This is a genomic window from Paenibacillus sp. YIM B09110 (assembly GCF_037167145.1).
In the GTDB taxonomy this organism is placed as follows: Bacteria; Bacillota; Bacilli; order Paenibacillales; family Paenibacillaceae; genus Pristimantibacillus.
In genome coordinates this window covers 1-55,913 of record NZ_JBANSP010000035.1, presented here as the reverse complement: position 1 = coordinate 55,913, position 55,913 = coordinate 1, and the positions used below count along the sequence as shown (strand labels likewise).

Sequence of the window (55,913 nt, the reverse complement as noted above, 5' to 3'; positions counted from 1 at the left end):
GGTCAAGCCCGTCTTCGCCGCCGACCAGCGCGAGGTGCGGCTCATAGTCGCGCACCTCGCGCTGCAGCCCTTCCATATCCGCCGCCGGTATGTACGGCGGATTGGACACGAGCACGTCGATGCGCAGCCCGGCGTGCTCAGTATTGTCGCGCCCCGGCACGAAGGGCGCGAGAAGGTCGCCCTGCACGAAAGCAATGCGGCCGTCCGCCTCATGGCGGGCCGCGTTCGTGCGGGCGACTGCCAGCGCGTCCGGCGATAGATCGGACGCGCATAAGCGCCATCCGTGACGCTGCGAAGCTAGCGTCACGGCGATGGCGCCGCTGCCCGTGCCGACGTCGACGACCGTCGGCACGGCAGCGGCTTCCGGCGGCCAGAGCCTGTCGGCCGCCTCAAGCACGGCCTCTACGAGCAGCTCCGTCTCCGGCCGCGGAATAAGCACGGCCGGCGTGACCGCGAACGGCCGGCCGTAGAACCACTGCTCGCCGATCATATACTGAATCGGCTCGCCCAGCGCCTTACGGCGGACCAGCTCCGTCCATGCCTCCGCCTTATCCGCCGGGAATAGCTCGCCATAGTCGCGCAGCAGCTGCGAGCGCTCCATACCGAGCACATGCAGCAGCAGCAGCTCCGCATTGCCGCGCGCCTCTTCAACCCCGTGCGCCGCAAGCTCGTTCGTCGCGTGCAGCATCGCATCGCGCAGCGTTAACCACTGCGCCGCCCCATTTCCACCAACAACATCGCCCATCATCCCAGCACCCTCCATACTCTTCACGCCTAATCATAATTCCCGTTGTTCCCTATTCCCGTCGCAGCATCAGCTGCTGCTCCATATTCCGCTCATTCGCACCGCATAATATGCTTATCCCTGCTCATTCCTACCAATCCAAGCAAAAAACGCCGGACCTCCGCCGCGCTCGCTCTTCTAGAGAGCAATCGCAGCGGGAATCCAGCGCATTGATTGTTATCTTAACCCATGTCGCGTTCCATCAGGTCCGCTTGCTCGGCAATCGTCAGCGATGAAATAATGTCAGCCATATCGCCGTTCATAACGGAATCCAAGCGGTGCAGCGTCAAGTTGATACGGTGATCGGTTACGCGGCTTTGCGGATAGTTGTACGTACGGATCCGCTCACTGCGGTCGCCTGTACCAACCTTGCTCTTACGCTCACCCGAATATTTCGCCTCTTCCTCTTGGCGGCGAATATCGGAAATACGAGCACGAAGAACTTGCAGCGCCTTCGCTTTGTTCTCGTTCTGCGATTTGCCGTCTTGGCAAGTCGCCATAATGCCCGTAGGTACGTGCAATACGCGAACGGCCGACTTCGTCGTATTAACGGACTGTCCGCCTGCGCCGCTGGAGCAGAACGTATCGATCCGAATATCTTTGTCGAGAATCTCGATCTCGACTTCTTCAACTTCCGGCATTACCGCAACCGTCGAAGTCGACGTATGAATGCGGCCGCCCGATTCCGTTGCGGGAATACGTTGTACGCGGTGAGCGCCGCTTTCGTACTTCAGCTTGCTGTACGCGCCTTTGCCCTGCACCATGAAAATAACCTCTTTAAATCCGCCCAAATCATTTTCGCTAAACTCCATCAGTTCTACGCGCCAGCCTTGTGCATCGGCGTACTTCGTGTACATCCGGTACAAGTCGTAAGCGAACAATGCAGCTTCGTCGCCGCCAGCCGCGCCGCGAATTTCCACGATCACGTTTTTGTCGTCATTCGGGTCCTTCGGCAGCAATAGAATGCGGACTTTCTCGTCCAGCGATTCCTTGCGCGCGCTAAGTTCGTCGATTTCCATCTTCACCATTTCGCGCATTTCATCATCGAGCTTCTCGCCTTGCATGACTTTGGCGTCGTCGAGCTGCTCTGACACTTGCTTATATTCCGTAAAGGCATCGTATGCCTCTTGTAAGTCCGACTGCTCCTTCGAAAGCTCTCTAAGCCGCTTCGGATCGCTGGATACATCCGGATCGCATAACAGCTCGCTTAGCTTCTCATACCGGTCGGCGAGCGCTTGTAAACGGTCTATCACAATCATTCACCTCTGTTTATTCCATTAGGATATTCCTTATTATATCATACCTGATGCCGCGTATCGACAGGTGCTTTTTTGACGTATAGGAAAGTATATGAACCTCACTGTACATTACGTATGCCGAGGCCGCATTACATGCTACACCAAACCGCGTATTACTCTGCAAAAAAGGGCGTCTCGGCAAGCCTACGCCAACGCGCGTCCTGCCAGACACCCTTCTATTCCTCCTACACGTTAAAACGGAAATGCATAACGTCGCCGTCGCGCACGACGTAATCTTTACCCTCGAGGCGAACTTGGCCTCTCTCGCGGGCAACGCCCATCGAACCGGCAGCAGCCAGGTCCGTGAACGATACAACCTCGGCACGGATGAAGCCGCGCTCGAAGTCGGTATGAATAACGCCTGCCGCTTGCGGCGCTTTCGTGCCATTGCGGATCGTCCAAGCGCGAACCTCTTGTACGCCAGCCGTGAAGTACGTGTATAAGCCAAGCAGCTTGTAAGCCGCTTTAATAAGACGGTTCAAACCGGACTCGGCCATTCCGAGCTCCTCAAGGAACATTTCCTTGTCTTCGCCCTCAAGCTCGGCAATCTCGGACTCCACCTTCGCGCTGATTGGAACAACCTCTGCATTTTCTTGCGCCGCGAACTCGCGCACCTTCTGTACGTATTCGTTGCCGTCCGTATCGCCCGCTTCGGATTCGCTTACGTTCGCCGCATACAGCACCGGCTTCATCGTCAGCAAGTGCAGGTCGCGAATGACAAGCTTCTCTTCTTCGCTAAGGTCCAAGCTGCGTGCAGGCAAATCGTTATACAACGCTTCCTTAACGCGCTCAAGCACTTCAACCTCTAAAGCAATCTTTTTGTCGCCGCCCTTTAAGTTTTTGCGGGAGCGGTCAATTTTTTTCTCAACCGAATCGAGATCGGCAAGCACAAGCTCAAGGTTAATCGTCTGAATGTCGCTGATCGGATCTACTTTGCCAGCTACATGCGTAATGTTGTCGTCTTGGAAGCAGCGAACGACGTGAACGATCGCGTCAACCTCGCGGATGTGCGCAAGGAACTTGTTGCCAAGTCCTTCGCCCTTGCTCGCGCCTGCAACGAGGCCGGCAATATCAACGAATTCGAATGCCGTTGGCACGATGCTCTTAGGAGTAACGAGCTCAACGAGTTTATCCAGACGCTCGTCCGGCACCTCAACGACACCTACGTTAGGATCGATTGTACAGAATGGATAGTTTGCGGATTCAGCTCCCGCTTGCGTAATTGCATTAAACAAGGTCGATTTGCCGACGTTCGGCAAGCCGACGATTCCTGCTTTCAAAGCCATGTATATGACACCCCTATTTTCCCGAAAGTAAACAACTTCCGTCATTATACCCCAGCAACCTCCACTTTGAAAGTCCGAAAGGCTGGAATGGCGCTTATGTTCACAGGAAATAATACCGTGGAGCGAGTTATCGCAGCCTCATACAGGGAGATGACAGCATGGAAAATCAAACGCACAAAGGCAATTACAAAGGCACGACGCATATGAAAGCGAAGAATCAGGACATGGCCTTCGTCAACGACAACGTCGAAGATGCCAAGTCCGTCTCCAACTTCTCCACGAAAAAGAAAAAACGGATTAATCACGCAAAGAGGTGTTATCCCAAAAGAGGGCAGCTCGCACTATAATTGTCGTTGATTGGATTTCATACAGGCTAATGAGCAAAATCGTATCATGGATGCCGTTTGAGTGGATTATGTCCAGGCAAATGAGCGCACAAGAGCGAAAACGAGTAAAATAGTTCGATTAGGTTGGATGTATTCCAATCAAAGAGTCTTTCTTGATCCGTCTGGTGGATTAGATTGGATGATTTCCAGTCTAAATGCGACAAATGGGGGCTGTCCCAAAGACAGCCCCCTTTCTTTAATTATTTTCAGGCAGCAAATTCATCTCGAACGGCTCGTCGCGGTTGCACACGAGCTTGCCGTCAACGAAATCAAGCTTGGCGGCTTGAATAGATGAACGCCTGCTCTCGTATTGCCTCTCTTGCCCTTCGTTATTCAACGCTCCGTTTCTACCCGGATGAGTGAAGTAGAAAATATAGGCGTTATCGCCTTGCACGACGACATCCGCATGGAAGCCAATGCCTCCATCATCCTCGCGCGCTCCCGGCTGGTCAAGAATGAGTCCGTTACGCTCCCACGTATCCAGATCATCCGACCGGAATACGCCTTGGCCTCTCCATTCATCGACAATCATCCAATAAGAGCCTTTGAACCAGAACACATTCGGCCCTTCGTGGCCGCGTCCCGTAATGACCGGACCGACAACCTTCCACTCGTACAGATCTTCGCTGTCCGCCGCATAAGTAAACGACTCGTTGTCTTCGTCTTTGTACCACATGCGGAAGCCGCCGCCCGGCAGCTCATGAATGCATGAATCGATGACGCGGGACGAGCTTAACGCGAGCTTGGAACGGAATGTCCAGTCGAGCAAATTCGGACTCGTATAATGCATAACGTCGCGGCGGTGGTCCGGCCAATCGACAGGCACGCCTTGAATATAGCTAACGTACATGTGATACAAGCCGTCATGCCAGTAGATCTCCGGAGCCCAGAACGTGTTCCGTCCCCATTCGATATCGAGCCCTTGCAGCGTGCCCCGGTACAGCCAGCTGTTGCCTCCGTCTCGCGAGGAAGCCACTCCGAGATCAGTGCCGTGGACCCAAGCGAACTTAGTGCCCTCCGCCGTCGCCCGGCGATTCGTATAAATCATCCACCACTCCTGAGCCTCGCGGTTCCAAATGACGACCGGATCGGCCGCCCCGTCATAGATAGGATCTCGAAATAAAGGTGCGTTCATGCAGCTATCGTCTCCTTCGTTATTAAATCCACCTTAGTGCTACTGATTAACCTTTGACAGCGCCGCCGACAATTCCTTTTACGATCTGCTTCTGCATCAGTATGAAGAAGATGAAGATCGGAATGAGCACGATAACCGTCAACGTCATGAATAACGGCCAATCAACGGCGAATTCACCCTTGGCTTTGTATACCTGCAGGACAAGCGTCGCGTTGTCGGACGAGTTAAGGAACAGCATCGGCGCGAGAAAATCATTCCACACCCACATCGTCTGATAAATGATGGCTGTAACCGTAATCGGCTTCAGCAGCGGGAAAATAATACGCCAGAAGATACCCCAAACGGTACATCCGTCGATTGTCGCCGCTTCGGACAACTCCTTCGGCACCGTCTTCATATAGCCCATCATTAAGAAGAAGACGAATACCGAGCCTCCCATATAAATGAACATAATACCGTACAGCTTATCGACAAGGTGGAATTGCGTCATCAGCTCGAATAGCGGAATAAGCGTCGTTTGGAACGGAATGAGGAAACCCGCCAGCAAATAACCCATAATAATACGGTTCGTCTTACCCGGGTTGAAGACGATGGGATACGCCGCCATCGCGCCGATTAGAACCATGAGAAGCACTGATATGACCGTAATGATCAAGCTGTTGCCGAAGCTTTGCAGCAGCGGCACTTCCGTAAATACGCGCTCGTAATTGTCGAAGTTCAGCTTCGTCGGCAGGCTGAGCGGATTTCTCGCCGTCTCGACCGGTGTTTTCAACGTATTGACGATGATTAAGTAGAAAGGGAAAAACGTAATAACGCCGACCGGCAGCATGACGATATCAAGCAGCCAATTTTTGCGGTTTTTCTCCGTCATCATAACATCTTCTCCTCTCGGCGCTGCATGACCGTCACTTGGAAGTAAGTGAGCGCCAGCACGATCAGGAAGAACACGATAGACATGGCGGATGCGAGTCCGAATTGTACTTCGGAGATGCCGCGAAGCACGATAACCTGCGTAATCGTATGCGTCTCGAAGCCCGGACCGCCTTTCGTCAGCGCGAACGGAATTTCGAATACTTTGAGACCGCCCGTGAGGAGCAGCATGACGCTGATCGTCATGGCCGGAGCCAGCAGCGGCAGCGTTATGCTGCGGATTTGCTGCCAGCGGTTAGCCCCGTCAATCGAAGCCGCTTCGTAATAATCCTTCGAGATGCCTTGCAGAAAGGCGAGATACAATACCGCATGCCAGCCAGCACCCGCCCATACCGCAACAAGGATGGTCGACATCTTGGCTAACATCGGATCGGACAGCCAAGGCTGCGGCCCTGCTCCGAACAAGGTGTGAAGCACGTTATTCAACACGCCCGAAGCGATCGGCGACAAGATGAAACCCCACACGTATGCAAGGATTAGACCGCTTGGAATGGACGGGAAGAAGAAGATCGCACGGTGAATGTTTTTTGTATAAAAATTCCGGTCCAGCACGAGCGCCAGCACAATTGCCAGCAGCGTGGTCAGAATCGTTGTCGATATTGCGAATAAGAGCGTGTAGGAAATACCCGATATAATCGCGGCATCCTTGAAAATTTTCACATAATTCGTCAAACCTACGAAATCGTATTCCTTCGAATAACCGTTAAAGTTCGTCAAGCTGAATAAAAACGATTTGATAAGCGGGTAGATCGTAAATACCGTATAGAAAAACATAATCGGAATAAGAAAAACTTGGTACTGGAAAGATCTTAGCAGTTTCATCTCGCAGGCTCCCTCCCTCATGATACGGCTGAGGGGATTGCTCCCCTCTAATGCCGCTCACTGTCTCTGTTTATTTGCTTTCCATCTCTTTCAGCTTCTGGTCCATTGCCCCTGTAATCGTCTCAATCGAGCCTTTGCCGACGAGCAGGTCCTGTACGGATACGACCATCTGATTGCGAAGCGCTTCTTGGTGTCTCGGCCAAGAAACCATCGGGAGATAGAATTTGCCTGCGAGTAATCCTTCTTTGTACGCTTTTTCTAGAGCGGGGTGCACTTTGCTCTCATAACCTGGAAGCGTAATGATTTGACCCGTGCCTTTTTCGAAATTTTCCAAGCCTTCAGGCGTAGACATGTATTCAACGAACTTAATAGCCGCGTCTTGATTTTTCGAAGCGCTGTTTACCGCGAAACCTACGTTCGGAGCGCCTGCATAATAGTCTTGACCTGCTTCGGCACCTGGAATTGCCATCATGCTGAATTGCAGCTCCGGATTCGCTTTCTCGATAGCCGGAATGTTCCATGGCCCGCCTTGAATCATCGCTACGTTGCCGATTGCGAATTCATTAACCATTTGATCGGCAGTCAAGCCCATCATATCGGAAGTAATGATTTTGTTGTCGACCAGACCTTCCTTCCACATTTGCAGCGGCTTCGTCCAACCTTCGGCGAACGTCGCTTCGCCTGCGAACAGTTTAGCGTCATAGTCCGGATTGCCGGACAACGTTTGACTAGCTACAAGAGCACCTTGAATGGTGGAAATATCGCCTGCGTTATCATACAGCGGTACGATTCCGGCTTCTTTCAGCTTCAGGCACAGGTCGATAAACTCCTGCCATGTTTTCGGCTCTTCCGTCGCTCCAACCTTCGCGAACAGTTCTTTGTTGTAATAGATGCCGCCTACCCAGCCGGCTTGGGAGAATGCATACGTTTTGCCGTCACGAGTGAACATGCCTTTGCTTGCGTCCGTCATCTTGGCGATAAACGGCTGATCCGTCATATCAAGCGCATAACCGCCATCGATCAGCTCGTTGCGGTTCTCGGCCGCCATGATGAACACGTCCGTCGCGGAGTTGGACAGCAGCATCGTTTGCAGCTTGGCGATATAGTCCTTAACCGGCGGAGCCGTCTGGAAGTCGATCGTGATGTTCGGGTATTTCGCCGTGAAACCGTCAATGACCGGCTTCATTTCGGTTTCATTGTTCCACGAGAGCAGACTTAGCTTTACCTTTTTGTCTGTGCCGGTACCTTCGCCGCCCGCTTCGCCCTCTTTGTTGCCGTTACTGCCGCAAGCGGATAGGACAAGCGTCACCGCCATCATGGCGATCAAAAGCAATAAACTTGATTTTCTCATGCTGTATTCCCCCTGTTAACGAGTTTTTGTAAGCACTTTCACCATTATGATAACGCTTTAATAGGGGCTCTTGAATTTACATCGTTGCACGGTTTTTTGTACTTTGTTGCACGCTTACATATTGGGCGGTTGATGCTTGCCCCCACGGTAATCTTTTGGCGAGACCCCAAAGTGCTTTTTGAACGTTTTGCTAAAATGACTTTCGTCGACAAAGCCGGTCATCTCTGCAATAGCGCTGTTTTTCAAATTCGTACCCGACAGAAGCTCCGCGGCCTTATCCATCCGGATCTGCGTCACGTACTGCCAGTAGTTGATCCCGAATTGCTGTTTGAACATGCGGCTTAGCTGATATTTATCCAAACCGTACGTATCAGCGACGGACTGCAGCGATAAATCTTCTTCGTAATGCAGCTCGATATGCGATTTGATTCTTGTGATCGTTTCTTCCGTCCGCTCGGCGGCGTGATCCGTTCTGACAACCAAGCTATCGATTATAGCGTAGAAATAGGACTCCAGCTCGGCAGCGGTATGAAGCTTCCTCAGCCTCTCCAGCGTTACCGGTTCATTATCCGTCGTGAAGCGCTTCGAACGGCTCATCGCTTGCTCGGCCATCGTCAAATAATGTTTGCATAAGCGGTATACTTGATCCGACTCCAGCCTTAGCGCTCTAAAAACGTTGAACAAAGCAGCAACAATGTCCTTCATCGCCTCCTGCGGGAAGGCAAGCGAGAACTTTTCCTCGAACGACTTATCGAACTGCTCATAATGCTGCATGGTCCACGCCTCTGACTTGGCGGCCTCACTGCCGACTTGAACCATGACTGATGAATAGAAGCCGCTTGCCGCAGCAACGCTGCTTTGTGCCAGCAGTGCATTCAGCTCCTCCGGTGTATCGCCAATCGAGCTAAGTCCTATGATGACGCGACATTGCGGATAATCGGATTGCCAGGACAATGCAGCTGTCTCCCCTAATTTCACGAGCTCGTCCATCCGGGCATCGCTGGTCAACCCAAGTACGGCTGCGAACTTAAGCGAATGCACCTGCGCAAGAACCTTTATCTCCGACACAGACTCCATCCGTTTCAATAAAGAAACTAGCCCATCCTTATGCAACTGCTCTCCCGTCATCTGAACAATGATATATCGTTTAATCCCGAGCAAAGGGAATGCTGACCTCGCCGTCGTAAGATCGCTCTCCTCGTCACCGCTTTGCTCCTGCTCTTGCCTGAAGTAACTCGTTATCGCACTGCCAAGCATCGTCGCTTGTTCCGCCTTCAGCTCCTCAATCAGCTCCTTAAGCGCTGAATCAAGCTGTGCCGTATCGACCGGCTTGAGCAAATATTGAGCAACGCTTAGCCGAAGCGCCTCCCGAGCATATTCGAATTCATCGTAAGCGCTCAATATGATCGTTTTCGGCTTATGGGACAGCTGCTGCAGCTGTTTCAATGCCTCGATGCCGTTCAAGTGCGGCATTTGAATGTCGATAATGAGCAGCTCCGGCTGCCACTGCTCGGCAAGTTCGGCAGCTTCCCGTCCGTCGTACGCATGCTTAATCTCCGTAATGCCGAGCGACTGCCAATTCATCATTTTATCCAAAAAAGTATGCAGCGACTGCTGATCGTCCGCAATAAGCAGCTTCATCCTTCTCTCTCCCTTCATCCTTGATGTGAATTAATCCATAATGGGCAGCAGGATAGAAACTCTCATTCCCACTCCCTGCTTGCTATAGATGCGGATGCCATACGGTTCTCCGTATTTGAGCTTAATTCGTTGATTCACATTGTATAAGCCGATATTGTCGCTTTTCTGCGTCGTGCTGTTAATATGCCGGGTCAACTCGGCCGCACGATCCTTGGACATGCCTTGTCCATTGTCGGATACAACGATCAGTACGCCCTTGCGGCCGCCGACCGCTTTAATATGGATGGCACCCTCCCGGATATGGTCGCCGAAGCCGTGACGAATCGAATTTTCAACGATCGGCTGAAGCGTCAGCTTCGGTATTTTGCGGCGCAGCACGTCCCGGTCCGGAATGGAGAACGATACACGGATACCGTTATTGTATTTTTTATTGAGAATATACAAGTAGTCCGACACGTTATTGATCTCGCGCTCCAGCTCAACTTCCTCCGCCGAACGTTTCATGGAGTACCGGAACAGGTTGCTGAGCGACAGCACGATATGATTCGATTCCTCGGTATTGCCGCATACGATCTCCGTCTGCAGCTGCTGCAGCGTATTAAACAGAAAATGCGGATTAATCTGCGCTTGAAGCGTCTTCAGCTCTTCTTCCTTCAAGTTAATTTGCGTCAAATAGTTTTGCTTAATGAGCAAATCAATCCGGCCCATCAGCCCTTTAAATTTGTCGCCGATCTGATTAAGCTCTCTGTAACGATAATCGCGCGGCTTCACGTACAACGAATCGTCCTCGCCCATTCTGTCGAGCGTCGCCATCAATCTCCTCACCGGCAGCGAAATGCGCAGCGTAATGAGCAGGCTGATAAGCGTGTTCGCAATCAAACATAAGTAGAGGATGCGACCCAGATTCGTCTTGAGCGGCTGCGACTGGCTCGTAATATCGGACATCGGTACGGTGGAGATCATTTTCCAGCCGCTGACGGCGATAGGCTGATAAATGACGAGCGTCTCAACCCCGTCGATATTTTCTTGAAAATGGCCCGAAGGATGCTCGTACAGCTTCTCTTCCGAAGGAAAGTCGAGTACTTGTCCAATCTTAGCGCTGTCCTTATGGACGATAATATGGCGGTTCTCATCAATTAGGAAGATGCTGCCCTTATTTTGATAAGCGCTTTGCTCGAACATGCCGTTGATTTTGCCCAAATCCAGATTCCCAATAACCGCCCCGAGAATTTGCCCTTGATAGCCCTTAACTTGCAACACCACCGACAGCACCGGTTGATTGTAACGCGTAATATCCGTCGACAGATAATAGTCCTGCATATGGACGCCAATACTGAAAAAGCTGCCTTGCGGATTACGCTCGAACGTCTGTTTCACCCACGGTTGCGACTGGAAAGGGTAATCCCATTGTAACGTTTTGCGTCCGTCCAAATTGTTGACGTACCCCGTCTCGCCTATCATAAGGACGTCGCTGATCAGTGTCTGATAGGTGCTTACTCCCTGCGCAATCTCGGCAATGTTGCGCTCATGCTGAAGCCTGCTCTCGATGCCGATCTTCTGATGCTCCTTCATCATCGTGATAACGGAGTGGTTGCCTGCCAGCATGACGAGCGACCGCTTCGACTCCTCCAGATTGAAGCTAAGACCAAGCGCCGCTTGCTCCATCACCTTGTTGCTGGAGCTGACGATTTCGCCCGTTATCATCTTCGTGGAGTCCTTGATGGACAGGTAGCCGAGCAGCAGCAGAAGCAGCACATTTACGAGTAAATAAGATACGAGTATCGTCCGCATAATCGTCCGGTCCAGAAACGTGTGCCGCAAATATACGAAAACTTTCTTCACGTTGTCCCTCGTTTTCACTGGATGCCCCCTGCCTTTGTCATTTCTAGAGGGTATTATAGCATGATGCCGCCTAATTGTACGTACAAGTTGTTAGTTGTAGCTGTTGCAAATGAGACCTTTTCCCGCGCAGCCTCCACGCGCTCCAAACCATCCATAACCATTAACGCCATTGTCTTCGTTGCACTTTCTGCAACAGACGGGGGCTAGTAGCCCCCTTTGCCGAGCTCTGATTGCACATTATGCAACAGAACCAGGTCTGCATGGGCGATACAGAATCAAGATATCATATTCTATTGCAGTTTCTGCAACGAGGAGCTAATGAAAGCCCATTTTGAGCCTATCTGTTGCAAAAAGTGCAGCGAAACACGAAAAAAAGGATGGAGCAGAAATACCGCCTGCTCCATCCCTTTTCAATTACTAAAATAATTTACATCCTCAGCGGCGCTTCAGCCAAATCCGCACGCGTCTGCAAGTAGCGGAAGAACGCTACCGACGCTTCGGCGCGGGTGACCAGCTTCCCAGGCAAAAACTTGCCGTCTGACAAGCTCATGATCTTCAGTCCTACCGCAATCGCGGCCTGACCTTTGTTCTCGATCTGATCGGAGTCCTTGAAGCTCGCTTTAAAGATATGATCGTACTCCGCAAGCGCATTGTAGCCAAGCGCTCTTACAATCAGCTTCGACATCTCATCGCGGCTGACTTTGCCGTCCGGATTGAAGGAGCCATCGCCGATGTCGATCAAGTTCTGCGCCAGCGCGCTCTCTACATAGACGAAGTAACTGGAATCCGCCGCAACGTCGTCGAATGAAGCTTTCTCCAGCGCTGCCGAAGCTGTTCCCATGTCGTACATTGGAGAGTTTCCGCTATTGCGCGCAAGCACAAGCATCTTGATAAGCTCGCCCCGCGTAACCTGTTCACTCGGCCGCACCTTGCCATCCTTCACATCAAGCGCTTTGTAAGCTACCATCAGCTCAAGCTGACGCTGTGCCCAATGGCCCTCGATGTCGGTTGCCTTCGGCTTCTCGAGTTGTGTCGCCTCGCCGGTCTCGCGATTCCGCCAGCTTCCCGTTTCCGCATCGAGGAAGATGCTCTCGTCAAGCGGACGCGGTACGAGACGGTAGACGAGCTCCGCTTCGTTTTTCGTCGTAAGCTGCGACTCGCTCGCTTCGCCTGCCGCGATCAACACTAACATTTTTTGATACGGAATCGGCTGACCTTCCCACCAATATTGCTGAACGAGCTGGTAAGCCAATTCCGTGCGGTAATAGCCTAGCCACTTCGAGATGGCCGCATCTTTCGTGATGACGCCTGGCGGTGAAGCCGGATAATCGAAGTCTGCGATATTTCCATTGTAATCCGTCACTTCTCCCGTACGGGAATCAATCGATACGCCAACATTGTCATATTCCACGGTTGCCCCATGAACTTTGCGAACGAACTCGATTCGATATGATCCGATCTCGCCGGCGGACTTGCCTTCATATGTTTCTGGTTTATGGGAGACGATATAAAGCTCATGCGTTAGCCATGGCAACTGCTTCTTAACCGTTGCCGACGCCAGCTCCATTGCCTGCTGCAGCGATACAGGCGCTTTGTCTGTCTCTCCCTTCTCGGGAGACGCCGAATAATTGTAATTATAGTAGTTGCGAACGGCACCCGACTGGCCGTCGACTGTGGCTGATAGGAAACCTTGCTCCTTACCGTCCTTCGTAATCGTCCAGTTCAAATCCCAATAGGCATTCGTTTTGCCCGAGTATTCGTCCTTATTTTCGCTGTAATTGGAATGCGACAGCACGGCATCTGCCGGAAGCTTGAAGGCTGCTTTCACAAGCTCCACCGCACGCTGTTCCGTAATATTGCTATTCGATGGCTTCGTCCCATCCGGCTTCGCAGTCAACGGAGTCGTAGATACCGTGCCTTGACGATAATACGAAATGTTCGTACGGTCCTTCGTGTCTCCGCTCACGGCATCAATCGCCAAGGAGTCCAGCTTGTAGCTAAGAACAGGCTTGCGCTCTCCCTTCGCGCTGTACGGAATGATATACACCAGCTCGGGCTTAGCTGCCGCGCGCAGCTTAGCGTCCGCTTGCTCTGCTGTAAGCGTCGCGCTTACCTTTGGAAATACAATTGTTTCATCCCAGCGCAGCGAATAGCTCATCATATGTCCTTCGCTGTCAATCTCCGCTTCAATGTAGTTATCCGCATACGGAATGCCGTTCACGATCCGGTCGAACCGCAGCATATGTCGAACCTGACCAGTAAGCGGAGGCAGCAATGATACACCATATTCCGTATTCAGCTTAACTTGCGATTCGTAATTAGGCGCCAATGTATGTATAAACTCAAGTGCAAGCTTCTGCGCCGCACCCCTCTCCACTTTGAGCGGATAGGTTGGTTTAGCCGACGGGTTATCGACATACGTTCGAAACTCCAACAGCTGGCCGTTATCAGCATGAATGCGTACATAGATGCTGCCTTGCTGCTTGCCGTTTACCTTCTTCACAAAATCGAGACTCCATGTATTGCGTTTCCCGACCGCTAGCTGCTCTGACGAGAAGCCAGTCCCTTGGAGCGTGTACTCCTTCGGAATGTTCACATACTGTCTGGCGAGAGCTTCTGCTTTGGCCTTCGTAATCTGAGCATTCGTGCCGCTTTGGACGGCCGTTTCGCTGCCCGCTGCCGCGCTAGCGCCTCCACTGTCGGCACTATCGGCAAATGCTTGTCCAGGCAATGTACCCATAATCATTGCAGCCGTTAAAATCGTTGCGAGCTTCGTACGATTATTGCGCCTCACTACTTCGTCCTCCTTTATTTTTCCATTACTTACATCTTATAAAACGGAAGTAGCAGGTTGGAAGTTGCACCCAATTAAAAACAAAAAAAACTGTCTTCGTTCCACAAGGGGAAGGAAGACAGCTTTCTTTGCTAAGCAGCTCTCCGACTGGATAAGAGCCCCCATAGCTTCTGTAATATAAATATGCCAAGCCAAACGGAGAAAATAATAAAGATAGGCATGACGGTGAAATTATACCGATATTCCGGCACGAATACGAGCCTGATCATAGACATAATGACGAGCACGACTGCCAGCATAACGCCCGGATGTCTCCAGCGCCAGATCAGTCCGAGAAGCGTAATAATGCTGCTGTATACGATGAGAAGATGCAAGTAAGCGACCTTCGGATACGCATAGAAAATCGGAGAATGTCCCGATCCGAAGAACATATGGCTATATGTATACTTCAGCTTGCCAACCGTGTACCACTTCACGTACGTCCATGTTTGTGTCGTAAAGCCTGCTTTAATGCGCGCCCATGCGTAATCGGACTGCGTCATCCATTTTTCCTTCTGCACAATACGATCCTCGTAGTTTTTGTCCGGATACGTACCCGCGGAGAATGGATTGGACTGCGAAGAAGTAAGTACGAATTCATTGAGCGACACAATATTGCGAATCCACCACGGCAGCATCGTAGCGGACAAGCATAGACCCGTCACGACACCGAGCAAAACGATCTTTTTGAATACGTCAGACAACGGCTTGCGATCAATCCCTGTCGCCTTCCTATTCTTGCTCCACTGCTGAAGCAGGAACACACCGTACAAAGGAACGAACAGCGGTAAAAACTCAGCCCGTACAAGTACGGTTAAGCCGAGCAGCAGACCTGCAATTGCCGCATCTCGAATGCGCTGCGTCTTGAATGCATACATCTGCATCGACAAGTATGCCATAAGCAGGAATAATGCCAACGTCTCTGTGAGAACCGCGCCAGTTGTCCAGATGAACGGATGATAGATCGCGCCGATGAAAATGGTAATCAAAGCGATCCACTTGTTTTTCGTTGCTTGCATCGCAATGATATACATCAAAGCGAGCGAAGCTAAGCTGATTAGCACTTGCGCCCAACGAATCAGCGGGAAATATTCGACGCCGATCTGCTCGCCGATCAGATACATGGCCGTCATGAAGAGCGGGTAACCCGGCGTTACGCGCGCGTTAGGCACTTCTTCTTTGTAGGCGTAGATGCCTTTGTCGACTAGACGGTGAACCATTTCATTATAATACTTCGAGTCATGCGAAATGTTGTGCTTAACCGATGTCAGGAAATCGGCTCTTAACCAGAAAGCGAGCAAAAAAATCAGGACGATCATTATCGTCCAAACTTTGTTCTTCCGTACCCATTCCAACAAATTAAACGGCCCCCTCAGACGATAACCCAACCTATTTCCAAGCTAACACGATAACTCCGACCAATATAATACCCGCGCCGATCCAGCGCTGCAGCGGAACGGTCTCGTGGAACAAGTAAACCGCCGCCACCATGCCGAGCACGTAGGCTAAGCTTTGAAGCGGATACGCAAGGCTGAGCGGCAGCTTCTTCAATACGTACAGCCACATCACCGTTGCTATTCCGTATAGAACAAGCCCTCCCCAAATATGGGGCGACCATAATAAAGTAACCACCGATTCGCCTTTGGCCGTATCCAGCTTGTTCATTCCGGTTTTCCACAGCAATTGGCCGCAGACGAGCAGCAAAATATTAAAAGCCAGTACAACGTAAGCAGCCATTAGGATTCCGACCTTTTGCGCTCATGCAGCTCATGGTGCAGAATGCCAAGCTCTTGCGTCAGACGAATGACTTTCTCCGACAGCTTCGACACAATCACGGTAAGGTGAAGAATGAGCGCTACGCAGAACAGAATGCCGACCAGGAACAAGAGCGCGGGCGCATAATCGACGCCGATCGAATCGGCAAGCGAATCGATAATTTGCGGACGCACGGACAAGAGGAGCATGACGACGCCGAACAACAGCCACAGCATCGAATATTGCTCGCGCAGCAATCTTCTATTAATTAACATAATAAGTACGATCAGAAAAGCGACACTTGTGATGATCCACAAGGCTTGCATGGAATTTCCCCCTCAAACATAAACGACTGATGCCGCTTGATTACGACTGAACTTCGACTGGTTTTGTTTGTTTCAGGCTTCGAATGAACAAAGCCAATGTTACTTTAATCATATAATACACCGATCTCATCGCATTTATAGATGAAGTGCCTCCCGTGCGAGCTTCCATGGTTACGGCTACCTCGCTCGTGCGAAGTCCGCTGCGATTGACGAGCACGATCGAATCCACTTCCGGATAATCGGTTGCATAGTCGCTTTGGAACACCGAAATCGCGCGTTTGTTAGCCGCACGGAAGCCGGACGTCACGTCAAGCACCTTTTTGCGTGTCATGGCGCTGACGATCGTCGACAAAATTTTGATGCCGATCCGTCTTGACGTGGTCGACTGGAAGCCTGTTTGCTCGATAAACCGCGAACCGATCGCAAGGTCAGCCTTGCCGCTCAGTACCGGGGACAAAATAAGGTGAAGCTGCTCGGCTTTGTGCTGTCCGTCTCCGTCCACTTGCACGGCAACATCGTAGCCGTAACGATGGGCATAACGATAACCGGTCTGCATGGCTCCGCCAATACCAAGATTTGTAGGCAGTGTGATGACGGCTGCGCCGTTCGCTTCAGCTACTTCCTTCGTGCGATCCTTCGAGCCGTCGTTAATGACGAGAATATGAGCAGACGGGCAATGCGTCTTCACATCTTTGATAACATGGCTTATGCTATGCTCTTCGTTATAAGCCGGTATTATGATCAAAATTTTTGAAGACGTATTTCCATTCCGCAGAGACTCACCTGTAACGGCGCCGTCCTTCTCAGAAATGACTGCGTTCACTCCATCATCACTCCATAAATCGTAGTTTTTTGTTGACGCTCCATTGTTCACAATACCTCTAATTCTACTAAACTTCTCTATTAGAAAGCAACTGAAAAGGTTGTGAAAATGTGTAATTGTTGTCGTTTTTACGCGAATCTATGCACCCACATGTTCCCTATTCTAGCATATATTGCAGAGAGATGAATCGCAGCATGAAAAAAAATACCGCCTGGTAACCAGCATTGCACTGATTCCAGACGATATTTAGACGTTTGCTTTTACCCTATTGTTGCTTACAGTTGACCAGCGATTTTTGCTTTCAGAGCGTCTTTGCTTTGTACGCCGACCATTTTGTCAACCGGTTGACCGTCTTTGAACAAAATAAGCGTCGGAATGCTCATTACGCCGAATTGCGAAGCAAGCTCAGGCTCTTCGTCAACGTTGATTTTTGCGATTACAGCTTGACCTTCCAGTTCAGTGGAAAGCTCTTCTACGATCGGAAGCTGCATTTTGCAAGGTCCGCACCATGGCGCCCAGAAGTCAACAAGGGATACACCGCTTTGTACGCTTTGGGAAAAGTTATCTTTCGTCAATGCTACTGCCATTTCAATCATCCTCTCCAAACAATGTGTATGATTAAGGGATAACCCGTCTCATCCTTACCAATTAGAAGCTACGAACAGGCGTGAATCTGGCCAAGCACGTCTTGAATCGTAATTGCGCTAAAATGCTCCTCCAGCTGCTTCTCCGCCTTGCAGAAAATGCCGAACATGACTTGATTCATATTCGATCCGACGACGCAATCCATCTCTGGATTGCCTGAGCACCAGCTAGGCATGAGCGACCCCTGCGCCATGACGCGGTAGATGTCGGCTAGCGTGACGATGCTTGGGTCAATGGTCAGACGATATCCTCCGCCAGAACCTTCGCGCGTATTCACGTATCCGCTTCGACGCAATGCGCTCATCACCTTGCGAACGCGTGCGGAGTGCGTACCGACATTATCGGCAATCATCTCGCTGCTCGCCATTCGTTCCGGCAAATAAGCCAAATATACAAGACTGTGTACGGCAATCGTAAATTCACTGTTCACTATGAACGGGCCTCCCTGCTTCTTACTGTAATTTTATCCGTTACAGTTGTATTTGTCAATAGCCAGGTGCACGCCGTTCGTCATTATATTGCGGTGCGCTGCGGCGAACTATTCTCTGCAAAAAGTGGAGAGGAGACAGACGCATAATTTTGCGAGCGGTTGTCATCATTTAGTGCCGTAACTGAATAAATATGAATTGTGCCGATTGCACAAAGGCTCCGAAGTAGTTTTGCTGCGCAAAACTAAGCTGATGCTTCCGATGCGAGTTTTGTCATACAAAACTTTAAAGGAGGTGAACACAATCATGGCATTTTGGAATCGATGGGTATCGATTCGTGCGGAGGGCGGATCGAGAACGGATCTGATTGATCGGCTGCAAGCGCATCTGAAGGCCGGCGGACTGAAATCGAAGATTACGAACGAGAGCAGCTCTGTGAAACGAATTCATGTATTGAAGAAAGATCTTGATCAAGCCAAGGCGCTGCTCGATGCGTTCGACAAAGAGCATTAGCCTGGGCAACGGAAGACGAAACAAATGAAGGCAGCGATCCGTATCGGAATCGCTGCCTTACTGTTGCCATTCGTTATGATTTGCTTATTCCTTGCGACGAGCGCCCGCCAAGCGGCGAATGCTTCATCCATCGATAGCCTTTGCGCACGCTGTTCATGACCCATTCAGGAATGGCAACTGTATGCTTGGATAAGAACGGCATATAAATACGGTTATATGCCTTCTTCAAGTCGTCCCACATCGCGCATGGCTCCTCCTTCAAGAAGTCGGATATGTCGACGACAATTCCTTTGCCGTCCGCTACCATAACATTTTTGCCATGAACGTCATGAGGAAATAACCCTTGGGAACGCGCATAATCGAGCGCTTGGTCTATATCGTCGATCACGCTCTTCGGGATTGTTATCCCTTCAAGCACGCAATTGTACAACGTTTTGCCTTGCAGCCTGCGCAATATCAAGTAGTAATGCCCTTCATGCTCGCCGGCATGGTAACAAGTCGAATAAGATGGATGATCGCCAATACGGCGATACACCTCGCACTCACTAACCCAGCCTTCACGGCCAGGCGCATATACTTTCACGGCAATATCCGCGTCATCGGGATGGTAGAATACGCTGGCATAGTTGCCTGCTCCAAGCAGCTTCCATTCCTTCGGCATCGCCTTCACATGTATCGGATTGCCCGGGTCTACGCTTTCGAGCTCAAGCTCTGCCAGAAGCGTATGCTTCATTTTATCGATAAATGATTCCAATCTTTGTGCATCCATAGGTGACAGAGCTCCCTTTCCTTACAATTCGTTTCCAGTCCCTTTCATTGTAAGGTGTTCCTCTGCAAAAATAAAGAGTTCACAAGATGAAACGGGCTCTCGCCGCTTAAGGCTGCTTAATGTCCGCCGCCGCTTACGACCTTCAGGCCGATTACCCCGGTTATAATCATTGCCAAAAACATAATTTTACGCCAATCCTTCGATTCCTTAAAAAGTACCATGCCGAGCACAACCCCGCCTACCGAGCCGATACCCGTCCATATCCCGTAAGCTGTACTGATCGGGATCGTCTGAAGCGCCTTCGACAAGAAGAAAAAGCTAACGAAGCCCGACGCGATCGCGCCGACTGTACCCTTCCATTTGCGAAAGCCGTCCGACAGCTTCATGAAAGTAACGCCGCCGACCTCCCCTAAGCCCGATAGGAGCAAAAATAACCATGCCATCTTATCGTCACGCCCTCTCCTGCTGTCTTAACTGCTCCGTGTGCGTTTCCTGCGAAGGGTCTTCCTTCTTGTCTTTAGAGACAAGCTTAAGTCCGACGATACCCGATATAAGCAGAACGATGAAGAACAACCGCCAGAAATCAACGGCCTCCTCAAGAAATAATATGCCTGCTATAACCGTGCCGACGGTTCCCATTCCCGTGAACATTGCGTACGCAGTCCCTATTTCAATAATCTGCATCGATTTGGCGAACAGATAGAAGCTCGCAGCGAGCAGCACTACCGTAATGATGCTCGGTACCAAAACTGTAAAGCCCTCTGAATATTTGAGCCCGAACGTCCAGCCCACCTCTAGAAAACCTGCCAATAACAAATAAATCCATGCCATTACCCATTCATCCTTCCTTGTTGTTAAGTGTCCATAGCTGCCATAGCGATTCCCACAGAAGCTGCTTGCGCTGTTCGAATAATGTGCTGTCATAAAACTGATATTCCACCAGCAAGCCGTCTACGAAAACATACAGCTCCGCGACCATCCGCTCTTCATCCCGATCGGCAAAAATGCCTTCTCCAGTCCCTTGGCGAATAATTTCAACAATCCGCTCCGACAATAGATCCTCATATTGAAGAAAGACAGTCCGTAGTTGCTCGCGCAAATGGCGCGGCGGCACGACCATCGTTCGCTTCAGAAACGCTTGACCGCTCGATAGGTGGGCGAAGTCGGAGAAGAAGTCGAATATACGATAAAGCTTGCGTTCGACCGGTTCATCCCGAAGCTGCAGCAAGAGTGTGTTGTAATGCTCCCACTCCTCATCGATTACCTGCTGCGTAAGCCTAAGAAAAAGCTGCTCCTTCGACTTGAAATGAGCGTATATGGAAGGCGTCTTGATGCCGACCTCCTTCGCAATCTGAGACATTGACGCGCCTTCATAGCCGGATTCCGTGAAATGGGTAAGAGCAGCCAGCTTAATCTTCTCCGGCGTCGTTAAGTTATCGTCCATGCCATCACTCCCATTCGACTAACGTTCGTTGCCTAACGAACGTTAGGGATCACTATATAATAGAACAGTAGATTCAATAAGTCAAAAAAAAAAGAGCCTCATCGGCTCCTCATCAGGTTTCCGATTAGACTCTTAGTGTTACACATCATTCGATTTTAATTTACGGGAAAAGAACAAGATGCCATTGACGATCATCCCCGCCGCCGTACCGCAGACGACCGAAACAAGATTCAGGATAAAAAAGAAAAACATCGCCAATCCATCACCGATCTCGCCCCCGCCCTCCGGCAGCAGGCCCGATATCGCAAACCCAATCACAAGGTTCAAAGGAATCCACAGCAGCACAATGAATACGGGAAAGTACCAGTGCCTGCTGCGGAACAGCCAAATAATCGGAACAGCAAATATTGCGGCTAACAGCATGCAAATGATGTAGCTATATTCGATAACAAATGCGGCGTAATAGGATGCGGCGTACACCGCATTCGTGACAAGCGCGAAGGCGACGCTGAGCAGCGAAGCATTCCGCGCCGAACGTTTGAACCATGCATACTTATCGCTCGTTTCCTCCATTACTCAGCCACGATTTCCTTAATAGCCAGCAGGAAAGCGTCCATTTCCTCATCCGTTCCAATGCTGATTCGCAAGTATTCATCGATGCGCGGCTGCGCAAAGTAACGGACGAGCACGCCTTTATCGCGAAGCTGCTGGAAGATCGACACTGCTGGCTTGTCCGGGTAAGAAGCGAATACGAAGTTTGCTTTCGAATCTGTGATCTTGAATCCAAGCTCAGCAAGCTCGCCCGCTACGCGGTCACGCGTACGGATAACTTTCTCCGTCGTCTCACGGAAATAAGCCTCATCCTGGAAGGCTGCTATCGCTCCAGCAAGAGCAAGTCTGTCCATTGTATAGGAGTTGAATGAATTTTTGATCCGATTCAGTCCATCAATAAGCTCCTCGCTGCCGAAAGCAAAGCCAACACGAAGTCCAGCGAGTGAGCGCGACTTCGAAAGCGTCTGAACGACGAGCAAATTCGGATATTGCGGGATTAGGCTAATCGCAGATTCGCCGCCGAAGTCGATGTAGGCTTCGTCGATAATGACCGCTTGGTTCGGGTTGCTGTCCAGCACCGTGCGGATATCGTCCAGCGACATCAGCTTGGCGGTTGGCGCGTTCGGATTCGGCAAGATGACGCCGCCGTTCTCCTTCGCATAATCGGCTGGATGAATCGTGAACGAATCATCCAAAGGAATGAGCTCCGATTGCAGTCCGTACAGCTTCGCGTACACCTTATAGAAGCTGTACGTAATGTCAGGATACAAAATCGTCTTCGCCGGATCAAAAAAAGCTGCAAAAGCGAACGCCAAAATCTCGTCCGAGCCGTTGCCCGCGAACACCTGACCTGCCGGCAGCTTGTAATAGTCCGCGACCGCTCCAATTAACGCTTCGCAGGTAGGGTCCGGATACAATCTCAGATCATCGCCTGCCGCCGCTTGAATAGCCTCGATAACCTTCGGAGACGGCGGATACGGATTTTCATTCGTGTTCAGCTTGATATACGTTTTATCTTTCGGCTGCTCGCCTGGAACATAAGGAACCAGCGAAGCCGTTAAAGGACTCCAAAATTTGCTCACAGAACAACATTCCTTTCAACTCATTAAAATGTTTGATTTTATTATCTTATCACTATTTATCGATTTATTTGTAACAAACGGTATATATATACCGATAATTTCCTCATAAACCGACTCCTATTCACTATAAATTTGCTATATACAACAATATTTCCCCCATATATAATAAATCCATCGCGATTAGGAAAAGTATTCCGATCGTTTTTCCGCAAGTGCAATACGGTTCACGCTTTGTTAAAAAGAGAGAGAAAACAAAATGATGCGCGGGAGTGGGAAAAATGAAATCATTGCGTCTAAAGCTATTTACGGGATTCGGAGTATTACTTGTTATGATCGTTGCTATCGTGATCGTCTGCTATGTGAACGTAGAGCAGTTCGTAACCAAGGTGGAGACGACGATCGAGCATGATGTGAAGCTGCTTAGTTATGACGAGAAGCTTAGCAAGAACGTTCAAGAACGAATCGCTTTGGTTCGCGGTTATCTGCTCTTCCATGAAGAGGATTACAAAACCCGGTTTCTAGCCTCTACGGAAGAGAGCAAGGAAGTACAGGAGTATATTTTGTCCACCGCTCATTCCGACGAAGTGGAAAGCTTGATTGAACAAAGCAAATCCTGGCGCGAGAACATCGAATCAACGCTATTTCCAGCTATAGAATCAGGCAACGATGAGCTAGCGCTGCAAATATTGCAAGACACGGTAACACCTATCGGAAGAGAACTCAGCACAGGCTTTGACGAGCTCGCTGCCAAGCGTGAATTACAGACGCAAGAGGCGAGCCAATCCGTCCTGCGCCACGGCAAGACGCTGGAGCTCATAATCGTCATCATCGCCGCTGTCGCCATCGTGCTCGGCATTCTGCTCGCTATTATGATGTCCGGCATGATTGTTGGACCTGTCCTTAAGATTGCAACGCGGATCCGAATGATATCCGAGGGCGATCTTCGCGGCGATGTATTAGCTATTCGCTCCAAGGACGAAGTCGGGCAGCTGTCTGCATCCGTCAATCATATGGTTGAACGACTGCGGGATTTGCTTGGCAGCACCGTTATCTCGTCGCAAAGCGTCGCAGCCGCTTCCGAACAAATCTCGGCCAGCATGCAGCAGATGGCCAGCACCAGCATCTCGCAGTCGCAGTCGACGCAGACCGTTAATGAGCTGTTCATGGAGCTGTCCAATTCCATTCATGACGTAGCGGCATCGGCGGAAGAAGCGGCAGAGCTGTCAGAGAAAACATCGGCTATCGCTACGCAAGGCGGCAACGTCGTCATCGAATCGATCGAAGGCATGAATGTCGTGAATACGAAGATGTCGGCGCTGGAGCAAGATTCCAGCAAGATCGGCGACATCATCTCCGTTATCGAGGACATATCGAGTCAGACGAATCTGCTTGCGCTTAACGCTGCTATTGAAGCGGCGCGGGCCGGCGATCAAGGACGCGGCTTCGCTGTCGTTGCTAACGAGGTCCGCAAGCTGGCTGAGCGCAGCAGCGATGCAACGAAGCAAATAACGGTTATCATCAAAGGGATGCAAAGCAATACGGTTGAAAGCGTACGCTCCGTCTCCGAAGCGATGCAGCAATCCAAGCAGATCGGACAAGCGTTCGACAACATCATACATATGGTGAATGAATCTTCCTCGCGCGTCACGAACATTGCCGCAGCTTGCGAAGAGCAAGTCGCTCAGTCTTCCACCGTATTCCGTTCGGTGCAGGAAATATCAGCTGCGTCGCAGCAGACAGCCGCTTCATCCGAAGAGACTGCAGCGACTTCCCAGTCGCTGGCTGCCCTGGCAGAGCAAATGAATGAATCGATTAATATATTCAAGCTTGCGTAGGTAGATAACGCGCTAACTCGGATGACCAGCCGGCGAGGCATTCCCTCGTCGGCTTCTTTATTTACCTTTTCCGTAGACAAAAAGCATAATATGCGTAAAGATCAGCCCGAGCAGCGCGCCAACCGTATTCAAGATAATATCGTCGACGTCGAAGCTGCCCACATGCGTGAGCATTTGAATAAGCTCGATGATCGCAATCCAACCAATCGTGAAGGCAGCAAGTCTAATCGGGTTCCGATATTTGACGCGTAAGAGCGGAGCGAAGATGCCAATAGGAATGAATAATACAATATTGCCGAATATATTGGTGAACCAAATGTTCCAATTCATATGATTGCGGTAATAAATATAATTTTTGATCGTATGGAGCGGAACGATATTGTATGAATAGCCGGCTCCATGGAAGCGATCGCGATATAGCAATAAATGGAACATAATAAAGACATAGATAAGTGCGGCAACCGTTAGCATCAGGTTAAATAGGATGCTTTTGCTGTAAGCCTTCTTGTACACGTTGCTTCGGATCACCTCGCAGCCGTGTTATTTTTCGGTTTGCCTCGCACCATATAGGTTCTAAAATCATTTCTGCCCCGAATCTCGAGACCATTCAGTTGATAACCGTTCGAGCAGCCTCCGTCAATACCGATCTTTCCGTCCCCGAACCAAATGTCAGACTTGCCGTGAATATCTCTCGTCTTCGTATGGCCGAAAACAACCGTCTTGCCGACACGCGTAGGCTGCTTGATGAACGGCTCTTTAATGTATAGAAAGTCACGCTCCGGCTGCTTCTTCCAATTGTCGAAGGCCGGGTTCAATCCCGCGTGGACGTAGATGAAATGCTCATCCTCGTGGTAGAGCGGCAAGCTGTCTAGGAAATCGAGATGGTGCATATAAGATTGCTTCACGGTCGCCTTCATTTGGGACAGCAGCTTATCCAAGGAAGAGTGGCTTCCATCCGCGTAGCTCTCTGCCGTTTGGCGTCCGCCATGACCCGTGAATTTATATAACGCCTGCTCGCTTCTCTCCAGCACCACATCAACGAAACGCTCGTCGTGGTTGCCCTTGATTGCGATCGCGCCGTCATCCTTCACCAGCTTGATGACCTGCTCCACGACCTCCCGGCTGTTCGGACCCCTATCGACAAAATCACCAAGCAGCAGCAATTGATCCTCGCCCGGCTTGTAGCTCATAAGCGCGAGCAGCTCGTTCAAAGCCCCGTGGCAGCCATGAATATCGCTAATGACTAATTTACGTTTCATATTCTTCTCCCCATAATCGCAAGATCACGCTCGATCCCGTCCAGTTCAGCCACCTTGGGAAGCAATCCCCACTCAGCGAAGCCGAACTTACGCAGCAAGGATAAGCTCGGTGCATTATGTCCGAATACGAATCCAAGCAGCGTGCGGATGCCGAGGCGCGGGCTCTCTTCTATCGCTCTGGCAAGCAATATCGAACCTATTCCCATCGAGCGGTATTCTTCCGCAATATAGATACTAATTTCTGCCGTTGCCTGGTAGGCGGGTCTGCCATAAAACGATTGGAAGCTGAACCATGCTGCGAGTTGTCCCTCTATTAGAAGCACCCACATCGGCCGCGACTCCGGCGAATGGTCGTCGAACCACTTCTGCTTGCTCTGGACGGTTGCCTCCTCCAGATCAGCCGTAACCATCCGGCTCGCGACGGTAGAGTTATAAATCTCGACGATACGCGGCAGGTCGCCGGGCTGCGCATCGACTATTTCGTACTGAAAGCTTTTCATTATGCTCACCTCGTACATGTTATCCCGTGATGTTATTTGTCGCTGCTTTTCTTGAAAGGCTCCCCTTCAGAATCGAATAACTGGGAGACCGTCCCGATTGCAATAGACTTCAGCAAGAAGGCCGCTCCTCTAGCTCGGAGATATAACGCGCGTATGCCTCAGGCGTATTCATATTCGTGAAAGCGATCGACGCTTCTTCTATCGTCGGCGTGACTTCAATCCTTGGCAATGCCGCAAGCAGGCGCATGAACCGGTAATCGCCGCGCTGTAGAGCCTCTTCCACTTGTACATGCACACTTGCTTCATAAAGAGCATGCATCGGCTGACCAGGGGCGTGTATTACACCCGCTCCCTCGCCGAATGACCTAGGCGTGTCTCGCAGCTTCTCCAGCAGCGGCAGTGAGATCGTCGGCATATCGCATGCAACGACGAACACCCAGCCTGTATCGATGGTTGCCAGCCCGGCATGCAGACCCGAGAGCGGACCGCAGCCCGGGTAACGGTCATACGCAAAGATTGTTTGCGGGGCGAGCTCGGCCAATGCGGCTTGGTATGATTGCTCGCGATCAGGCGAGCCTGCCGCAACCGTCACTTTCATCCCAAGTGCGGCAAGCTGCTTAACGAGAAGATAGAGCAACGGCTTCCCGTTGATTGGCAGGAGCGCCTTATCCGTCCCCATCCGCGAGCTCTGGCCTCCGGCAAGAACGAGGCCATGCAGACGACGCTGCTGTTGAGCATGATCGGTCATAGGCCTTCTCCCTCTCGGAAAATAACACAGCCTGCTTCGCAAATATGCTCGGCAGGCTGCAATGTGTCGTATTAAGCTTTAGTCGGGTCGAAGGAGCTTTTCAAGGAAACGATACGGTTGAAGGCCAGCTTCTCCGTCGTCGTGTCCTTCGGATCGACATTGAAATAGCCGTGGCGGAAAAACTGGAACTTGTCGCCGCCCGTCGCATCCTTCATATTCGGCTCAACAAAGCCTTGCAGCACTTCAAGCGAATTCGGATTGATACATTCGAGGAACGGCTTTCCTTCCTCTTCAGCTTCGTTCGTAATAAGCGGCTCATAAAGACGGAAATCGGCTGCAACCGCTTGTGACGCCTCCACCCAGTGAATGGTGCCCTTCACCTTGCGCTCATTGAAGCCGGAACCGCTCTTCGTGCGCGGATCATACGTGCAGCGGAGCTCGATTACATTGCCGTCAGCGTCCTTGATCGCCTCTTGGCATGTAATGAAGTACGCGTGCTTGAGACGCACTTCGTTGCCAGGGAACAGACGGAAGTATTTGCTCGGCGGATTTTCCATAAAATCGTCTTGCTCAATATAAATTTCGCGGGAGAACGGAATTTGGCGTTCGCCCATCGCTTCATTCTCGCTGTTGTTCTCTGCCGTCAGCAGCTCCGTTTGCCCTTCCGGGTAATTCGTGATAACGACTTTAAGCGGCTTAAGGACCGCCATCGTGCGGAGTGCCTTGAGCTTCAGGTCTTCGCGGATGAAGTGCTCCAGATTGCGCTCATCGACAATGCTGTTGCTCTTCGCCACGCCAATCTCGCGGCAGAACGCCCGAAGCGATTCCGGCGTATAGCCTTTGCGGCGAAGTCCGCTGATCGTCGGCATGCGCGGATCGTCCCAGCCGACAACGACTCCTTCGTCCACCAGTTGCTTCAGCTTGCGCTTGCTCATTACAGTGTTCGTCACGTTCAGACGAGCGAACTCGTATTGATGCGGCGTCGCTTCCATCTCGCATTCGGCAATCGCCCAATCATAGAGCGGACGGTGATCTTCGAACTCTAGCGTACAGATGGAATGCGTAATGCCTTCGATCGCATCGCTGATCGGATGCGCGTAGTCGTACATCGGGTAGATGCACCAAGCGTCGCCCGTACGGTGGTGATGGGCGTGCGAGATACGGTACAAGACAGGATCGCGAAGCGTAATGTTAGGCGAAGCCATGTCGATCTTGGCGCGAAGCACTTTCTCGCCGTCTTTGAACTCGCCTGCGCGCATACGCGCGAACTGATCTAGATTCTCTTCTACACTGCGGCTGCGATACGGGCTTTCCTTGCCCGGCTCGGTTAGCGTTCCGCGATACTCGCGCATTTCCTCGGCTGTCAGCTCGCAGACGTAAGCTTTTCCTTTTTTGATCAGAAGCACTGCGCGATTGTACAGCTCCTCGAAGTAGTCCGACGCAAAGCGAAGCTCGTCCCACTCGAAGCCCAACCAACGCACGTCCTCTTGAATCGATTCTACGTATTCCGTGTCTTCCTTAAGCGGATTCGTATCGTCGAAACGAAGATTCGTTTTGCCTTTGAATTCATCGGCAAGCTCGAAGTTCAAACAGATTGATTTCGCATGTCCGATATGCAAATAGCCGTTCGGCTCAGGGGGAAAGCGTGTGACGATTTCCTGTACGCGGCCGCTCTTTAAATCTTCGACTACGATGTTTTTAATAAAATTTGAGGATGATGACTTCGATTCCACTGCGTTTTCCATCAAGACCAACCTTTCCCTCGGAGAATATATATCCTACTATAATACACAAATTTCAGAGAAATTATAAGGTATCCTACTTAGCGATGAAATTCGAGGATGAGCGACCGCGTTTCAGAGGTAGGATACCATGCCAATTGGCCAATCTCTCTTTGAATTGCTAACGCAATTCAAAGAGAGATTGGCCAATGTGGTAATCCCATCTATTAAGGCAGCAATTCGAAGAGATACGACTGGGCTTCAGCGATAGTTGCCTTTTAGGAAACTAAATAGGCTGCCATACTGTCCAAACCCTGATTAGTTTGATTTAGGGACGCTATTAAGACGTTTTTGAGGAAATGCGAGCAATAGGTGAGTTTAAGAGCCTGAAATGCCGCTATTGATGCACATACGGAAGCAGCACCCGATTTAGCTTCCTATAATGATGCTAATGAAAACCCAAAATTGAGGGTGCTGAGATGACCAAGCTGATATAAATCTATTTGCATTCCCTCCCCGACTCGCGCATACCTTTCATAAAGCGCGCATCAAGCCTATGTACGGAAGTGGAATTCGAACGCCCCCATCTCTCTTAAGAACGGATGGTGAATCGACCTTGACGGCTTCTGTTCTTGTTATTTTTCCGGACGGCGATTGGCAGCAGTTCTCCCCGCTCTATCAACAACTGCTGCTCGGCTATACGAGTCAGCATCGCACTTATATCGTTACCGACCGAGCAGCAACCGATTATCCGGCTCATGCTGTCCTTATCCCGCTGGAGCAGCTTCATACGATTCCTTGGAACACAGCGGTTATAATCGTCATGAACCCTTACTGGCTTCACACCGCCCTTGCATGGTCCCCCCATCGGATTATCGTCTTGGATCATTTCCCAATTGAAGCGGAGAGCGCACTACTGTCGAAATGCCGCAAGCTGCTATGTGCAGCAGGACATCTGGTCATCACGAATAACGAGCTCTATTACTTGGAGCAATCGTTCCAAAGAGAAGATGTTTTCTTGCTTGATGGGAGCGACGAGGTGAGCGATTTGTTCGCGCGGCAGGCTTTTAGCTGGACGATCGGGGATTATATGGCGAGACCTCTCGTTCGGCTGCAGCAGCGATTCATTGCAGAGAGATATGCAAAATCGATCAAATCAAAACTCGAAAACAGTGCCAGTGAGCCCCTCAATGCGAGCGAGCTGTTTTTTCACGCCGTATTTCGTTATTTGGCTGATGATCTTAGCAAGTCCGAGGAAGAGCTTCTGCAAGCTTTTCAACTCGCCATATTGGAAGGCAATAAAGATGCGCTGACTGACTACTACCGCTTCCTGTCGGCGATTCAGCTTAAGAGCGGTGATACTTGGTCTGCTATTCGATCCTATAGCTATTCCGCTGTAACGGACGAGGACCGCCAGAAGGCTTATCTAATGGATGATTGGCTGCAAGAAGGCAAAGAGACGCTTGCCAAAGCATTGCTCTATCGGCTTAATGACGACTATCGGCAAGCTGTGCCCCTATTGGAGCCGCAGGCAAGCAGTGAACCGGTCGCCAGTAAGCTGCTTATTGAGGCTTATGTTCAGATCGGGCGTTTGGGAGCGGCGATGGAGCATATGGAGAAGCTTTCGATTCGTTCGATCGAGGAGCAGCAGCAATATGAATTGCTGCACGGGACTTATCTAATGATGCTGCAAGGCCGCAGGCATGAAGCGATTCACGCTTGGTTAGCGGCGGCGGAGAGCCGGGTCGAGGCGATTGGCAGCATCCTTGAGCTTAGCGAGCTGGATAACGCCATTCGTAAGCTTGCTGGAGCAGGAGCGGAAGCAAGCACCGAAGCCGAGAGCAGAGGGGAGTGAATCTACGATGGGAGAAGGGCGAATTTGGCGGCGCCGAACGAGCGGCAATAAACTAACTGCAATCATGCAGGTGCGCAACGAGCAAGGCCGCTACTTAGAAGCGGTGCTCGGCGAGCTATCCAGCTTCGTCGACGGGATCGTTATCGTAGATGATGCCAGCACAGACGATACGTATGACATTTGCCGCTCCTTCGATAAGGTGGAGAAGCTTGTACGGCTGGAAGAGCCTCTCTTCGAGCAGGAATGGAAGCTTCGCTCGCGGCTGTGGCAGGAGGCTGCCGATACCGAGCCTGATTGGGTGCTTTCCGTCGACGCCGATGAAATCTACGAGCAGCGCGCCAAAAAACAAATTCGCAGCCTCATCGATCAGGATCGGTACGATTGGGTTGCTTTTCGCATGTTCGATATGTGGGGTTCGCTTACGCATTACCGCGAGGATGAATGGTGGAATCTGCATAAACGCCATTCCATGACGCTTGTCCGTTACATGCCGGGGTATCCATACAGCTATCCGCAATGGGAGCATCACGTCCCGCGGCTTCCTCTTAGCTGCGCAGCATTGCAAGGTGTCGCTACCGAGCTTCGCATCAAGCATCTCGGCTGGGCGGGAAGCGAGGAGGAACGCAAGGCGAAGTATGAGCGCTATAAGCAATACGACCCGTATGGCAAATGGGGCAGCCTGGCGCATTATGAATCGATACTCGATTCGAAGCCGAATCTTATACGTTGGCGCGAGGAGGTAGATATAGGTTGAAGCAGACAACGGTTACGATATTGACACACAGCTTTCTTGACGGGTATACGCAAAATATTTCCCGACCGTTCGGCGGCGGACTGGAGCGGTACATTCTCTCCCTATGCCGCGTCATTGCCGCGATGGGTCTTCAGCCTATTGTCTATCAGCTATCCTACTTCGGAAGCTTCGACTCCGAATACGAGAGCATTCCCGTTCACGGCTGGACTTATGACACGGAGCGGATAGGCGCTGCCTTCGAGTCGATGGCCGCCGCGGCCGAGGGACTTATTATTTATGCGAGCTGCATATGGCAGCCCATTCGATACCGTCCCGGAAGCATCGGCATCTGCCACGGCATTAGCTGGGATCGGCAAGCAATGCCTCATCAAGCGAAGCTTGAGCTCGCCTCTGTGATTAATAACGCCGTCTCGCAATTGGATGTGGTCGTGTCGGTGGACTCGCAATTTCTAACCTACTGCCGGTCGGTGTGCGAATTTATAGATTCAAGACGTATCCCCCTATTGCCCAATTCAGTGGATACCGCTTGGTTCACCCCTCCAGCCGACAAGGATGAGGCGGGCGGACAAATGCTCCGTATCCTCTATCCAAGACGGCTTAGCTTCGAGAGAGGCATCGTCCCGATGATGCTGCTCGCCGATTCGATTCTTCGCGATTATCCGAATGTGATTATCGAGTTCGCAGGCGAGCTCGTAGAGAACACACCTGTTGCGGCCGCGTTCCGGCTTTGGCGTGATGCTCATCTCCATCAGGCTCGAATCGAGCAACGGGTATACGACTTCGACGATGTACGCAGCGCCTATGTCAACGCCGATATAGCCGTCATACCAACGATTTATTCTGAAGGAACGTCGCTCGCATGCCTAGAAGCGATGAGCTGCGGCCTTCCTGTCGTCGCCAGCAACGTAGGCGGGCTTAACGATATTGTGATCGATGGGCTGAATGGTCGCAAGACGTCTCCAAGCTCCGCTTCGCTTGAGGCTGCGGTTCGTTCATTGCTCGACAATAAGGAGGAAAGGCTTCGAATGGGCCGTATGGCGAGACAGACTGCTTTATCGTTCGACCACGGAAAGTGGGAAGCGGCATGGACGGCTATTATTGCGGAGCAGCTTGCCGATCATTGAACAGGATCCGCCTTATGCATGTATAGATGACAAAGTAGATGATGGCATTGATAACGGCTGCTATGAGGAAGAGGCTTCCTCCGCTTTGAAATATATTTTGTACGTTCATTTCGTCTATGAAGAAGAGCATAATAAATAGCGCCGCTGCAGCAACGTGCAGCACAAACTTAATGAAGATCGCGTACAACCGTTCCGACTTGACCATCATATGAATGACAAATGATACGGGAGCGCCTAACAATGCCGTCCCGATGAAGCAATAAATTACGACAATAAATATAGCTGGAAGAACAAAAAACATAAGAGAAATAATTAAGGCACTTAAAAGCGAAGACGTAAAAATGGATAGGAGTATGCTGACAAACGTATACAATGGCTTCACTAAAAACCACTCCCTCTTTGCTCGCTCTGCGGCTGCGGATTACTTCCATCCTAGCGGTTGAAAGAGGGATTCGGCAGTACTAAATTTTGTAGAACCGGCCTGATGCATCAGTTCCAGCCTTCATAGATCGGTATCGATAATCGCGCCAAGCGGATGGCCTTGCTATACGCATAGGAAGAAGCCTCAGCAATGTTATCCCCTCCGTGGCGCCCATCCAGCCCATACTGCTGCAGAAGCTCTAAGTGCGCGTCCGCTCTATCGCACATTTCGTACATATATTCTCGCGTCAATCCCGCACTTGCGCTCACCGACTCGTTTGGCTTCTCGGCTTCAGATCCATCCATATCGGCATTTGCGTCAGATTCGAGATTGTTCCAATCGTCTTCGAGCTCCCGCAGCCAGCGTTCCAGCAGCCCACGATGAGCCCCCTCAAGCCGACCGATATGCCAGCCTACCCATTCCTGTGCCGCCTGGTCGCAGCCGCTCTCCAGCATAACTTCTGCGAGTTTAATAACGGCAGCCGCGCTGCTGCATATGACTCTTGAAGCGAGCAAGGAGGAGAGACGATGCTCCTCACCCGTAATTCGTATATAACTGCACAGCCGGTACAAGGGTGAGAGCAGCTGCGGCTTGAATCGCAAAGCCGACACGTAAGCCTCCAACACGCCGGCCCGATTGAGCTGCTCCTCCTTCATCCGGCCAAGCAGATAGGCCGTACGGTACGTCCCTAATCCCTCCTCCGTATGGTAGCGGCTTGGCGAGGCACCGATATGGAGCGCTTGCTCCGCCGCTTGAACAGCTTCACGCAATCTCCCTGCCCCTGCCAGCGCGATCGCCCTATAATGATACAAATCCGGATAATCCTCAGCCAGCCTTGATCCTTGGGCGGCAACTTCTGCAGCTTCAGCATACTGGTAAAGCGCCAGCAAAGAGCGCACCTCATATTTCACGGCCAGATGCATATAACTTAGCTTATCGAAATCCGACTGCTGCCGCGCGGCGCGAAACGACTCCAAAGCCTTGGCCGGCATGCCTGCGCGCAAATATTCGACACCGATATTATAGCGGTGAAAATAATTGTCCGGCTCTTCCGCTACGGCCAGCTCCAGCAACCGCATATTGCGATGCTGTTTATTCTTCTCAACGATCACCTCTTGCCGGTATCCATAATGATACACTTTGGCTTCCGTCATGTAGAAAGCCGAATCCGGCCAGCGTCGCAAAATCGAAGCTGCTATCTGCTCATGAATCCGCCCCTCGAACCGGATATCAGGATCACTCTTGAACATGCGAAGCACAGGATGTACGCTCCCCCCAGCAGATCCCTCCATCTCATCCTCGTTCTCATTTCCGTTTCGATCGGCCTTATTCCATATTTGCAAAAAAAGACCGCAGGCACGCGGCTCATCCATATACTTCAGCAGCTCCTCGCCCGCTCCCGATCCAAGCCGCTCATCTGCGTCCAAGAACAAGATCCACTCACCTGTTGCGATCTCCAAGCCTGCATTGCGCGCCTTCGCGAAGTCATTGTCCCATTGCTCATGTATAACGATCGCGCCGTACGATTCCGCTATCTCTACCGTTCGGTCCGTCGAACCCGTGTCCACCACAATGATCTCGTTCGCAATCCCCCATACGCTCTGCAAGCATGATGAAAGCATACGCTCTTCGTTTCTAACGATCATACATAAGGAAATGTGCTTCCGGTGCTTCGCCATTCGCGCGCCTCCTTTGCCTTCCGTTCCAAGTCGTCCTCCAACCGAGCGCATCCAGTCTGGCGATCGCATCTGTCAGCCGCGCCCCGTCATCCTCATACCTGCTTCCGTCCCAGCCCCGGCTGCTTACTAATGGATCACCCGACAACCGCACAGCTGCGAGCGCCAGTTGCAAGCTCGATGACGCCGCACCCATGCGCAGCTTCGTTTCCACCTTAGCACCTGCAGCATAAGTCACGGCCGCCGCTTGTTCCTCTTTGGCTGCAATGCCTCCCTCGAACATCGCGAGCGCCTCGCTAAACAAATAGTTGTTGTACAGCAGCTCGCCAAGCCTTAACCAATGACCGCGGGCAAGCTCCCCTTTGGCTGCAAAACGTCTCAGCATCAGCTCGGCCGCCGCCTCGTTATATCCCTCGTCATAAAGCGTCTGTTCGAACGTGATGTCCAGCTTCTCCATCGCAGCCGTCAACCGGGCTGCCAGCCGCAGCATGCCATGAGCTGCCGCCCGTCTAACCAATTGTGCCTCGCAGACGCTATCCTTTGAGCCGCTCAGCCAGCTTTGCCAGAATTCATCGCGAATAGGAGCGCCAAGCATCACAACCTCGATCTGCTTGAAACGCGCGAGCGTGCATTGCGTTCCCGCAGCCTGAACAATACGCGCCAAAGTAATAGGGGGCAGCGGCAGCCCCTCGTTCCACCAGCACAACGCCGCATCCAGCGCCGCTGCTTCGTCGCCGCCTAGAAGCTGTACGTGCATCATAAGCAGCTTGGCTGCTTCGGCATATTGCCCTGTCCCGATCAGCGCATCTGCTATTAAGCGTGTATCTGTCGAAAGCCCTTTTCCTTTGCGCCCTTGAATCGATTGCTCTCTCCAGATGGGCATCGCGATCCGGTAAGCGCCGATCTCACACATCGCTCTTGCAAGCTGCCTCAAGCCGTTATCGCTCTCTTCCCCTGTATACACCGCTAGTTGGTCGCGAATATGGGCATCTCCCGCTCCGCGCAGAAGCATTGCATACGCAAGACCGTTAAGAGCTGGCTGCCAGTCCGGCCTATCGTCCAAAGCTTCCTCATACATATGCAGCGCTTTTTCTAATTGACCAAGCTTAACGAGCACTTCGCCAAGACCGCTCTTTGCACGGTAACTGCTTGCTCCAGCTTCGGATATATAGCTGACAGGCAAAGCGCCGCGCTTGTGTATGATCGTCTCGAGCTCGATAGCGGTTTCGTAGGCTGCCTTCGCTTCGGGCAACAGCTGGAGATCTTGCAGCGCCACTCCATGCAGCCAATAAAGATCGGTATAATCGCTATATATCCCCGTTTCCTTTTGCAAAAGCTCCGCCGCCGCTTCTATGCGGTTCAATGATATAAGCGTCTTCGCGTAATCACGTATAAGAGTCGGCCGATAGGGCGCATCATGCTCCACCGCATCAAGCGACTGAAGGAATGTTCGACTGGCCGCCTCTACCTGGCCCAATTGACACTGTGTCACGCCAAGGTTATATAGACAAAAAGGATCATTCGGGCGCCTAGCCAGCTGACCCTTAATGATCCGTAGATTACGCTTTGCCTTCGACTTGCGCGTCATGGTGTCCGGCACGTAACCGTCATGGCCGATGACGATACCGCTAGTGCTGAGCGGCCCGTCTACATCGTACATGCGGCCTTCACCCGCGCCTGTGCCAATCCGGACGAGCTGTTCATGGATTTCGCCATAATAGACGAAGCCGTAATCCGCGCGGAACAATCTGACCGCATCGCTCGTCAGCTTCGGAACTACGGCATCGCCTGCGGACAGTTCATGCTGCATCGGCAGCCGAAGGGCAGCTTCCGTGGTCCGCTTCAGCTCTTCGCGGAGCTTCTTGCCGGACTTCTCATTTGCTATCGCCCATTCATCGGCATCCAGCATAAGAACCCATACCGTTCTTGCATGCTTCAGCAGCTCATTCCGCGCCTTTGCAAAATCATCCTGCCATTCGACTCTAAGCACCCTTGCCCCGCATTGCTTCGCGATCTCGGCCGTATCGTCTGTCGAGCCCGTATCAGCCACAACGATCTCGTCCGCGAAGCTCTTCACGCTAAGCAGGCAGCGCCTCAACACATCCGCCTCGTTCCGGGCAATCATGTGTACTCCGAGTAGCATGAGCCACCCTCCTGTTTCTTTTTTATTCTAGTTAAGTGCCTTGTCCGTTAAAATAAGAATCCACCGTCGTCGGACTCGCCGCTGTGCTGGAACGAAGCGCAAGCCTCGTAAATTTAAGAAACCGTTGCGGCACCAATACATCGACCGATCCAACTGCAATTCCCGTAACCGTATCGACATCCACATACCAGTTCGTACCGTTGGCGCTAATCTCAACTCGCGCATCCACTTTGTTCGTACCCGGACCTTTGTTATAGACGAAGAATGAATAGTTGCCGAATACGCTTGTCGTAACCGCTGGCAGAGCCGTGTAGGCATCGCCTGTCACCTGATCGAGGTAGGCTGTCTCTTGGAAGCTCTTCTGTGAGATCGAAGTGACGCTGCTAAGCGATCCCGCCGTGATCGTCGTACCCATCACTGCACCCAGTGTACCCGCTGTGATTGTCGTACCGAGCACCGCGTTCAACGTACCCGCTGTAATTGTCGTGCCAAGCACCGCGTCCAGCGTTCCCGCCGTAATTGTCGTGCCGAGCACCGCGTCCAGCGTTCCCGCCGTAATTGTCGTGCCGAGCACCGCGTTCAACGTACCCGCTGTAATTGTTGTGCCAAGCACCGCGTCCAGCGTTCCCGCTGTAATTGTCGTGCCAAGCACCGCGTCCAGCGTTCCCGCTGTAATTGTCGTGCCAAGCACCGCGTCCAGCGTTCCCGCCGTAATCGTCGCTCCCATTACCGAGTTGATTGTACCAGCTGTAATCGTTACCCCCATCAAGTTGCTGATAGTTCCGTCCAGCATGATGTTGAGGATATGTCCGTCTGCATCCGTGGACAGCGCTCTTGCAGTTGATGCATTGTCCTTCCCGAATATGAGCGTCCGTAAATTATCCGGATTCGGGTTAAACGACGAGAAGTTTGGCATTAGCTATCACCCTTTCTACACCCTGAGTCTTATAGTTTGACCGGCAACGAGGGAGATGACGGCCCCATGCTATTGCGCTTGATAATAGACTGTCAGCTTCGTAGGCAATCCCGGATCAAGCGATCTCACCGACACTCTTACGAAACGCATGAATTTAGACGGGACGATGATATCCATCGAACCTCCGTTAATTTCACTTTCCATATCGACGAGATAATCACTGTCGTTCGGCCCTATCTCCAGTTGTACAACCGCCCCCTTGCTGCCGCGGTTGACGATCGCATATGAATACAGGCTTCTGTTGCCCATCTCTTGACTAGGAAGCGCCGTGAACTCATTCGTCGTCTCGACATTGCGATATACGACCTCACAGAACTTTCCGCCAGCAGGCGCTGGACAACGCCTCTTGCGGCCTGCTCGCTTCTGTTTTCTTCCGCATGCTCCTGTCGCGTTATGTGTGCCGCGGGATTTTTTGGAACCCACCCCTTCACACCGTTTTGATTTAGCCACCGTCGCCTCCTCTCCCCCTCGTTGTCCATGCTTCGATACTGTATGCCACCTGCTACTAACCCGAAACGGCGTTTACAACAAGAAGGAAGAACCTATATTTGTCTCTCTCGTTATTTCCCCAATCGAATCTAGCGAACAAGCCATATATTAATAAACAAGATCTCAAATCTTCTCTATTACGAAAAAAGAAACGGAGGTGCGCGCGTGACCAATAATGCCGTCTTTAATAACGAAAACCATCCGCTGTACATGATGATTAACAACACCTATGTTGATCCTGCCTCCGTCACACCGCCGGAAGGAGATGCCTCTACCAGCGGAAGATTGTATATGGTTACGACCTCAACGCTGGCCGTCTCATCCGGTCAGAATCAGCTCATTCAGATTACGAATCCGAACCTAAGCGGCAAAAATCTGTACATCTCACGTATATCAGGAGGCGTGAGCGCCGCTGCCACGCTTAATCTGTATTCCGGGGGAACAGTGAGCGGCGGGACGACGCCAACACCCTTCAATTGCTACTTCGGCAGCGCCTTGACGAGCATTGCATCGGCAAGAACGACAGCCGGCAGCGTAACAGGCACGCCCACGCTGTTCATGTCATCGCCGCTTGCAGCGGGAATGTTCACAATTGAATTCACGGGCGGCATCATCGTTCCGCCCAATCGCTCCATCACATTGTCCGTTGGTCCAGGCGCGATTAGCGCAGGCTCGAATATTTCATGGTGGGAACATTAGATGCCGAACAACAATCCTCTTAATCGCTCTGACGACGAACTCCATGGCCAATTAGTCGATTCCTATGAACAGCCTGGCACAACCGCGCCCCCTCGGACTGGCGCCACGGCTGCTGCCAAACATTTTACCGTACAAGGATCGAACAGCGGTTCGCTTGGAATATTAGGCGGAACAGTAGATGTGTCGCTTCGGATCAATAATCCGTCTGCCAGTGGCAGAACAGTCATCATAGAGAGCATAGGAGGATATATCGACGTGTCGCTGAGCCTGCTGTCCAGCTTCAACGGTCAAATGACTGCTTACAGCGGCGGCACGCTAACGACTCCATCCGCTGCGACTCCTGCCAATCTGTTTTTGACAAGCGCTACGACAAGCGTTGCAACAGCCACCACCTCAACAAGCGGCATAACAGGCGGCACTTTGCTGCTGTCCTATCCCGTATATCCCGGGCCATTCCGCCTTGCCCTCCCGAATCGATTCAACCTGCCTTCCGGTACATGGCTTACCGTTAACGTAAAAGGCAGCCTTAGCTTGCTCGGTATCATCGGCACAGGCGTTGCCGTAAGCTGGATCGAAACGTAACATGGATAAAAGACATCTTATACCGCAAATACGTCAGGTCCTGCTGACTGTAACGGACACGAGCGACGCTTAGACGCCGATATCACCGCTTTTGTGATGATTACGGACTAAGAAAATGCTAATTGCTCATTTCACAGACTAATTGGCACCGTTTGGTTCAGATAGAGTCGCTAGAGTCCTCAATACCCCGGAAACCACCCAGACCTCACAATTAGCGTCTCCATGGTCCGTAACTAGCAGGACCTATTTTTAAAAAAATAAAGAACAACAAAAAACCGTGCCTAGGTCAACAACGACCCTAGCACGGTTTCTTAGAAAGCCGTAAGCTCTGCGCTTACGTCTTATTCATTCTTTTTTACAGCAGCTTCTCAATGTCGGACTTCATGTCCAAAGGCTCATCCGTCGATTCGAAGCGCTTCACGACATTGCCCTCGCGGTCGATGAGAAACTTCGTAAAGTTCCATTTTATCGAGTTGCCCTCAAGGTAATGCGGCAGCTTCTCCGACAAGAACGAGTTCAGCATTTTGCCGCTCGGCTCGTCCGTATTGAAGCCTGCAAAAGGCGCTTGCTCGGTCAGATGGGCAAAGAGCGGATGAGCTGTCTCATCGCGCACATCCGTCTTCGCGAACAATGGGAACGTTACGCCGTAATTGATTTGGCAGAAGCTTTGTACATCAGAATTAGCGCCCGGCTCTTGCTCCCCGAACTGATTGCTTGGGAAGCCTAAAATTTCGAGTCCTTGATCCTTATATTGCTCGTACAGCTTCTGAAGATCGGTATACTGCGGCGTAAATCCGCATTTGCTCGCCGTGTTGACAACAATCAACACCTTGCCTTTATAGTTGTCCATCGTTACTTGTTCACCTTTAATTGTTTCCAACTCATAAGAATATACGCTCATAGTAAAGTCCTCCCGCAAAGTTAGTTTCATAGTTAGCAATTTAATTGCATACAATTCATTTGGCTTGTTTAGCATAACACTCCGCATGATCCGTGTCAAACTGAACCTCTATTAGTCCCATAACCTTTAAAGTCAGCGCGCTCGCCTTACAGAGGAAACTCGGCCGATCAAGCGGGCAATAAGGGGCTGTCCCCAAAAAGCATCTAAGCTTTTGGGACAACCCCTTTCGTTGACTTGCCTATTTGCGGCCGTCCGCCCACTCGACGAACAACGCATAGTCCTGCTCCACTTGATTCGCATAAGAAATCGCCCATTGCGCGATCGACAGACAGAACGTATCCTCGTCCGGCCCCATCGCTTTTACAATTTCCTGCTCGCTATGATAAGAGAGAACGCCGCCTTCCACATCGGCATCCGCGCGTGCATGCATTTTCGCCGTTAGGCGACCCATCGTTTCCGTAACCGACAGCATATCTCCCGACGTCTCCAACGACTCGAGCTTCAAACGTTTCTTATAAGGCGAGCGCTCTCGAACGTAGAAGTTCCGCTCACCGATCGTCAAGTAACCGAGATATGGATCTGCCGCATGATGCATCGCCTTCTGCGTCATCGTCACCCGTTTACCTTGATGCTCGAACTCCGACCAGAATGTCTCGTCATAAGGCATGAAGTACGCCGGCACAGGTACGCGGACCTCCTTCACCTCAAGCACGATGTCGTCACTGCCAAGCTCCTCATTGCCTGCCTCGATCAGCACATAATAACGGTCGAGACCGATCGACGCTGTACCCGAGCCATGCTTCACCGCAATATCCTTGATATGAAAATGCCGCAGCTCCTCCGCGTCATCAGCCGCTACTGTAGCGAGATATTCCGGCCATGCTGCGAGCAGCGCTTCCTTCTCCTCGTCCGTAGGCGGCAAAATTTCTTCATTGTACGCGAATTGCCGATGCTCTTGCACAAGCGCCGTCACCTTTTCCAAGAAATGCTGATCTTGGCGCTTCTGCAGCTTCTTGAGCAGCTTCTTCACCGGCCCTTCAGCATGCTCTAGATCGATCTGGTACGAACCCGGATCGTCTTTGCCTTTCGCGAACCGGCGCATCTGCTTGGAATACCCTTGCAAATACGTCTCAATCGCCGTCAACTGGCTGTCGATCGGCTGTCCCTTAAGCCGGCCTACAAGCGCGATGCTTACCGACATCCGCAGCAGATCGTAAAGATACGAACCGAGATAACCTTCATCGAAGTCGTTCACATCGTACACAAGCGCGCCCTTCTCATTGCGGAACGCACCGAAGTTCTCGAAGTGCAGATCGCCTTGAATCCACGTCGGACGCGTAGGCGAAGTATGATAGGAAAACCATTCACGGCTTATGTCAAAATAAAATAAGTACGCGCTCCCGCGAAAAAAAGAGAATGGCGTCGCCGACATTTTGCGGTACTTCTCAGCTCGTTTGTCACTCTCCAGCATCATGATCTTGCTATCAAATTCTTGGAAGATCGCGGACAGTGTCCGCTTTCTTAATTTGTTGTGAGTTTGCTTAACCCGATCGGTCCATTTTGCATCCATTATTCTCTTCCTTCCTCCCTGCGATTCTTAAGTTATCAATACGGCAACAAATCTAGTCGGTTGCATGCTAACATTCTACACAGAGGAATGAATCTCCTGTTTGAATATGGAAGATGACTGCTTCACGCCCGCTGCAGACGCAAATATTCGCTCACCATCGAGAGCCGCCAAGGCACAATCATACCGAACGCCAATAAATAAAAAATAGCGCCGGTCTGCGGAATCGACATAAATTCCTCTACTGCCTGATGCATAACCAAACGAATGGCGAACAATACAATAATAATGATGATAAACGCCTTGGAGCGCCTCACGTAAATGTCCGATTGCACGCGCTCAAGCCTCGTCGTTACGATAAGCGGGAAAGCGAACAGCAGCAGTCCCGTACCGAAGGCCGACACTCCCCACAACCACGGGATGTGTGTAATCGGAGCAACGAACATGATGAAGCCGGTCGCCATGCCTAGCGGCGGTATGATAATCTTCTTCAGCGTAGTAGGTTTCTTGCCAGCCCTCATGCGCAATATAATAAGCGTTACGCCTGCGATAACGGATACGCATACAGATAAGAGCTGAACGATAGGAGTAGACCAAAACAACTTGCTTAACCTCCGATTCCGCCCTATCAAGAGGCGGGCAAATAATAGATTTAGTACTTGTATTTTACCACATCAGAATGTTTAAGTACTTTACAGCGATAAAGCGTAATGTAGATCATTCAGATTGGCGATAAAAACTTCAGCTTAAACGCGGACGCTCATCCTCGACATGTTTCAATAGGAGTTTTTCTCATCACAACGGAATGTGGAGCATAACCAAACAAGCAGGCTCCGCAAATTGCGGATACCTGCTTCTTGTTTAGTATGAGCCGCGGATATGCGGATGAACCTGCTCCTTGTAGAAGACGCGAAGCCTCTCCATCTCCTCATCGGAGAACGACGGTACGTTCATAGCCGCAAGGTTGTCCTCTACCTGACGCACGTTGCGGAAACCCGGTATGACGCAAGTGACTGCAACATGATCAAGCAGCCAGCGCAGCGATGCCCGCGTCATATTGTCACGGCCTTCGGCGATCCAGCGGAGATGCTCGGCCAGCTCGACGCCTTTGGCGAAGCCAAGACCGGCGAATGTCTCGCCGACATTGAATTGCTCGCCGTTCTCGTTGAAGCGGCGATGGTCGTCCGCCTCGAACGTCGACGTATTCGTGAACTTGCCCGTGAGCAAGCCGCTCGCCAGCGGCAGCCTGACTAGGATGCCTGCGCCCTTGCGATGGGCTTCATCAAGCAAGCTCTCGAGCGGCTTTTGGCGGAAAATATTAAATATAATTTGCAACGCTCTTACATTGGGCTGCTCTAGACAGAACAAGCCCTCTTCAACCGACTCGACGCTGACGCCGTACTCGCGGATCTTACCTTCCGCTTTCAGCTTGTCCAGTACGCCGAACACACTGCCGTCCTTCAATATGGCAAGCGGCGGACAATGAATTTGGTACAGGTCGATTCGCTCCCTCTCCAGCCGCTTCAGACTCGCCTCGCAATAAGCGCGAATCGTCGCCTCCGAATAAGTAGCCGGATCGTGAATATCCCCTGCCCGGCAAAACTTTGTTGCTATGTAGATAGAATCTTCTTTGCCCTTCGTCGCCTTTGCGAGCAGTCGCTCGCTGCGGCCGTCGCCGTATACGTCTGCCGTATCGAAGAAGTTGACGCCTGCATCCATTGCGGCTGCAAGTGCGGCAAGCGATTCTTCGTCGCTCGTATTGCCCCATGATCCTCCGATCGCCCAAGTACCGAAGCTAATCTCACTCACATGAAGCTCTGATGATCCTATTTGACGGTATTGCATAACGGAATCCGACCTCCAACGCTTGAATTTATGCGCAATATGGATATGGTAATTGCAGCGCTTTCTTAGCCGCTCCTCCATCATACCCCTCCCGCCCGTGCACATGCAAACACAAACGGGAAGCCGCTTCTGAATCAGCGACTCCCCGTTTTTATCGTTGTCTTCCTTATATGGCATTAGCCCCGCGGAATAAAACCGCTAATATCGACGCCAAGATTTTGTGCCAGCTTCATTCCGAGCGTATGGTCCGCGCGGAAAAAGTTGCAGATCGCGCGCAGTCTGATCTCGTCATTCGTCTGCTTAAGCTCATCCGTCAAGTTAGAAATCAGGTTGCTGCGTTGCTTCTCAGACAGCGAACGGTAACGTTCTCCCGCTTGGGTGAAGTCATCCGTCTTATCGATGCGCTGGCGTCCTGCCATGCCGTGCAGCGGCATCCGTGAATCGGCATAAGCCGCATTCTCCTTCGGACTGCTCTGCGAACTATTCGGTTCGTAATTAACCGGAGACGGATCGGCCTTCATCGTCATTACCCCATCGCGCTGATGATTGCGCACCGGAGCATACGGACAGTTGATCGGAATGTGCAAGTAGTTCGCTCCAAGACGATAACGCTGCGTATCCGGATAAGAGAATAGGCGGCCTTGGAGCAGCTTGTCCTCCGACGGCTCGATACCTGGCACAAGCGCACTCGGCGAGAACGCCGACTGCTCAACTTCGGCGAAGTAATTGACCGGATTGCGGTTCAACGTCATCGTGCCAACGCGAATTAGCGGGTACATATCCTCTGGCCATACTTTCGTCGGGTCGAGCGGATCGAACGCATATCGATCGACATGCTCGGCAGGCATGATTTGCACATGCAGTACCCATTCCGGATAGGAGCCTAGTTCGATAGAGTCGTACAAGTCGCGAGTTGCATGATTGAAATCCTGGGCTTGCACGGCAGAAGCTTCCTCTGCCGTAAAGTTGCGAACACCTTGCCGCGACTTCCAAGTATATTTCACATAGACGATCTCGCCGCTCTCATTAACCCACTTGAAGGCATGAACGCCGAATCCATCCATCTCCCGGTAATTAGCAGGCGTGCCGTCATCGGAAAATAACCATGTCAGCATATGCGTGGATTCCGGCGACAGCGTCATGAAATCCCAATAGCGAGCCGGATCTTGTATATTCGTGTTCGGGGCAGGCTTCAGCGAATGTACCATATCAGGGAACTTCATCGCATCGCGGATGAAGAAGACCGGAAGATGGTTGCCGACAATATCATAATTGCCTTCCTGCGTATAGAACTTGACGGCGAAGCCGCGAGGATCGCGCAGCGTCTCCGGTGAGCCGGTTCCGTTAATAACGGTCGAGAAACGAACAAATACCGGCGTTTCTTCTCCCTCCGCTTGCAGGAAGTGTGCTCTCGTATAGGTTTTCATACTAGCTTCGGTACGGAATACGCCATGCGCTCCTGCTCCGCGGGCATGCACGACGCGCTCCGGAATACGCTCACGGTCAAAGTGGGCCAGCTTCTCGAGCAGATGGTAGTCTTCGAGCAGCGCCGGACCGCGCTGTCCCGCAGTACGGGAATTCTGATTATCGCCAACCGGCGTTCCTTGGTTAGTTGTTAAATTATTGTTCATACGGCACACCTCATCATTTATATATTTAGACTTGATCTAAATCTTATATACTTATGATAAGGCTATGCGCGTGACCTGTCATGAAATCAACATGAACGGTTCATGAATAATAGATGAAGAATGAAGCGGAGGCAATTAATCGGCTAGCCGATAACCGACACCGCGCACCGTCACGATATATTTTGGCGCAACGGCGCTGTCCTTCAGCTTCTTACGCAGACTCTTTATATGAACGTCAACCACATTGCTGCCTCCATAGAATTGAAGCCCCCATACCGTATCCAGCATCGATTCCCTCGTAAGAACAGAGCCGTCGGACGTCAGGAAGAAGAGCAGCAGATCGTATTCCGTCTTCGTCAAGTCGATCCGGTTGGTCCCTTGAACGACGGTCATCTTCTTCTTGTCTACGCGAATATCCTTGAACGCGATCGTCTCATCAGACATGCCTGCAGCTGGGCGATTCATTAACATCTGATTAATTCGGTTCAGCGCCTCGTCCGGGCTGGCAGGCCATACGAGCAGTTCCGCTCCGCCAAGAGCGGCCCCGCCGTTATGATTATACGATTGCTGATCCGTCAACACGAGAACGGGAACGCCGGATCGATCGGCAAATTCTATTAATGCAGCGCCGTCCTGAAGCGTGTTGCTGCTCCCTGCCCGCGTAACCGGAATCGCATCATATACGAGCAGTTCAGGCTTCAAGCTCTGGAGCATGCTCGAATCAAAGTCATGAAGCGAGAATACATCGAAGCATTCAGCGGATAAAGTGATTAGCAGTCCTTTGACCCGCTCAGGCAATGGGCTGATGATCATGACGCGCTTCGTTAGCGAACACAGCACGCCGCCTTGACCAGCTTCTATTGCCCCGAGCATCGATGCACCGACGACAACATCCATATCCGTATTAACGATTACTTCGTCGCGCATTGACCGCACACTCCTTCAAGCACGACATGAGCGTGCGCAATCGCATACCCTGTTGACGATTGAACCGATTTGATCCACGCTTCCGGCAATTCATCCATCACTTCATCAACCCGTCCGCACTTCGAACAAACAATATGCTGATGCTCCTCCGTCCGCGCATCGTAGCGGCTAACCGCCTCGCCAAGCTTCAACTCCCGGATAAGTCCGGCATCCGTCAAGTACCGAAGCGAATTGTATACCGTCCCATATGCGAAGTTAAAGCCTTTGCTGCGCAGCCGCTCAATGACGTCGGCCGCTGTAGGATGGTCCTCAGCATGCTGCACCACTTCGTAGATTGCTTTGCGCTGTATCGTTAAATTAATTTTGGTCATTATGAATCACCTTCTCGTTAATATGATTTAGACTAAGTATAAATCTATTTCTAGAGTTGGTCAATTGAAGGTTATGGTACTTTATCCGGATTAGCCGCTTGTTCAACACTTAGTTATATTGACACAATAACCGTTATAACGACCTTTATTGCCTCGGAAATACACTTTAACTTGCGCATTCTAGATTGTTAAAAAAATATTGTCGAATTAATTATCTGAATATTTACAAAATTAAAAAAATAGAATATACTTAGCCTATCTCAAACGGATAGGAGGTAGCCGCAAGCATCACATATCAATTGTCCATTTGGGAATCTTGATTAACTCGCCGCTTACGGAGGCGAATTCCATAAGAGAGGGGATAGTCCATTGAAGGCTGTTAGCGAAGCATGTCTTCCATAAAAGCGGAAAGGAGTATCCGAAGTGTTAATCCAAGACATGCGGGGAAGCAAAGTCGTCCATCGTTGATATCGAGCTTGTCATCCGGTACTTATCGAAAGGGATTGATCGGAAAATAATGAATACATGCAAAGGGATTGGAGCGTTAAAATAAATTGAATAATAGTAGCAAGTGCACGTAAAGGGATTCTGGTTATCATCGATAAGCAGAATCCCTTTTTATGCGTTTGCAAGACCTTATAAGATAGGCGATAACAGCCTTGAGACCGATTCCTTGAACTTATTCATAAGCGGACGAGACATATACAGCTCTTTGGTTAGCTGCTGGCAATATTCGATATCTTGCTCGAATATGCGTTGCAGCTTGGCAGCCGTCTGCGTATTATATAGAAACGCATTCATTTCAAAATTAAGCTTGAAGCTTCTGATGTCCAGATTCGCCGTTCCAACCGAGGCAATCCGGCCATCGATAACGAGCGTCTTCGCATGAAGGAACCCCTTCTCATACAAGAACACCTTCACTCCGCCGGCAAGCAGCTCCCCCAAATACGAATGCGTCGCCCAATAGACGAAGAAGTGATCGCGCTTGCGCGGCAGCATGATTCGAACCTCGACACCCGATAGCGCAGCGATCTTAAGCGCCGTCATCAAGCTCTCGTCGGGGACAAAATACGGCGTTTGGAGGCAGATCGTTTTTTTGGCGGCATAGATCATTTTGATATAAGCGTCCTTGATCTGCTGGTACTCGGTATCCGGTCCGCTAGCGACAAGCTGCATATCGATATGGCCGACCCGCTCTTCCCTATACGGAAAGTAGTTCTTGTCCAGCTCGATTTTACCGGAAGCGGCCAAGTTCCAATCCATGAGAAACTGCGCTTGCATTTGCAGCACCGCATTGCCCTCGACTCTTAGATGCGTGTCGCGCCATTCGCCGAAATGGGCATTCAAACCCAAGTATTCATCTCCAATGTTGAAGCCGCCAATATAGCCGACAGTGCCATCGATAATCGCAAGCTTACGATGATTGCGGTAATTGATCTTCAAATTCACATAAGGTATGCGCGACGGGAAGAAAGCCGCCTCCTTGCCTCCTGCCGCCCGCAGCTCGGAGAAGAAGCGGCGCGGAAGATTGGAGCTTCCGATATGATCGTACAAGAATTTCACCTCGACACCCTCGGCGGCCTTCGCTGCAAGAGCCTTAACCAGCTTGCGTCCCAGCTCATCGTCCCGAACGATATAATAGACGAGATGGATATGATGCCGTGCTCCTTCAATGTCGTGCAACAGAGCATCGAACTTGCGATTGCCGTCCGTGAAGATCTCGACCGCATTATTGTTTGTAACGACCGCGAAGCTCGAATTCAAATTCATGTACATCATATCTTGATACTGCTGCATCTCGCTGTCGGAGAACGTAAATTCTGAGCTCTTCAGCTCGCGCTTCTGCCGATCAACCGTATCTTCAATAATACGCTGATTAACCCCCATGAGTTTGGTCAGCTTGCGTTTGCGAACCTTTTGACCCAAAATCAAATAAAGAACGAAGCCGAGAACCGGAATAAACAATAGCACCATGAGCCAAGCCCAAGTTGAGCTGGCGTTTCGCCGCTCCAAGAAAATAATCGTGATAGCCAAAACAATATTAAGAACCAATATGATCGAAACGATATTCTGCATAATTGCCATACATCTGTTGCACCTCAGTCACAAGTAAAAGTTAATGCGATCATACTCTATGCCCGAAGTATGTTCAAGTCTGAAAGTATGATAAAGTATGATATAAATATCAAGCGTAGAAGGCTGACAAGGCCCTGGCGGCGACAGAAGCAGCACGGGAGGAACAATGATGGACTTACGAAAGCTCCGATTGGACGAACAAGCTCTTAGCACATTCAGCGAAGAGCGTGATGAATATGAAAGAGACTACTCACGAATTATACAATCGCCCGCATTCCGCAGACTGCAAGGAAAATCACAGGTGTTCGGCGCAGGTTCGGGCGACTATTACCGCACAAGGCTGACCCACTCGCTCGAGGTGTCGCAGATAGCGCGCGAGGTGGCACGAAGGCTCGGCAAGCAATATTCTTTTCTTTCCTTGGGTGAGCATCCCGGTCTTATGCTAGAGCCAGCCGTTGTGGAAATCGCCGCACTGGCGCATGACCTTGGGCATCCGCCATTCGGCCATAAAGGCGAAGAGGTGCTTAATTCGCTGCTGAGCGAGGAATATGGCATTAAGTACGAAGGCAATGCGCAGAACTTCCGAATCCTGATGTTTCTTGAGAAACGCGCGGGCAGCGGCAGCGGGCTCGATCTGACGGCAGCCGTGCTGCTGGCCGTGAACAAATACCCTTACGGGCTTGACGAGCCTGGCAGGCTCAAGGGCGTATACGGCACGGAATGGACAGAGATCGAACAGCTTCGAAACCTATGGAATATGCCCCTAGGCTGCTCCACACTCGAAGCGCAGCTGATGGACCTATGCGATGATATCGCGTATTCCACGCACGATATCGAGGACGGTATTCGGGCCGGCAAGATTCAGATGAACCGCGCCTTCTTCGAAGACAGCCGCCTCATCGACCATCTCGTACAAGAAATTGTGAACGACAAGGGCAATATGGGCGTCGGCTGGGACCAGGTCGACATCCCAGCGATGGTGAAGCGCGTGCTCGGTTCTTATTTCGAGCAATGGGAGGCGTTGTATGTCGGCTGCGACCGTGAGCCTTCGCGTGCAAGACGCGAAATGAAGGCGCGCTGGGTAAGCATCTTCGCCGGCAAGGTCGGCATTATTGACGATCAAGGCAAAGGCTGGAAGAAGGTAACGTTCGTGGACGGCGGCAAGCAGGACATCGAGCTGCTGCGCACGATGGAAATATTGAAGAAGCTCGCCTGGGTAACGCTTATCAAGGATTTCCGTGTACAGCGTCTTCAAATGCGCAGCGAAATTATGATCCGCCGTCTGTGGGACAGCTTCAAGGTGCCCGAGTACGGCCGGCTGCTTATTCCGCCGGATTGGATCGACAACTTCGAGCATCACCGCAGCAAATGGAGTTGGCCGCGCTTCGTGGCGGATTACATCTCCGGCATGACGGACGCATACGCCGAGAAAGTGTATGCCGAGTTATATGCCAGCAAGTCAGGCTCGATTTATGAGGTAGACTAAAGAGACAATAACAAAGCCGCCAATGCAGTGAGATGCCGAGCATCCCTCCTGCCTTGGCGGCTTTATTCATGTTCTAACTATATGTTGCTTACCGCACTGGCCGCAAGCGATGTAATGTAGTCGAAGAAGCGGTCCGGATCAACGTCATAGACGAGGCTGACCGGTCTGCCTCCTTCTTTCTCGATCGTACGGCCTTGGCTAGGTCCTTCGTCAATAACCGCGCTATGAACGGTCTTCACCTTAACAAGATCCGGGTTGCCGAGGGCTGCCGTCGTCAGCACATCCCACAAATAATACGTGGAGTTCGTCTCCATATAGGTAAGCGGCGGACATACAGCATAACATTGCCCTACGAAATCAACACCCTCGTGCTTGCGCAACGAAGCCCAGCGATTGCGCACCGCTACCGTTAGCGGCACTTTAATCGTACTTTCGAGTGCAACGAGCGTAATGGCAAGACTGCTTGCCCAGACCCGGGCTACCGCCTCCGGATCCCAATAAGCGTTCCACTCGGCCGTTCCGTCATGCTCCGGCTCCAGCACATTGCCCTTCTCATTAAAGGTTCCGCCCATCCAAACGAGACGCTCAATCTTGTCCTCAATGTCCGGCGCTTCGTCCAGCGCTCTAGCCAGATCGGTGAGCGGACCCGTGAACAGCAGCGTCACCTTCTCCTCCGACTCGCGCAGCTTTTGAATCATATGCTTATGGGCAGGCAGATGGGCTATGCCCGTCACCATCGTTCCCGACTCGTTCAAGATAGGCAGCGCATCGACATAGAACGTATGCATCCGCCACTCCGCAGGAAACGGATTAACGCCGCGTGAATTCGATCGCGCAACCTCGATGCCATCACTGGCAGCGGCGCTTCCGAAGCGGTCAATGATTTTGCGGCTAGCCTTCACACCCGGTTCCAAGTAGCCGTCTGCAGGAATAACGGAAATGCCCGTCAGTTCAACATTTTTCATCTGAAGCAGCAGAAACAGCGATACAAGATCGTCAACCCCGGCATCGTGATTAAAATATAACTTCATATCCATCGCTCCTGTCGATTTTCAAATGCATGTTCAAAAAGTCCGGTTTTCAGCACCGAGAAGGTTGAAAGAAGCTAGGAAATGAGAAGCGGAGCGTAGCAAAAAGCTACGTGAGCATCGGAAGTTCCGGCTGAATTCAAGATTCGATGTCGAGTAAGCTACCTGATATACTTCGTGATCAAAATTGGACTTTTTGAACAACCTCTTCAAGTATAAAACGATATATCGTTTGTCCATCCTAGTGGTGAGGAGGTGAATATCAATGGCTAAGGATGTATTATGTGAAGTCAACTCCTGCAAGTACTGGGCAGCGGGTAATCATTGCGGCGCATCATCGATCTATGTCGTCAGCAACCGCGGCAAACAAGCGAGCAACTCCGAAGAAACCGACTGCAAAACGTTCGAACCAAAGATTTAATCGCACGAAGACGATTTACATTAACAATGAGAAAGCGACGCAAGGCGGCTGCCTGCGATCGGCTGTCCTGACCTACTGGATCCGATTGCTTTGTCCTCCTTGCGTCGCTGCTATTGCTCCCTATTTGCTAACCGGTATCACGCCGTAATGCTCCTCAAGCGTATCCCCGCTTTGCACAAGCTCTTGCGCCAATTCTTTGCCTACATAACGCAGATGCCATGGCTCGTATTGATAAGTCGTAATGTCATCCTTGCCTTGCGGGTAACGCACAATAAATCCGTAATCCGCCGCATGCTCGTCCAGCCATGCCGACTCTGGCATATCGCCGAAGCAGTCTTCTACCGCGCAACTGCCGTCGCTTGCGGTCACATCAATAGCTAGCCCCGTCTCATGCTCGCTTGTACCCGGCACAGCGCTATATGTTTTGGCTTTCTCGAGGCCGTCTTTCTTCACATAGCGGTCAAAAAGCGACGTTTGCGTCGCGTGCGAACGATAAGCGGATACGCCCGCAAGCGGCAAACCGTCCGCGTCTGCCGCAGCGAACATCTCTTCAAGGGCAGCCGCAGCTTCTTGGCGCATCATCCGCTTCTCGATTTTTTCATTAAATACGAAACGCACATCTGGATATACCAAGTCCGCTGGATTGTAATCCTCAGGCAGCATATTGACTGGATTAACCAGTGCCGTTACGCTGTCCGGCTCGGCAACGACGACCATTTCTTCCTGCGTCCTTACAGGATCTTCAGTTTGAACGTCAGGGGTGTCGCTTGGCTGCACCACGGTTTCTCCGGGATCGGCTTCGGCTTGTCCGTCACTAGCGAATATATTGCCCCACATCGTCTCCAGCGTTCCCGTCTTCACGAAGGAATAGCCGATTGTGATGAGAAGGCATAATAATAAGATAAATCCTATTCTTCTTCGTCTTTTCATATTGCACCTCATGCATTTATTTTTTTCCTAAAAATTCTAATTCATTCATGGTATATGCTGAATACTTATTGTATAACAAAGTTATAGACTAGTGTAACCCGCCAAAAGTTACACTCCATTCGTTAGGATTAAATGAAAATAATGAGAACATCAATAATTCCGAAAATGATAATGATGTCAGTAAATTTTGTATTGGACAATGAGGGGTCATTTGCCTTTGACATTGCGTGCTGAAAAAGAGCATAATGGTTGTAAATGAGTCGTAAACATTTATATTACTTGAAGCTTGCTGGCTACTCCGAGAGATAGCCTGTTTTTGCTGTGAAAGGTAGGCGATTATGTGTCATCTATAGCAACGAAACGTATCCTGAGCACTCGTCCCATCCTATTTTTCTCGTTTATTCTGCTTCTCAAAAGCTACTTAACTTGGATGGTTGTTTTTGAGGGTGGCGTATCGTGGACGACAATACTCAAGGAAGTTCCGTTCGTGCTCATCGTATTCTGCTTGATCGAATGGTTCGCATCGAAGCGGAAGCTTGTTTATTATTTGATTGCCAATCTAGTAATGACGCTTATACTATTCGCCGTGCTTATGTATTACAAGTATTATGGCGTCATCGTCACATACTTTGCTTTGGCCCAGGTCAATCAGGTAACTGCCGTCAAGAACAGCGTGTTCTCGCTGATGGACCCATACTATTTGTTTATTTTCACCGACATCATCATTATGGCCGTTCTCCTGTTCGCCCGCAAAAAAGCGATCAACTGGAAGAAGGAAAGCTCGAAGAAGGAAAACAAACGTCTTGTTGTCGCTTTGTTTACGATTTCGATCGGCTTGTGCTTATTCAATATCCTGCCTAACCGCGCCAGCATGAATGAAATCGTGAAGGCCGAGCAGATGGGTATTCTCAACTATGAAGCGTACATGATCTTCTCGAACAAGGATCTCGAGTACGTTGACCCGAATCAAATTACGCAGCCGAAAATCGATTCGCTCAAAAACGCTCAACAGCCAATTGAGCCTATACTTTATAAATCGGCGGAAGGCAAAAATCTGATAATAGTTCAGATGGAATCTTTCCAAAACTTTCTCGTCAACCTGACGATCGACGGAAAAGAAATTACGCCGAACTTCAACAAGCTCGTGAATGAGAACTATTATTTCAAACATTTTTACCAGCAGGTTGGACAAGGCAATACATCCGACGCCGAGTTCGTCGTCAACTCGTCGCTGTATATACCGCCGCGCGGCGCAGCGACGCAGATGTATGCCGACAAAGAGCTTCCAAGCTTGCCGAAGCTGCTGAAAGCAAACGGCTATGATACGACTACTTTCCACACGAACGTCGTTGAGTTCTGGAATCGCGGCGAGCTTTATAAGGCGCTTGGATTCGACCGTTATTACGATCAGAAGTTTTTTGGACATGAGGATACGGTATTCTTCGGTCCTTCCGATGAAATGCTGTACGCGAAAACAGCAGCCGAGCTGGAGCGCATGAGCGAAAGCGGCAAGCCGTTCTACTCGCATGTTATCTCAATGACGTCGCATCACCCGTTCTCGATACCGGAAGACAAGTATCATATGGAGCTTCCAGAACGCTATGAAGGCACGTTCGTAGGCGACTACATTCGCGGCCAGAACTATGCCGACTATGCGCTAGGACTTTTCATTCAAGACTTGAAGGATCGCGGTATTTGGGATAACAGCTTGATCGTCATGTACGGCGACCATCTTGGCCTTCCGATCTACTCGCTGGATCGCGACGACAAAGAGCTGATGGCTGAAATTTACGGACGTGAATACGGTTATACCGATATGATTAACATCCCGCTCGTAATTATTAACCCTACCGCTCCCGAAGCGAAAGTATATGACCAATTGGGCGGTCAGATCGACGTATTGCCAACCGTGGCGAACTTGCTTGGCGTATCGCTCGACAACCAAATCCACTTCGGCCAGGACTTGTTCAATCAGACGTACAATGTACTTCCGCAACGTTATTATTTGCCGAGCGGCTCGTTCTTAAGCAGCCAAGAGCTGTTTATGTCTGGCAGCGGCTATGACGACGGCAAGCATCTTCCTCTCGCTGGCGACGGCGTTAACGAGCAGGAAGCAACGGAAGACGAGTACCAGCGTGCGCTGGAGCTTCTCAAGCTGTCCGACAGCTACGTGAACTCTTTGCCAAGCTGGAAGACAGACAAGTAACAGACAAGTAAGTAACTAACAGCCAGCTAGGCTTAATATGCAGAATATGCAGGTGAAGAACACCGCTTATCCTTTGGACGAATGTCCTTGGGATGGCGGTGTTTTTTGTATGGTTTTATAAACTTTGCAGAGGGGTGTCATGGGAGATGAGGAACATTAACGAGTGGGATGAGCAGAACGCGTTGAGGAACGAGTCAGGATTGGCAACAAAAGAGTATGAGTCATGGTTTGCTTCACACATGGCAAAGCGGGCAGCAACAAGCGAGCGGAAACGCCGATTAGTGGAGGGTGAGCGGTTCAGCGAGCAAGTTTTCGCAACGAGCGTATGGTGGGATGCAGTTGGGAGCTTCGACTATTTGCACCCGGAATACGAGATCAATGATTTTCGCGACGGCAGCCGATTTATTGACTTTGCTTATGTAAGGCCTCCCTATCGGATCGCGATTGAGATTGACGGATACGGCCCTCATCAGCGCAACGCCTCAAGGCGCATATTCGGCGATGACCGATTCAGGCAAAACCAGCTTGTCCTGGATGGCTGGCACGTCATACGCTTTGCTTATGATGATGTACGGGACAAGCCTCGGCAATGCCAGCAATTTATCCAGCAGTTGCTTGGGAAACTATATGGACTCGAGCACGGCCACCCTAACTTAACAGCTGAACTCTCCGCTTATCATCGCGAGCTGCTGCGGTGGGCCTTGCTGCACAAGCGAGTTGTTCCAATACGCCCCAGGGAGCTGGGGCGTGTGTTAGCCATAAGCGGTCCAACTGTACGCAAGCTATTGCATCAACTCGTTGAGCTCGGAATGCTGGAGCGAGCGGCGGGTAATCAGCGTATCCGCTCGTATAAGCTCACGAGCAAGGCTTGTAAGCTGCATTTGTAGAAGGCGGGGAAGCGCCCCCTTAGCGATGAATAGCGCAACGTTCTTGCGCTATTTGGGGTGGTTTGGGGTTTGTGCGCGAAATAGCGTAAGGTTTTTACGCTATTTCGGTTGCGGTGGCGCTCATAGCGGAGGTTGGAGCGGCCGTGGCGGTAAATAGCGCAACGTTCTTGCGCTATTTGGGGTGGTTTGGGGTTTGTGTGCGAAATAGCG

At 51.0% G+C, this 55,913-nt stretch carries 54 protein-coding genes; 12 read left to right on the top strand and 42 right to left on the bottom strand.

Going from position 1 to position 55,913, the window contains the following annotated elements:
• From prmC to ychF, 3 genes are all read right to left on the bottom strand, one after another.
• Positions 1–748 (bottom strand): peptide chain release factor N(5)-glutamine methyltransferase (prmC, locus tag V8F51_RS28955; RefSeq protein WP_337103986.1); only part of this gene is annotated, 748 nt, incomplete at its 3' end.
• A 218-nt stretch (positions 749–966) separates the two neighbouring features.
• Complete coding sequence (gene prfA / locus V8F51_RS28950) at positions 967–2,037, bottom strand: peptide chain release factor 1 (RefSeq protein ID WP_337103985.1); 1,071 nt, start codon at positions 2,035–2,037, stop codon at positions 967–969.
• 230 nt (positions 2,038–2,267) lie between these two features.
• Positions 2,268–3,368, bottom strand: coding sequence for a redox-regulated ATPase YchF (ychF, locus tag V8F51_RS28945; protein WP_337103984.1), 1,101 nt, complete (start codon positions 3,366–3,368; stop codon positions 2,268–2,270).
• A 158-nt stretch (positions 3,369–3,526) separates the two neighbouring features.
• Here ychF and V8F51_RS28940 point away from each other — a divergent pair, with 158 nt between their 5' ends.
• A complete protein-coding gene (locus tag V8F51_RS28940) occupies positions 3,527–3,715 on the top strand; it encodes a hypothetical protein (protein WP_337103983.1) in 189 nt (62 codons plus the stop codon).
• 235 nt (positions 3,716–3,950) lie between these two features.
• On the opposite strand, the gene V8F51_RS28935 is transcribed toward V8F51_RS28940, so the two are convergent.
• The 13 genes from V8F51_RS28935 to V8F51_RS28875 all read right to left on the bottom strand — a co-directional run bounded on the left by V8F51_RS28935 (position 3,951) and on the right by V8F51_RS28875 (position 18,287).
• Positions 3,951–4,889 (bottom strand): glycosyl hydrolase, encoded by a 939-nt coding sequence (locus tag V8F51_RS28935; RefSeq protein WP_337103982.1) that lies wholly within the window; start codon positions 4,887–4,889, stop codon positions 3,951–3,953.
• 46 nt (positions 4,890–4,935) lie between these two features.
• Entirely contained in the window at positions 4,936–5,760 is an 825-nt protein-coding gene (locus V8F51_RS28930) for a carbohydrate ABC transporter permease (RefSeq protein ID WP_337103988.1), read from the bottom strand.
• The gene (locus V8F51_RS28925) at positions 5,760–6,641 is read right to left on the bottom strand and encodes a carbohydrate ABC transporter permease (RefSeq protein ID WP_337103981.1); all 882 of its coding nucleotides are present in this window, start codon (positions 6,639–6,641) and stop codon (positions 5,760–5,762) included. Before V8F51_RS28925 ends, V8F51_RS28930 begins: the two co-directional genes overlap by 1 nt.
• A gap of 70 nt (positions 6,642–6,711) precedes the next feature.
• A complete protein-coding gene (locus V8F51_RS28920) occupies positions 6,712–7,992 on the bottom strand; it encodes an ABC transporter substrate-binding protein (RefSeq protein WP_337103980.1) in 1,281 nt (426 codons plus the stop codon).
• Positions 7,993–8,106: 114 nt separating this feature from the next.
• Positions 8,107–9,633, bottom strand: coding sequence for a response regulator (locus V8F51_RS28915; RefSeq protein ID WP_337103979.1), 1,527 nt, complete (start codon positions 9,631–9,633; stop codon positions 8,107–8,109).
• 30 nt (positions 9,634–9,663) lie between these two features.
• Positions 9,664–11,493, bottom strand: coding sequence for a cache domain-containing sensor histidine kinase (locus V8F51_RS28910; protein WP_337103978.1), 1,830 nt, complete (start codon positions 11,491–11,493; stop codon positions 9,664–9,666).
• A 409-nt stretch (positions 11,494–11,902) separates the two neighbouring features.
• Positions 11,903–14,269, bottom strand: coding sequence for an S-layer homology domain-containing protein (locus V8F51_RS28905; RefSeq protein WP_337103977.1), 2,367 nt, complete (start codon positions 14,267–14,269; stop codon positions 11,903–11,905).
• 131 nt (positions 14,270–14,400) lie between these two features.
• The gene (locus V8F51_RS28900; protein WP_337103976.1) at positions 14,401–15,666 is read right to left on the bottom strand and encodes a phospholipid carrier-dependent glycosyltransferase; all 1,266 of its coding nucleotides are present in this window, start codon (positions 15,664–15,666) and stop codon (positions 14,401–14,403) included.
• 31 nt (positions 15,667–15,697) lie between these two features.
• Complete coding sequence (locus V8F51_RS28895; RefSeq protein WP_337103975.1) at positions 15,698–16,045, bottom strand: EamA family transporter; 348 nt, start codon at positions 16,043–16,045, stop codon at positions 15,698–15,700.
• On the bottom strand, positions 16,045–16,389 hold the full coding sequence (locus V8F51_RS28890; protein WP_337103974.1) for a DUF2304 domain-containing protein: 345 nt from the start codon (positions 16,387–16,389) through the stop codon (positions 16,045–16,047). The genes V8F51_RS28895 and V8F51_RS28890 overlap by 1 nt, the downstream gene beginning before the upstream one ends.
• A 40-nt stretch (positions 16,390–16,429) precedes the next feature.
• Positions 16,430–17,212: a glycosyltransferase family 2 protein gene (locus V8F51_RS28885; RefSeq protein ID WP_337103973.1), complete on the bottom strand. Its 783-nt coding sequence runs from the start codon at positions 17,210–17,212 to the stop codon at positions 16,430–16,432.
• Between the two features lie 275 nt (positions 17,213–17,487).
• On the bottom strand, positions 17,488–17,799 hold the full coding sequence (trxA, locus tag V8F51_RS28880) for a thioredoxin (RefSeq protein ID WP_337103972.1): 312 nt from the start codon (positions 17,797–17,799) through the stop codon (positions 17,488–17,490).
• A gap of 68 nt (positions 17,800–17,867) precedes the next feature.
• The gene (locus tag V8F51_RS28875) at positions 17,868–18,287 is read right to left on the bottom strand and encodes an RrF2 family transcriptional regulator (protein ID WP_337103971.1); all 420 of its coding nucleotides are present in this window, start codon (positions 18,285–18,287) and stop codon (positions 17,868–17,870) included.
• A 304-nt stretch (positions 18,288–18,591) separates the two neighbouring features.
• Here V8F51_RS28875 and V8F51_RS28870 point away from each other — a divergent pair, with 304 nt between their 5' ends.
• Positions 18,592–18,798, top strand: coding sequence for a hypothetical protein (locus V8F51_RS28870; RefSeq protein WP_337103970.1), 207 nt, complete (start codon positions 18,592–18,594; stop codon positions 18,796–18,798).
• Between the two features lie 73 nt (positions 18,799–18,871).
• Here V8F51_RS28870 and V8F51_RS28865 read toward each other — a convergent pair whose 3' ends face one another.
• From V8F51_RS28865 to hisC, 6 genes are all read right to left on the bottom strand, one after another.
• Positions 18,872–19,567 carry a serine/threonine protein kinase gene (locus V8F51_RS28865; protein ID WP_337103969.1) on the bottom strand — a complete coding sequence of 232 codons (696 nt, stop codon included), beginning with the start codon at positions 19,565–19,567 and terminating at the stop codon, positions 18,872–18,874.
• Positions 19,568–19,683: 116 nt separating this feature from the next.
• Positions 19,684–20,010, bottom strand: a complete 327-nt coding sequence (locus V8F51_RS28860; RefSeq protein WP_337103968.1) for a DMT family transporter — start codon at positions 20,008–20,010, stop codon at positions 19,684–19,686.
• Between the two features lie 7 nt (positions 20,011–20,017).
• Entirely contained in the window at positions 20,018–20,398 is a 381-nt protein-coding gene (locus V8F51_RS28855) for a DMT family transporter (protein WP_337103967.1), read from the bottom strand.
• 7 nt (positions 20,399–20,405) lie between these two features.
• On the bottom strand, positions 20,406–21,011 hold the full coding sequence (locus V8F51_RS28850; RefSeq protein WP_337103966.1) for a TetR/AcrR family transcriptional regulator: 606 nt from the start codon (positions 21,009–21,011) through the stop codon (positions 20,406–20,408).
• 138 nt (positions 21,012–21,149) lie between these two features.
• The gene (locus tag V8F51_RS28845; protein ID WP_337103965.1) at positions 21,150–21,584 is read right to left on the bottom strand and encodes a hypothetical protein; all 435 of its coding nucleotides are present in this window, start codon (positions 21,582–21,584) and stop codon (positions 21,150–21,152) included.
• The gene (gene hisC / locus V8F51_RS28840; protein WP_337103964.1) at positions 21,584–22,645 is read right to left on the bottom strand and encodes a histidinol-phosphate transaminase; all 1,062 of its coding nucleotides are present in this window, start codon (positions 22,643–22,645) and stop codon (positions 21,584–21,586) included. The genes V8F51_RS28845 and hisC overlap by 1 nt, the downstream gene beginning before the upstream one ends.
• 278 nt (positions 22,646–22,923) lie before the next feature.
• Here hisC and V8F51_RS28835 point away from each other — a divergent pair, with 278 nt between their 5' ends.
• The gene (locus V8F51_RS28835; protein ID WP_337103963.1) at positions 22,924–24,480 is read left to right on the top strand and encodes a methyl-accepting chemotaxis protein; all 1,557 of its coding nucleotides are present in this window, start codon (positions 22,924–22,926) and stop codon (positions 24,478–24,480) included.
• Positions 24,481–24,537: 57 nt separating this feature from the next.
• Here V8F51_RS28835 and V8F51_RS28830 read toward each other — a convergent pair whose 3' ends face one another.
• The 5 genes from V8F51_RS28830 to V8F51_RS28810 form a co-directional block, all read right to left on the bottom strand.
• Complete coding sequence (locus V8F51_RS28830; protein WP_337103962.1) at positions 24,538–25,008, bottom strand: VanZ family protein; 471 nt, start codon at positions 25,006–25,008, stop codon at positions 24,538–24,540.
• Positions 25,005–25,739, bottom strand: a complete 735-nt coding sequence (locus V8F51_RS28825) for a metallophosphoesterase family protein (protein WP_337103961.1) — start codon at positions 25,737–25,739, stop codon at positions 25,005–25,007. Before V8F51_RS28825 ends, V8F51_RS28830 begins: the two co-directional genes overlap by 4 nt.
• Positions 25,736–26,239: a GNAT family N-acetyltransferase gene (locus tag V8F51_RS28820; protein WP_337103960.1), complete on the bottom strand. Its 504-nt coding sequence runs from the start codon at positions 26,237–26,239 to the stop codon at positions 25,736–25,738. The genes V8F51_RS28825 and V8F51_RS28820 overlap by 4 nt, the downstream gene beginning before the upstream one ends.
• A gap of 109 nt (positions 26,240–26,348) precedes the next feature.
• Complete coding sequence (mobA, locus tag V8F51_RS28815) at positions 26,349–26,987, bottom strand: molybdenum cofactor guanylyltransferase (RefSeq protein ID WP_337103959.1); 639 nt, start codon at positions 26,985–26,987, stop codon at positions 26,349–26,351.
• A 71-nt stretch (positions 26,988–27,058) separates the two neighbouring features.
• A complete protein-coding gene (locus tag V8F51_RS28810; RefSeq protein WP_337103958.1) occupies positions 27,059–28,732 on the bottom strand; it encodes a glutamine--tRNA ligase/YqeY domain fusion protein in 1,674 nt (557 codons plus the stop codon).
• A 592-nt stretch (positions 28,733–29,324) separates the two neighbouring features.
• Here V8F51_RS28810 and V8F51_RS28805 point away from each other — a divergent pair.
• The 3 genes from V8F51_RS28805 to V8F51_RS28795 are packed head-to-tail and all read left to right on the top strand — an operon-like array spanning position 29,325 to position 32,441.
• Positions 29,325–30,563 (top strand): hypothetical protein, encoded by a 1,239-nt coding sequence (locus V8F51_RS28805; protein ID WP_337103957.1) that lies wholly within the window; start codon positions 29,325–29,327, stop codon positions 30,561–30,563.
• Entirely contained in the window at positions 30,475–31,317 is an 843-nt protein-coding gene (locus V8F51_RS28800) for a glycosyltransferase family 2 protein (protein ID WP_337103956.1), read from the top strand. The genes V8F51_RS28805 and V8F51_RS28800 overlap by 89 nt, the downstream gene beginning before the upstream one ends.
• Positions 31,314–32,441, top strand: a complete 1,128-nt coding sequence (locus V8F51_RS28795) for a glycosyltransferase family 4 protein (RefSeq protein ID WP_337103955.1) — start codon at positions 31,314–31,316, stop codon at positions 32,439–32,441. Before V8F51_RS28800 ends, V8F51_RS28795 begins: the two co-directional genes overlap by 4 nt.
• Here V8F51_RS28795 and V8F51_RS28790 read toward each other — a convergent pair.
• The 5 genes from V8F51_RS28790 to V8F51_RS28770 form a co-directional block, all read right to left on the bottom strand.
• Positions 32,413–32,649: a hypothetical protein gene (locus V8F51_RS28790; protein ID WP_337103954.1), complete on the bottom strand. Its 237-nt coding sequence runs from the start codon at positions 32,647–32,649 to the stop codon at positions 32,413–32,415. The two genes, V8F51_RS28795 and V8F51_RS28790, sit on opposite strands and share 29 nt — an antisense overlap.
• 281 nt (positions 32,650–32,930) lie before the next feature.
• A complete protein-coding gene (locus V8F51_RS28785) occupies positions 32,931–34,541 on the bottom strand; it encodes a glycosyltransferase (RefSeq protein WP_337103953.1) in 1,611 nt (536 codons plus the stop codon).
• Entirely contained in the window at positions 34,498–36,681 is a 2,184-nt protein-coding gene (locus V8F51_RS28780; protein ID WP_337103952.1) for a tetratricopeptide repeat-containing glycosyltransferase family 2 protein, read from the bottom strand. Before V8F51_RS28780 ends, V8F51_RS28785 begins: the two co-directional genes overlap by 44 nt.
• A 31-nt stretch (positions 36,682–36,712) precedes the next feature.
• A complete protein-coding gene (locus V8F51_RS28775) occupies positions 36,713–37,597 on the bottom strand; it encodes a DUF6385 domain-containing protein (protein ID WP_337103951.1) in 885 nt (294 codons plus the stop codon).
• A gap of 69 nt (positions 37,598–37,666) precedes the next feature.
• On the bottom strand, positions 37,667–38,080 hold the full coding sequence (locus V8F51_RS28770) for a DUF6385 domain-containing protein (protein WP_337103950.1): 414 nt from the start codon (positions 38,078–38,080) through the stop codon (positions 37,667–37,669).
• 231 nt (positions 38,081–38,311) lie between these two features.
• Here V8F51_RS28770 and V8F51_RS28765 point away from each other — a divergent pair, with 231 nt between their 5' ends.
• Positions 38,312–38,845, top strand: coding sequence for a hypothetical protein (locus V8F51_RS28765; protein ID WP_337103949.1), 534 nt, complete (start codon positions 38,312–38,314; stop codon positions 38,843–38,845).
• Positions 38,846–39,427, top strand: coding sequence for a hypothetical protein (locus V8F51_RS28760; RefSeq protein WP_337103948.1), 582 nt, complete (start codon positions 38,846–38,848; stop codon positions 39,425–39,427). It abuts the gene before it with no gap.
• Positions 39,428–39,782: 355 nt separating this feature from the next.
• Here V8F51_RS28760 and V8F51_RS28755 read toward each other — a convergent pair whose 3' ends face one another.
• The 8 genes from V8F51_RS28755 to cls all read right to left on the bottom strand — a co-directional run bounded on the left by V8F51_RS28755 (position 39,783) and on the right by cls (position 48,754).
• Positions 39,783–40,328: a glutathione peroxidase gene (locus tag V8F51_RS28755; RefSeq protein WP_337103947.1), complete on the bottom strand. Its 546-nt coding sequence runs from the start codon at positions 40,326–40,328 to the stop codon at positions 39,783–39,785.
• 238 nt (positions 40,329–40,566) lie between these two features.
• Positions 40,567–41,898 carry a DUF2252 domain-containing protein gene (locus V8F51_RS28750; RefSeq protein WP_337103946.1) on the bottom strand — a complete coding sequence of 444 codons (1,332 nt, stop codon included), beginning with the start codon at positions 41,896–41,898 and terminating at the stop codon, positions 40,567–40,569.
• A gap of 122 nt (positions 41,899–42,020) precedes the next feature.
• A complete protein-coding gene (locus V8F51_RS28745; protein WP_337103945.1) occupies positions 42,021–42,497 on the bottom strand; it encodes a CcdC family protein in 477 nt (158 codons plus the stop codon).
• A gap of 259 nt (positions 42,498–42,756) precedes the next feature.
• Entirely contained in the window at positions 42,757–43,740 is a 984-nt protein-coding gene (locus tag V8F51_RS28740) for an aldo/keto reductase (RefSeq protein WP_337103987.1), read from the bottom strand.
• Positions 43,741–43,916: 176 nt separating this feature from the next.
• Positions 43,917–45,371: a catalase gene (locus tag V8F51_RS28735; protein ID WP_337103944.1), complete on the bottom strand. Its 1,455-nt coding sequence runs from the start codon at positions 45,369–45,371 to the stop codon at positions 43,917–43,919.
• 135 nt (positions 45,372–45,506) lie between these two features.
• Complete coding sequence (locus tag V8F51_RS28730) at positions 45,507–46,298, bottom strand: response regulator transcription factor (protein WP_337103943.1); 792 nt, start codon at positions 46,296–46,298, stop codon at positions 45,507–45,509.
• Positions 46,283–46,669, bottom strand: coding sequence for a Fur family transcriptional regulator (locus V8F51_RS28725; RefSeq protein ID WP_337103942.1), 387 nt, complete (start codon positions 46,667–46,669; stop codon positions 46,283–46,285). The genes V8F51_RS28730 and V8F51_RS28725 overlap by 16 nt, the downstream gene beginning before the upstream one ends.
• 636 nt (positions 46,670–47,305) lie before the next feature.
• The gene (gene cls / locus V8F51_RS28720; RefSeq protein ID WP_337103941.1) at positions 47,306–48,754 is read right to left on the bottom strand and encodes a cardiolipin synthase; all 1,449 of its coding nucleotides are present in this window, start codon (positions 48,752–48,754) and stop codon (positions 47,306–47,308) included.
• A 160-nt stretch (positions 48,755–48,914) separates the two neighbouring features.
• Here cls and V8F51_RS28715 point away from each other — a divergent pair, with 160 nt between their 5' ends.
• Positions 48,915–50,231 (top strand): deoxyguanosinetriphosphate triphosphohydrolase family protein, encoded by a 1,317-nt coding sequence (locus V8F51_RS28715; protein WP_337103940.1) that lies wholly within the window; start codon positions 48,915–48,917, stop codon positions 50,229–50,231.
• A 77-nt stretch (positions 50,232–50,308) separates the two neighbouring features.
• Here V8F51_RS28715 and V8F51_RS28710 read toward each other — a convergent pair whose 3' ends face one another.
• The gene (locus V8F51_RS28710; protein WP_337103939.1) at positions 50,309–51,268 is read right to left on the bottom strand and encodes a nucleoside hydrolase; all 960 of its coding nucleotides are present in this window, start codon (positions 51,266–51,268) and stop codon (positions 50,309–50,311) included.
• Positions 51,269–51,524: 256 nt separating this feature from the next.
• Here V8F51_RS28710 and V8F51_RS28705 point away from each other — a divergent pair, with 256 nt between their 5' ends.
• A complete protein-coding gene (locus V8F51_RS28705; protein ID WP_337103938.1) occupies positions 51,525–51,680 on the top strand; it encodes a DUF1540 domain-containing protein in 156 nt (51 codons plus the stop codon).
• Between the two features lie 120 nt (positions 51,681–51,800).
• Here the strand turns inward: V8F51_RS28705 and V8F51_RS28700 are convergent, their stop codons facing one another.
• Entirely contained in the window at positions 51,801–52,610 is an 810-nt protein-coding gene (locus tag V8F51_RS28700; RefSeq protein WP_337103937.1) for a M15 family metallopeptidase, read from the bottom strand.
• Positions 52,611–52,950: 340 nt separating this feature from the next.
• On the opposite strand from V8F51_RS28700, the gene V8F51_RS28695 reads away from it, so the two are divergent.
• Complete coding sequence (locus V8F51_RS28695) at positions 52,951–54,816, top strand: LTA synthase family protein (RefSeq protein WP_442956505.1); 1,866 nt, start codon at positions 52,951–52,953, stop codon at positions 54,814–54,816.
• A gap of 146 nt (positions 54,817–54,962) precedes the next feature.
• Entirely contained in the window at positions 54,963–55,703 is a 741-nt protein-coding gene (locus V8F51_RS28690; RefSeq protein WP_337103935.1) for a DNA-binding response regulator, read from the top strand.
• Positions 55,704–55,913 lie beyond the last annotated feature (210 nt).

Bases quoted from the DNA above. Each gene is read 5' to 3' on its own strand.
- ychF (WP_337103984.1), bottom strand. From the start codon at position 3,368: ATGGCTTTGAAAGCAGGAATCGTCGGCTTGCCGAACGTCGGCAAATCG.
- V8F51_RS28940 (WP_337103983.1), top strand. From the start codon at position 3,527: ATGGAAAATCAAACGCACAAAGGCAATTACAAAGGCACGACGCATATG.
- V8F51_RS28935 (WP_337103982.1), bottom strand. From the start codon at position 4,889: ATGAACGCACCTTTATTTCGAGATCCTATCTATGACGGGGCGGCCGAT.
- V8F51_RS28930 (WP_337103988.1), bottom strand. From the start codon at position 5,760: ATGACGGAGAAAAACCGCAAAAATTGGCTGCTTGATATCGTCATGCTG.
- V8F51_RS28925 (WP_337103981.1), bottom strand. From the start codon at position 6,641: ATGAAACTGCTAAGATCTTTCCAGTACCAAGTTTTTCTTATTCCGATT.
- V8F51_RS28920 (WP_337103980.1), bottom strand. From the start codon at position 7,992: ATGAGAAAATCAAGTTTATTGCTTTTGATCGCCATGATGGCGGTGACG.
- V8F51_RS28915 (WP_337103979.1), bottom strand. From the start codon at position 9,633: ATGAAGCTGCTTATTGCGGACGATCAGCAGTCGCTGCATACTTTTTTG.
- V8F51_RS28895 (WP_337103975.1), bottom strand. From the start codon at position 16,045: ATGGCTGCTTACGTTGTACTGGCTTTTAATATTTTGCTGCTCGTCTGC.
- V8F51_RS28890 (WP_337103974.1), bottom strand. From the start codon at position 16,389: ATGCAAGCCTTGTGGATCATCACAAGTGTCGCTTTTCTGATCGTACTT.
- trxA (WP_337103972.1), bottom strand. From the start codon at position 17,799: ATGGCAGTAGCATTGACGAAAGATAACTTTTCCCAAAGCGTACAAAGC.
- V8F51_RS28870 (WP_337103970.1), top strand. From the start codon at position 18,592: ATGGCATTTTGGAATCGATGGGTATCGATTCGTGCGGAGGGCGGATCG.
- V8F51_RS28865 (WP_337103969.1), bottom strand. From the start codon at position 19,567: ATGGATGCACAAAGATTGGAATCATTTATCGATAAAATGAAGCATACG.
- V8F51_RS28860 (WP_337103968.1), bottom strand. From the start codon at position 20,010: ATGGCATGGTTATTTTTGCTCCTATCGGGCTTAGGGGAGGTCGGCGGC.
- V8F51_RS28855 (WP_337103967.1), bottom strand. From the start codon at position 20,398: ATGGCATGGATTTATTTGTTATTGGCAGGTTTTCTAGAGGTGGGCTGG.
- V8F51_RS28850 (WP_337103966.1), bottom strand. From the start codon at position 21,011: ATGGACGATAACTTAACGACGCCGGAGAAGATTAAGCTGGCTGCTCTT.
- V8F51_RS28845 (WP_337103965.1), bottom strand. From the start codon at position 21,584: ATGGAGGAAACGAGCGATAAGTATGCATGGTTCAAACGTTCGGCGCGG.
- V8F51_RS28835 (WP_337103963.1), top strand. From the start codon at position 22,924: ATGAAATCATTGCGTCTAAAGCTATTTACGGGATTCGGAGTATTACTT.
- V8F51_RS28825 (WP_337103961.1), bottom strand. From the start codon at position 25,739: ATGAAACGTAAATTAGTCATTAGCGATATTCATGGCTGCCACGGGGCT.
- V8F51_RS28820 (WP_337103960.1), bottom strand. From the start codon at position 26,239: ATGAAAAGCTTTCAGTACGAAATAGTCGATGCGCAGCCCGGCGACCTG.
- mobA (WP_337103959.1), bottom strand. From the start codon at position 26,987: ATGACCGATCATGCTCAACAGCAGCGTCGTCTGCATGGCCTCGTTCTT.
- V8F51_RS28810 (WP_337103958.1), bottom strand. From the start codon at position 28,732: ATGGAAAACGCAGTGGAATCGAAGTCATCATCCTCAAATTTTATTAAA.
- V8F51_RS28790 (WP_337103954.1), bottom strand. From the start codon at position 32,649: ATGATGGTCAAGTCGGAACGGTTGTACGCGATCTTCATTAAGTTTGTG.
- V8F51_RS28785 (WP_337103953.1), bottom strand. From the start codon at position 34,541: ATGGCGAAGCACCGGAAGCACATTTCCTTATGTATGATCGTTAGAAAC.
- V8F51_RS28780 (WP_337103952.1), bottom strand. From the start codon at position 36,681: ATGCTACTCGGAGTACACATGATTGCCCGGAACGAGGCGGATGTGTTG.
- V8F51_RS28775 (WP_337103951.1), bottom strand. From the start codon at position 37,597: ATGCCAAACTTCTCGTCGTTTAACCCGAATCCGGATAATTTACGGACG.
- V8F51_RS28760 (WP_337103948.1), top strand. From the start codon at position 38,846: ATGCCGAACAACAATCCTCTTAATCGCTCTGACGACGAACTCCATGGC.
- V8F51_RS28755 (WP_337103947.1), bottom strand. From the start codon at position 40,328: ATGAGCGTATATTCTTATGAGTTGGAAACAATTAAAGGTGAACAAGTA.
- V8F51_RS28750 (WP_337103946.1), bottom strand. From the start codon at position 41,898: ATGGATGCAAAATGGACCGATCGGGTTAAGCAAACTCACAACAAATTA.
- V8F51_RS28740 (WP_337103987.1), bottom strand. From the start codon at position 43,740: ATGCAATACCGTCAAATAGGATCATCAGAGCTTCATGTGAGTGAGATT.
- V8F51_RS28735 (WP_337103944.1), bottom strand. From the start codon at position 45,371: ATGAACAATAATTTAACAACTAACCAAGGAACGCCGGTTGGCGATAAT.
- V8F51_RS28730 (WP_337103943.1), bottom strand. From the start codon at position 46,298: ATGCGCGACGAAGTAATCGTTAATACGGATATGGATGTTGTCGTCGGT.
- V8F51_RS28725 (WP_337103942.1), bottom strand. From the start codon at position 46,669: ATGACCAAAATTAATTTAACGATACAGCGCAAAGCAATCTACGAAGTG.
- cls (WP_337103941.1), bottom strand. From the start codon at position 48,754: ATGGCAATTATGCAGAATATCGTTTCGATCATATTGGTTCTTAATATT.
- V8F51_RS28715 (WP_337103940.1), top strand. From the start codon at position 48,915: ATGGACTTACGAAAGCTCCGATTGGACGAACAAGCTCTTAGCACATTC.
- V8F51_RS28710 (WP_337103939.1), bottom strand. From the start codon at position 51,268: ATGGATATGAAGTTATATTTTAATCACGATGCCGGGGTTGACGATCTT.
- V8F51_RS28705 (WP_337103938.1), top strand. From the start codon at position 51,525: ATGGCTAAGGATGTATTATGTGAAGTCAACTCCTGCAAGTACTGGGCA.
- V8F51_RS28700 (WP_337103937.1), bottom strand. From the start codon at position 52,610: ATGAAAAGACGAAGAAGAATAGGATTTATCTTATTATTATGCCTTCTC.
- V8F51_RS28690 (WP_337103935.1), top strand. From the start codon at position 54,963: ATGAGGAACATTAACGAGTGGGATGAGCAGAACGCGTTGAGGAACGAG.